The 56,660-nt window shown below is 59.6% G+C and carries 53 protein-coding genes and 3 tRNA genes (2 of these 56 cut by a window edge); 42 read left to right on the forward strand and 14 right to left on the reverse strand.

Features of this window, described 5'->3' with window-relative positions:
• Positions 1–660, forward strand: the 3' portion of a protein-coding gene (gene sppA / locus ACWNRM_RS02825) for a signal peptide peptidase SppA (RefSeq protein WP_485169406.1). It extends 279 nt beyond the left edge of the window; only the last 660 of its 939 coding nucleotides appear in the window; the start codon falls outside the window, past its left edge; the stop codon is at positions 658–660.
• A gap of 67 nt (positions 661–727) precedes the next feature.
• Positions 728–1,024: an integration host factor subunit beta gene (locus tag ACWNRM_RS02830; RefSeq protein ID WP_485169407.1), complete on the forward strand. Its 297-nt coding sequence runs from the start codon at positions 728–730 to the stop codon at positions 1,022–1,024.
• Positions 1,025–1,163: 139 nt separating this feature from the next.
• Here ACWNRM_RS02830 and ACWNRM_RS02835 read toward each other — a convergent pair whose 3' ends face one another.
• Both ACWNRM_RS02835 and trxB read right to left on the reverse strand, forming a co-directional pair.
• On the reverse strand, positions 1,164–2,054 hold the full coding sequence (locus ACWNRM_RS02835) for a LysR family transcriptional regulator (protein ID WP_485169408.1): 891 nt from the start codon (positions 2,052–2,054) through the stop codon (positions 1,164–1,166).
• Positions 2,055–2,229: 175 nt separating this feature from the next.
• Positions 2,230–3,186, reverse strand: coding sequence for a thioredoxin-disulfide reductase (gene trxB, locus ACWNRM_RS02840; RefSeq protein WP_485169409.1), 957 nt, complete (start codon positions 3,184–3,186; stop codon positions 2,230–2,232).
• A 183-nt stretch (positions 3,187–3,369) separates the two neighbouring features.
• On the opposite strand from trxB, the gene ACWNRM_RS02845 reads away from it, so the two are divergent.
• The 4 genes from ACWNRM_RS02845 (at position 3,370) to ACWNRM_RS02860 (ending at position 8,880) form a co-directional block, all read left to right on the forward strand.
• Positions 3,370–3,942, forward strand: a complete 573-nt coding sequence (locus ACWNRM_RS02845) for an Lrp/AsnC family transcriptional regulator (RefSeq protein ID WP_485169410.1) — start codon at positions 3,370–3,372, stop codon at positions 3,940–3,942.
• Positions 3,939–5,030, forward strand: coding sequence for a glycosyltransferase family 2 protein (locus tag ACWNRM_RS02850; protein ID WP_485169411.1), 1,092 nt, complete (start codon positions 3,939–3,941; stop codon positions 5,028–5,030). The genes ACWNRM_RS02845 and ACWNRM_RS02850 overlap by 4 nt, the downstream gene beginning before the upstream one ends.
• Entirely contained in the window at positions 4,999–6,474 is a 1,476-nt protein-coding gene (locus ACWNRM_RS02855) for a glycosyltransferase family 39 protein (RefSeq protein ID WP_485169412.1), read from the forward strand. The genes ACWNRM_RS02850 and ACWNRM_RS02855 overlap by 32 nt, the downstream gene beginning before the upstream one ends.
• A gap of 255 nt (positions 6,475–6,729) precedes the next feature.
• Positions 6,730–8,880 carry a prolyl oligopeptidase family serine peptidase gene (locus ACWNRM_RS02860; protein WP_485169413.1) on the forward strand — a complete coding sequence of 717 codons (2,151 nt, stop codon included), beginning with the start codon at positions 6,730–6,732 and terminating at the stop codon, positions 8,878–8,880.
• 234 nt (positions 8,881–9,114) lie between these two features.
• On the opposite strand, the gene rpsU is transcribed toward ACWNRM_RS02860, so the two are convergent.
• A complete protein-coding gene (gene rpsU, locus ACWNRM_RS02865) occupies positions 9,115–9,318 on the reverse strand; it encodes a 30S ribosomal protein S21 (protein ID WP_007283570.1) in 204 nt (67 codons plus the stop codon).
• 221 nt (positions 9,319–9,539) lie between these two features.
• Between rpsU and def the strand changes: the two genes are divergently transcribed.
• The 4 genes from def to ACWNRM_RS02885 all read left to right on the forward strand — a co-directional run bounded on the left by def (position 9,540) and on the right by ACWNRM_RS02885 (position 12,728).
• The gene (def, locus tag ACWNRM_RS02870; RefSeq protein ID WP_485169414.1) at positions 9,540–10,070 is read left to right on the forward strand and encodes a peptide deformylase; all 531 of its coding nucleotides are present in this window, start codon (positions 9,540–9,542) and stop codon (positions 10,068–10,070) included.
• Positions 10,071–10,073: 3 nt separating this feature from the next.
• Complete coding sequence (locus tag ACWNRM_RS02875; protein ID WP_485169415.1) at positions 10,074–10,556, forward strand: MarR family winged helix-turn-helix transcriptional regulator; 483 nt, start codon at positions 10,074–10,076, stop codon at positions 10,554–10,556.
• Positions 10,557–10,639: 83 nt separating this feature from the next.
• Complete coding sequence (locus tag ACWNRM_RS02880; protein ID WP_485169509.1) at positions 10,640–11,374, forward strand: response regulator; 735 nt, start codon at positions 10,640–10,642, stop codon at positions 11,372–11,374.
• Positions 11,375–11,381: 7 nt separating this feature from the next.
• Positions 11,382–12,728, forward strand: coding sequence for an ATP-binding protein (locus ACWNRM_RS02885; RefSeq protein WP_485169416.1), 1,347 nt, complete (start codon positions 11,382–11,384; stop codon positions 12,726–12,728).
• 241 nt (positions 12,729–12,969) lie between these two features.
• On the opposite strand, the gene ACWNRM_RS02890 is transcribed toward ACWNRM_RS02885, so the two are convergent.
• Entirely contained in the window at positions 12,970–13,542 is a 573-nt protein-coding gene (locus ACWNRM_RS02890; protein WP_485169417.1) for an outer membrane protein assembly factor BamE, read from the reverse strand.
• 188 nt (positions 13,543–13,730) lie between these two features.
• On the opposite strand from ACWNRM_RS02890, the gene ACWNRM_RS02895 reads away from it, so the two are divergent.
• From ACWNRM_RS02895 to ACWNRM_RS02925, 7 genes are all read left to right on the forward strand, one after another.
• Positions 13,731–14,348, forward strand: a complete 618-nt coding sequence (locus ACWNRM_RS02895; RefSeq protein ID WP_485169418.1) for a DUF177 domain-containing protein — start codon at positions 13,731–13,733, stop codon at positions 14,346–14,348.
• Between the two features lie 137 nt (positions 14,349–14,485).
• Positions 14,486–14,689 carry a 50S ribosomal protein L32 gene (rpmF, locus tag ACWNRM_RS02900; protein ID WP_023977526.1) on the forward strand — a complete coding sequence of 68 codons (204 nt, stop codon included), beginning with the start codon at positions 14,486–14,488 and terminating at the stop codon, positions 14,687–14,689.
• Positions 14,690–14,754: 65 nt separating this feature from the next.
• A complete protein-coding gene (plsX, locus tag ACWNRM_RS02905; protein WP_485169419.1) occupies positions 14,755–15,846 on the forward strand; it encodes a phosphate acyltransferase PlsX in 1,092 nt (363 codons plus the stop codon).
• A gap of 68 nt (positions 15,847–15,914) precedes the next feature.
• The gene (locus ACWNRM_RS02910; protein ID WP_485169420.1) at positions 15,915–16,868 is read left to right on the forward strand and encodes a beta-ketoacyl-ACP synthase III; all 954 of its coding nucleotides are present in this window, start codon (positions 15,915–15,917) and stop codon (positions 16,866–16,868) included.
• Positions 16,869–16,937: 69 nt separating this feature from the next.
• Entirely contained in the window at positions 16,938–17,261 is a 324-nt protein-coding gene (locus ACWNRM_RS02915; protein ID WP_023977523.1) for an integration host factor subunit alpha, read from the forward strand.
• On the forward strand, positions 17,258–18,202 hold the full coding sequence (locus ACWNRM_RS02920) for a MerR family transcriptional regulator (RefSeq protein WP_485169421.1): 945 nt from the start codon (positions 17,258–17,260) through the stop codon (positions 18,200–18,202). Before ACWNRM_RS02915 ends, ACWNRM_RS02920 begins: the two co-directional genes overlap by 4 nt.
• Positions 18,203–18,286: 84 nt before the next feature.
• Positions 18,287–18,360: transfer RNA gene (locus ACWNRM_RS02925), tRNA-Pro, on the forward strand.
• Positions 18,361–18,605: 245 nt separating this feature from the next.
• On the opposite strand, the gene ACWNRM_RS02930 is transcribed toward ACWNRM_RS02925, so the two are convergent.
• From ACWNRM_RS02930 to ACWNRM_RS02940, 3 genes are all read right to left on the reverse strand, one after another.
• A complete protein-coding gene (locus tag ACWNRM_RS02930) occupies positions 18,606–19,754 on the reverse strand; it encodes an AI-2E family transporter (protein ID WP_485169510.1) in 1,149 nt (382 codons plus the stop codon).
• Positions 19,755–19,948: 194 nt separating this feature from the next.
• Positions 19,949–20,374 (reverse strand): DUF3574 domain-containing protein, encoded by a 426-nt coding sequence (locus ACWNRM_RS02935; RefSeq protein ID WP_485172146.1) that lies wholly within the window; start codon positions 20,372–20,374, stop codon positions 19,949–19,951.
• A gap of 122 nt (positions 20,375–20,496) precedes the next feature.
• On the reverse strand, positions 20,497–21,333 hold the full coding sequence (locus ACWNRM_RS02940) for an NUDIX hydrolase (RefSeq protein ID WP_485169424.1): 837 nt from the start codon (positions 21,331–21,333) through the stop codon (positions 20,497–20,499).
• Positions 21,334–21,422: 89 nt separating this feature from the next.
• On the opposite strand from ACWNRM_RS02940, the gene ACWNRM_RS02945 reads away from it, so the two are divergent.
• The 4 genes from ACWNRM_RS02945 to fusA all read left to right on the forward strand — a co-directional run bounded on the left by ACWNRM_RS02945 (position 21,423) and on the right by fusA (position 26,401).
• The gene (locus ACWNRM_RS02945; RefSeq protein ID WP_485169425.1) at positions 21,423–23,228 is read left to right on the forward strand and encodes an ABCB family ABC transporter ATP-binding protein/permease; all 1,806 of its coding nucleotides are present in this window, start codon (positions 21,423–21,425) and stop codon (positions 23,226–23,228) included.
• 64 nt (positions 23,229–23,292) lie between these two features.
• Positions 23,293–23,637: a hypothetical protein gene (locus tag ACWNRM_RS02950; RefSeq protein ID WP_485169426.1), complete on the forward strand. Its 345-nt coding sequence runs from the start codon at positions 23,293–23,295 to the stop codon at positions 23,635–23,637.
• 120 nt (positions 23,638–23,757) lie between these two features.
• Positions 23,758–24,060: a 50S ribosomal protein L28 gene (gene rpmB, locus ACWNRM_RS02955; RefSeq protein WP_023977516.1), complete on the forward strand. Its 303-nt coding sequence runs from the start codon at positions 23,758–23,760 to the stop codon at positions 24,058–24,060.
• Positions 24,061–24,295: 235 nt separating this feature from the next.
• Positions 24,296–26,401: an elongation factor G gene (fusA, locus tag ACWNRM_RS02960; protein ID WP_023977515.1), complete on the forward strand. Its 2,106-nt coding sequence runs from the start codon at positions 24,296–24,298 to the stop codon at positions 26,399–26,401.
• A 205-nt stretch (positions 26,402–26,606) separates the two neighbouring features.
• Here fusA and ACWNRM_RS02965 read toward each other — a convergent pair whose 3' ends face one another.
• Positions 26,607–27,203: a hypothetical protein gene (locus tag ACWNRM_RS02965; RefSeq protein WP_485169427.1), complete on the reverse strand. Its 597-nt coding sequence runs from the start codon at positions 27,201–27,203 to the stop codon at positions 26,607–26,609.
• Between the two features lie 99 nt (positions 27,204–27,302).
• Here ACWNRM_RS02965 and ACWNRM_RS02970 point away from each other — a divergent pair, with 99 nt between their 5' ends.
• The 4 genes from ACWNRM_RS02970 to ACWNRM_RS02985 all read left to right on the forward strand — a co-directional run bounded on the left by ACWNRM_RS02970 (position 27,303) and on the right by ACWNRM_RS02985 (position 31,719).
• Entirely contained in the window at positions 27,303–27,899 is a 597-nt protein-coding gene (locus ACWNRM_RS02970) for a TetR/AcrR family transcriptional regulator (RefSeq protein ID WP_485169428.1), read from the forward strand.
• A 230-nt stretch (positions 27,900–28,129) separates the two neighbouring features.
• Entirely contained in the window at positions 28,130–29,686 is a 1,557-nt protein-coding gene (locus tag ACWNRM_RS02975) for a sugar ABC transporter ATP-binding protein (RefSeq protein WP_485169429.1), read from the forward strand.
• A gap of 12 nt (positions 29,687–29,698) precedes the next feature.
• Positions 29,699–30,718: an ABC transporter permease subunit gene (locus ACWNRM_RS02980; protein ID WP_264815038.1), complete on the forward strand. Its 1,020-nt coding sequence runs from the start codon at positions 29,699–29,701 to the stop codon at positions 30,716–30,718.
• 59 nt (positions 30,719–30,777) lie between these two features.
• Entirely contained in the window at positions 30,778–31,719 is a 942-nt protein-coding gene (locus ACWNRM_RS02985) for an ABC transporter substrate-binding protein (protein WP_485169430.1), read from the forward strand.
• Between the two features lie 48 nt (positions 31,720–31,767).
• On the opposite strand, the gene ACWNRM_RS02990 is transcribed toward ACWNRM_RS02985, so the two are convergent.
• The 3 genes from ACWNRM_RS02990 to ACWNRM_RS03000 all read right to left on the reverse strand — a co-directional run bounded on the left by ACWNRM_RS02990 (position 31,768) and on the right by ACWNRM_RS03000 (position 35,377).
• A complete protein-coding gene (locus tag ACWNRM_RS02990) occupies positions 31,768–32,025 on the reverse strand; it encodes a GlsB/YeaQ/YmgE family stress response membrane protein (protein WP_485169431.1) in 258 nt (85 codons plus the stop codon).
• 98 nt (positions 32,026–32,123) lie between these two features.
• Positions 32,124–32,453: a hypothetical protein gene (locus ACWNRM_RS02995; RefSeq protein ID WP_485169432.1), complete on the reverse strand. Its 330-nt coding sequence runs from the start codon at positions 32,451–32,453 to the stop codon at positions 32,124–32,126.
• A gap of 170 nt (positions 32,454–32,623) precedes the next feature.
• Positions 32,624–35,377 (reverse strand): phosphoenolpyruvate carboxylase, encoded by a 2,754-nt coding sequence (locus ACWNRM_RS03000; protein WP_485169511.1) that lies wholly within the window; start codon positions 35,375–35,377, stop codon positions 32,624–32,626.
• 251 nt (positions 35,378–35,628) lie between these two features.
• On the opposite strand from ACWNRM_RS03000, the gene ACWNRM_RS03005 reads away from it, so the two are divergent.
• The 8 genes from ACWNRM_RS03005 (at position 35,629) to ACWNRM_RS03040 (ending at position 43,139) form a co-directional block, all read left to right on the forward strand.
• Positions 35,629–36,960 carry a DUF445 domain-containing protein gene (locus ACWNRM_RS03005; protein WP_485169433.1) on the forward strand — a complete coding sequence of 444 codons (1,332 nt, stop codon included), beginning with the start codon at positions 35,629–35,631 and terminating at the stop codon, positions 36,958–36,960.
• 187 nt (positions 36,961–37,147) lie between these two features.
• A complete protein-coding gene (locus ACWNRM_RS03010) occupies positions 37,148–37,633 on the forward strand; it encodes an SUF system Fe-S cluster assembly regulator (RefSeq protein WP_023977505.1) in 486 nt (161 codons plus the stop codon).
• Position 37,634: 1 nt separating this feature from the next.
• Positions 37,635–39,125, forward strand: coding sequence for a Fe-S cluster assembly protein SufB (gene sufB, locus ACWNRM_RS03015; RefSeq protein ID WP_485169434.1), 1,491 nt, complete (start codon positions 37,635–37,637; stop codon positions 39,123–39,125).
• 11 nt (positions 39,126–39,136) lie between these two features.
• Positions 39,137–39,907 carry a Fe-S cluster assembly ATPase SufC gene (sufC, locus tag ACWNRM_RS03020; protein ID WP_062164355.1) on the forward strand — a complete coding sequence of 257 codons (771 nt, stop codon included), beginning with the start codon at positions 39,137–39,139 and terminating at the stop codon, positions 39,905–39,907.
• Positions 39,904–41,121 (forward strand): Fe-S cluster assembly protein SufD, encoded by a 1,218-nt coding sequence (sufD, locus tag ACWNRM_RS03025; protein WP_485169435.1) that lies wholly within the window; start codon positions 39,904–39,906, stop codon positions 41,119–41,121. The genes sufC and sufD overlap by 4 nt, the downstream gene beginning before the upstream one ends.
• A complete protein-coding gene (locus tag ACWNRM_RS03030; protein ID WP_485169436.1) occupies positions 41,118–42,356 on the forward strand; it encodes an aminotransferase class V-fold PLP-dependent enzyme in 1,239 nt (412 codons plus the stop codon). The genes sufD and ACWNRM_RS03030 overlap by 4 nt, the downstream gene beginning before the upstream one ends.
• Before the next feature lie 16 nt (positions 42,357–42,372).
• Entirely contained in the window at positions 42,373–42,753 is a 381-nt protein-coding gene (locus ACWNRM_RS03035) for an SUF system Fe-S cluster assembly protein (RefSeq protein ID WP_485169437.1), read from the forward strand.
• Between the two features lie 14 nt (positions 42,754–42,767).
• Positions 42,768–43,139 (forward strand): HesB/IscA family protein, encoded by a 372-nt coding sequence (locus ACWNRM_RS03040; RefSeq protein WP_485169438.1) that lies wholly within the window; start codon positions 42,768–42,770, stop codon positions 43,137–43,139.
• On the opposite strand, the gene ACWNRM_RS03045 is transcribed toward ACWNRM_RS03040, so the two are convergent.
• The 3 genes from ACWNRM_RS03045 to ACWNRM_RS03055 all read right to left on the reverse strand — a co-directional run bounded on the left by ACWNRM_RS03045 (position 43,130) and on the right by ACWNRM_RS03055 (position 47,673).
• Positions 43,130–44,416: a class I SAM-dependent RNA methyltransferase gene (locus ACWNRM_RS03045; protein WP_485169439.1), complete on the reverse strand. Its 1,287-nt coding sequence runs from the start codon at positions 44,414–44,416 to the stop codon at positions 43,130–43,132. The genes ACWNRM_RS03040 and ACWNRM_RS03045 overlap by 10 nt on opposite strands.
• Positions 44,417–44,422: 6 nt before the next feature.
• The gene (locus tag ACWNRM_RS03050) at positions 44,423–46,894 is read right to left on the reverse strand and encodes a DEAD/DEAH box helicase (RefSeq protein ID WP_485169512.1); all 2,472 of its coding nucleotides are present in this window, start codon (positions 46,892–46,894) and stop codon (positions 44,423–44,425) included.
• A 296-nt stretch (positions 46,895–47,190) separates the two neighbouring features.
• The gene (locus tag ACWNRM_RS03055) at positions 47,191–47,673 is read right to left on the reverse strand and encodes a hypothetical protein (RefSeq protein WP_231944661.1); all 483 of its coding nucleotides are present in this window, start codon (positions 47,671–47,673) and stop codon (positions 47,191–47,193) included.
• A 95-nt stretch (positions 47,674–47,768) separates the two neighbouring features.
• Here ACWNRM_RS03055 and ACWNRM_RS03060 point away from each other — a divergent pair, with 95 nt between their 5' ends.
• From ACWNRM_RS03060 to ACWNRM_RS03100, 9 genes are all read left to right on the forward strand, one after another.
• On the forward strand, positions 47,769–49,232 hold the full coding sequence (locus ACWNRM_RS03060) for an NAD(P)H-hydrate dehydratase (RefSeq protein WP_485169440.1): 1,464 nt from the start codon (positions 47,769–47,771) through the stop codon (positions 49,230–49,232).
• A 99-nt stretch (positions 49,233–49,331) separates the two neighbouring features.
• Positions 49,332–49,416: transfer RNA gene (locus tag ACWNRM_RS03065), tRNA-Leu, on the forward strand.
• 103 nt (positions 49,417–49,519) lie between these two features.
• A complete protein-coding gene (gene tig, locus ACWNRM_RS03070) occupies positions 49,520–50,851 on the forward strand; it encodes a trigger factor (RefSeq protein ID WP_485169441.1) in 1,332 nt (443 codons plus the stop codon).
• Between the two features lie 142 nt (positions 50,852–50,993).
• Positions 50,994–51,632: an ATP-dependent Clp protease proteolytic subunit gene (locus tag ACWNRM_RS03075; RefSeq protein WP_023977494.1), complete on the forward strand. Its 639-nt coding sequence runs from the start codon at positions 50,994–50,996 to the stop codon at positions 51,630–51,632.
• A 207-nt stretch (positions 51,633–51,839) separates the two neighbouring features.
• Positions 51,840–53,108 (forward strand): ATP-dependent Clp protease ATP-binding subunit ClpX, encoded by a 1,269-nt coding sequence (gene clpX / locus ACWNRM_RS03080; RefSeq protein WP_023977493.1) that lies wholly within the window; start codon positions 51,840–51,842, stop codon positions 53,106–53,108.
• Between the two features lie 156 nt (positions 53,109–53,264).
• Positions 53,265–55,730 carry an endopeptidase La gene (lon, locus tag ACWNRM_RS03085; protein ID WP_485169442.1) on the forward strand — a complete coding sequence of 822 codons (2,466 nt, stop codon included), beginning with the start codon at positions 53,265–53,267 and terminating at the stop codon, positions 55,728–55,730.
• Positions 55,731–55,975: 245 nt separating this feature from the next.
• Entirely contained in the window at positions 55,976–56,260 is a 285-nt protein-coding gene (locus ACWNRM_RS03090; protein WP_485169443.1) for an HU family DNA-binding protein, read from the forward strand.
• Between the two features lie 47 nt (positions 56,261–56,307).
• A tRNA-Val gene (locus tag ACWNRM_RS03095) sits at positions 56,308–56,382 on the forward strand.
• A gap of 22 nt (positions 56,383–56,404) precedes the next feature.
• Positions 56,405–56,660: the beginning of a biotin--[acetyl-CoA-carboxylase] ligase gene (locus ACWNRM_RS03100; RefSeq protein ID WP_485169444.1), read on the forward strand. It continues 485 nt past the right edge of the window; only the first 256 of its 741 coding nucleotides appear in the window; its start codon is at positions 56,405–56,407; its stop codon lies beyond the right edge, outside the window.

Below are 56,660 nucleotides of genomic sequence, written 5' to 3' on the forward strand. Positions count from 1 at the left end.
GTGACCGGAGGGGAGGCGCTGCATGATGCTGTAGCCCGATTTGCCAGCCACAAGCCGGTGGCTGTTTCCATGCAGGGGGTTGCGGCCTCAGCCGGCTACATGATTGCTGTGCCGGCGCAGCGCCTTTTTGCATACCCTTCCTCCATTACGGGGTCGATCGGGGTTATCATGATCCGTCCCGATGCCTCGGTTCTCCTTGATCATATCGGTATCACAGCTGATACGATTACTTCAGGCCCGATGAAGGATCAGTCCCAGCCTTTCACGGCACTCAAGCCGGAGGGTCGGCAAATGTTACAGGGCATCGTGGATGACTTGTTCGACCAGTTTGTCTCGATGGTGGCGAAGGGGCGTCATCGCCCGATCGAGGAGATACGCCAGCTGGCTGATGGCCGCCCTTATACGGGACGCCAGGCTGTAGCGCTTCATCTCATCGACCAGATCGGGGATGAGGATCAGGCAGCAGCGTGGCTTCATGGGCAGATCAGAAACGGCAAGGACCTGCCTGTCAGAAAACTATCTGCTGATAAACCGGCCCGTAACGCCGTCGAGCGCCTTTTCCATCGCTACGCCGGCTCATTTCCGGGTTTGCCCGATGCAATACAGCGCGCGGTTGATTATCAGAGTCTTGACGGTGCGGTCTCGATTTTGCCACGGTGATCTTCCGAGTGATGACGGGCGGATCGAAAGGTTCGCCCCCTGTTTCCGAGAGCTTGCATAGCTACTGATGACGAAATCCGAACTCATTGCCGAACTCTCTGCGGCGCATCCCCATCTTGGCGCACGTCATATCGAGATGATCGTGCATACCATTCTTTCGGAAATCTCTGGCGCGTTGGCGCGCGGCGACAGGGTCGAGATTCGCGGTTTTGGCGCTTTCGTGGTCAAGAAGCGTGATGCCCGGCAAGGCCGTAATCCGCGGACTGGCTCTGCGGTCTCGGTGGAAGAAAAAACCATTCCTTTCTTCAAGGCAGGCAAGGAATTGCGCGAGCGCGTCAATACCCATGCAGGGAAGCGCGGCTGACTGGTATCAGTACTGTGTCCCTCGTGGGGCATCTTGGGAGGATTTGTTGGCGCTCCGCTTCGGGACGGATATGCCTTGATCTGACGATGTGCGCGCGTTTTTGTCTTGAGAACAGCACGCCCATATCAGCCCTTCGCCGTCAGTGTCGTCCGGCCTGAATTTCACTCAGAAGAAAATCACGAAGCACTGTGATGCGTTTCGACATCTTGAGTTCTTCCGGGTAGACGAAGAACGCCTCGACCGTTGGTATGGGCTCATGCTCCAGAATACGGATGAGTTCAGGGTGGGCCTGCGCCAGATAGGTGGGCACCGACCCGATCCCTGCACCATTGGCAATTGCCGTCGCAATGGCCGGGAAGCTATTGATTTCCAGCTTGTTCCGGACTGAGCCGTGACACTGCCTGCGAACCAGTTCGAGCAGCCAGAATGCATCGGGCAGAGGGGGGGATATGCCGGCGAAGCCGACCAGGTGATGTTGGCCGAGCTCCGCAATGCTATTCGGAACGCCGTACCGATCCAGATAGGCTTGGCTGGAGTAGATGGGCATCGCAAAATTGGCCAGATGGCGCTGAATCAGATCAGCCTGACGCGGCGGATGCATCCGTATGGCAACATCGGCCTCACGCATGCCAAGGTCGAGATCCGTATCTTCCATGATCAGGCTCACCTCGATATCGGGGTGAAGCGCCAGAAAGCGCTGGAGTTTGGGGGCGAGCCAGCCGAGGCCAAATCCTGAGGTCGTGGTAATCTTGAGCTCACCCTTGGCCTTGACCTTGCTCTCACTCAGGTAGGCCTGAGTCAGGGAAAGCTTTGAAAACACTTCCCGAACGGTGTGGTTGAGTGTCTCGCCCTGTTCCGTCAGGATCAGGCCACGTGCATGGCGATGAAAGAGCGGAACATTCAGCGTCTCTTCAAGAGCCGATATCTGGCGTGAGACAGCTGACTGGCTCAGATTGAGTCTGTCGCCGGCATGGGTGAATGAGCCTGCCTCGGCAACCGCATGGAATATGCGTAATTTGTCCCAGTCCATGCGGCTTTCCTAGAGCTCGTCCCCGACCACGTCAGAAAGAGGGCGCAAACGGGTAAGATTTCCGACTGCGTGTCTGATGGTCATCAAATGTTGATTGGTATGACTTGGCAGCATTCTACGGCCCTGCCAAGTCATTTTGTGCAGCAACTCTTACGCAAGAATAACGATCGAAATGTCAGGAAAGTCCAGCCAGAAGATGCTCGGCTTCCAGCGCTGCCATGCATCCGGTACCGGCTGCCGTGATAGCCTGCCTGAATTTCTTGTCCTGTACGTCGCCAGCGGCAAACACGCCTTCGACTGAGGTTTTTGTGCTGCCAGGCACCGTGATGATGTAGCCTTCGGAATCGCACTCCAGCGTTTCGCGGAACGGTTCGGTGTTGGGGCTGTGGCCAATCGCCACGAACACACCATCGACATCAAGCGTCTGTTCCGAGCCATTACGGGTGTTGCGTAGTCGTATGCCACACACTGTCTCGGGCTTGCCGGCACCGAGAATCTCTTCGACCGCATTGTCCCACAGCACAGTGATCTTGGGATTGGCAAAGAGACGATCCTGCAGGATGCGTTCTGCACGCAAGCTGTCGCGTCGATGAACCAGCGTCACATGATCAGCATGGTGCGTGAGATAGAGCGCCTCCTCGACCGCCGTATTGCCGCCGCCGATCACTGCGACTCTCTTTCCACGATAGAAAAAACCATCGCAGGTGGCGCAGGCCGAGACGCCGCCGCTCTGCAGTCTGGCTTCAGAGGGCAGGCCAAGCCATTTTGCCTGGGCTCCTGTCGCGATCACGACAGTACGTGCCAGATAGTCGGCTCCGGAATCTGCCTTCAGGCAAAAATAGCCATCTTCTGTCTTGTCGTTGAACGCGCAGTCCGTGATCAGGTCATAATGTATCTCGGTGCCGACATGCTCTGCCTGGAGGCGCATCTGCTCTACCAGCCAGGGGCCCTGAACCGGTTCCGCAAAGCCGGGATAGTTTTCCACGTCCGTTGTTATGGTCAACTGGCCGCCCGGTTGCAGGCCAGCCACAAGAATCGGCTTGAGATTGGCGCGTGCGGCATAGATGGCAGCGGTATAGCCTGCCGGGCCGGCGCCGATGACAAGCAGGTCGGTCCTGAAACTTTGGCTCACTGGGAATGTCCTCGAACTGGTAGGCGTTAGACTGGATCGGTTGCGATGAAAGCCGGGTATCGACGCCCCGAACCGAAGTGACAACACAAATGCGAAGAGACATGGCTCTCGGGTCAGGATGCAGATATAGGTGATGCTGCGCGCCTGCCAACCGACTAGTTTTGCTCGACCCTCACGGTGACGATGACTGACAACGATCCTGACGACCATTTCTCCCATAAAGCCGCTCATCACGACGCCTCGGCGCGAGGCGAGTCATCGGCGGCCGGTCTCCCTCCGGGATCGTCCAGCACGACGATCGTTGATCTGGATTCGATCGATCGTCAGATCGTCGCCGAATTGCAGCGTGACGGCCGCATGACCAATGTCGAGCTTGCACGCCGCACCGGCATCTCTGCGCCACCCTGTCTGCGTCGGGTCAGGCGGCTTGAGGAGATCGGGGTCATTGAGGGCTACCACGCTGATGTGGATGCTTCACGGCTCGGCTGGTCCCTTACATTCTTTGCTCTGATTGGGCTTGAGAGCCAGAAGGGCAGCGTGCTCGAAGCTTTCGAGCGTGAGGTCGCCAGGTGGGCTGAAGTGCGTGAATGTCACATGATACGTGGCGGAGGCGATTTTCTGGTGCGCCTCGTAGCCCGTGATGCCGCACATCAGAATCACCTGACGAAACGCTTGACCGATCTTGACCATGTCGTGCGTGTGCAGACATTGCAGACCATACGGACCAGTCTGAACAGGGCCGGCGTTCCAGTATGACTTCCCCGCTTCCGGCGGATCTGACCCTCGTCATTCCCTGCTATAACGAAGCCGCGAATGTCGCGCCCCTGATTGAAGGGGTGCGTCGTGCGCTTGAGGGTCTGCGTTGGGAAATTGTCTTTGTTGATGACGATTCGCCCGATGGCACATCAAAAGCAGTCGAAAAAGCTGCCCGATATGATTCGCGTGTTCGCCTGATACGCCGTGTGGGGCGACGTGGGCTCTCTTCCGCCGTGATTGAAGGCGCCTTGTCCTCAACATCTCCCGTCATTGCCGTGATGGATGGTGATTTGCAGCATGATGAGGCGATCCTGCGCGATCTGGTGGCACCCCTGCTGGAGAACCGTGCGGATATCGCTGTCGCCAGTCGTCATGTGGAAGGCGGAGACAGCAGCGGTCTGGCGAATCGGTGGCGACATATGTTGTCCCAGGCCGGAATTAGGCTGTCGCAATCGCTCCTGCCTATGGCGCTCTCCGATCCGATGAGCGGTTTTTTCGCGGTCAGGCGGGCGGTGTTCGAGCAGGTCGTCCCGCGGCTTACCGGGACGGGCTTCAAAATTCTGCTCGAGATCGTGCTTTCTGTTCCGCGCAGGACCCGTCTGGTCGAGGTGCCATTTGTCTTTCGCCCGCGTGTGTCGGGTGAGAGCAAGCTCAGCCCGCTGGTAATGGTGCAGTTTCTGGGCATGCTGATCGAGCGTGCCTGCGGCGGTTGGCTGCCAACACGCTTCATCATTTTTGCGGCTGTGGGGCTGATCGGAATTGCGGTCAATCTGATTGTTTCGGAACTGGCGCGATTCTCGGGAGCTGATTTTCAGGTGAGTCAGGTGCTCGGGACGGCCTGCGCGATTCTTGTCAACTTTCAGCTCAATAATCGCATTACCTATCTCGACCGCCCTTTGCGCGGACGACGATGGCTGCCGGGTCTGTGTATCTTCGTCATTGGTGCCACGATCGGGGCGTTCGGCAATATCGGCGTTGCCCAGTTGATTTATGACACGCATGGGCATTGGAGTCGCGCCAGTGCGGCCGGTGCGGTGATTGGTGTGGTCTGGAATTATGCGATTGCCTCTACCCTCGTCTGGCGCTGAGCCGGTATCGCCCGCCAATGGGGAAACAAGGCAGCTTGTCGCCCTGTTCTGGAGTGTCCTGCTTGTCCTGACCCTCCTGCGCGTGGGGCTCGCTGCCACATTGGGAGTCTCACCGGACGAAGCCTATTACTGGACATGGTCGCGCCATCTGCAGGCGGGTTATCTCGATCATCCCCCCATGATTGCTCTATGGATCCGTCTTGGTACGGCCCTGTTCGGCGATGATGCTTTCGGGATCAGGGTACTTGGGCCAGTCTCGGCACTCATAGGTTCGATGGTTCTGGTCCGTGCCGGGCGCGATCTTCTGGGGAGTGCTCAGGCGGGGTATCGGGCGTCCATGCTGCTCAACGCCACGCTCATGCTCGGCCTTGGGGCTGCTACAGCCACGCCGGATACGCCGCTGGTTTTTTTCCTGACGCTCACCTTATGGGCTCTGGGGCGTCTGATTGTCACGGGGCAGCCTTGCTGGTGGCTGGCGACAGGATTGTTTTTCGGCCTTGCCTTTGACAGCAAATACACGGCGGTGCTGCCAGCCTTTGCCTGTGGACTCTGGGTATTGGCGACCCCCACGCAACGCCGTCATTGGCCGTGGCTTGCTGGCGGGGCGGTTGTCGGGCTGGCCGTGATTTCTCCTGTCCTGAGCTGGAATGCTACCCATCATTGGGCCAGCTTCCTCAAGCAGGGGGGGCGGGCAGGAGACTGGCACCCGCTCAAGGCACTCAGTTTTCTCGCGGAGCTGGCCGGTGGTCAGATCGGTCTGGCTACGCCATTGGTTTTCCTGCTGTTCTGTATGGGCATTGTCTGGTGTCTCAAACGCGCACGACGCGAACCAGTGGCGCGTCTTCTGGCCTGTCTGTGCATCGTACCAATTGCCGTTTTCGTGCAGCACGCTTTCGGGGGGCGGGTGCAGGCCAACTGGCCGGTGGTGATCTATCCTGCGGCTGCTCTTGCAGCTGCGGCAACGTATCGGCGCATTGGTTATGCCTGCGCCCTCGGTCTTGCGATCACCGCGCTTATCAGCCTTCAGGGTATGGTCGCACCGCTCCATCTCTCGGCCCATCATGATGTCATCGCCCGCCAGACAGCAGACTGGTCCGGACTGGCACGCAGGGTGCAGGAAGAAGTCTCACCCGGGCATAGTCTTGTTGCGGGCGATTATGCTTTGGCGTCCATCATGCGCTACGAGACGCCTGATCGGCCAATATACAGCTATGATACCCGCTGGGGTTTTCTTGGCGGTCATGATGCGCGCGAACGCGCCTATCCGGGGGCGAGGGCGCAATTGCTGCTACGCGAGAGCGAAAAGCCGGACCTACCCGCAGCGTGGCTCGGCGCGCCTGAAGCGAAGCGTTTCTGCCGCCTGCTGCGTGATCAGCCGATCATCTGTTACCGTCTGATTAATCTGAACCTGCCCGTTGGGACAAAGATGTACAAACTCCCTTGAGATGTCACTGGCCAAGTGATTATCCTCCGGATCAATGCTGCCAAGCGGCATTGCCGGTGCTCCCTTCCTGCACCACACCCCCTCGTTCGGCCGTTCAACAGGGCTGAGGCGCTTCGGCAGAGTGATTGAGAGAAGCAGCTGAAAAAGGCGAGAATGGATAACCATAAACTCGCGCGTTCCAAGCGCCGGCAGGTCCTTTCCATCATGTAACGGTATGCTCTAGGCTGTCCGTAATTTGCATGAAGGAAATGGCTCATGAAGCGCATCTTGATGGCGATGACCTCGCTCGTCTGCACGACCCTCCTGCCTCCCTCGGTCAGTCAGGCCCTCGCCCAGACGGGGACAACGGCCGAGCCCTCAGGCAAGGATGTGCCAACCCGCGCCGTGCTGGAGCAGGTTCAGGGGCAGCAGGCGCTCAGTTGGGTCAAGGCCCAGAACAGCCGTAGCGCAGGGCTCCTGCAGTCTGATAAGCGTTATCAGAAATTCTATGATGATGTGCTTGGGGTCGAGCAGGCGCCTGGGCGCCTGACTCTGCCGGACCAATCAGGAGGCAAGCTCTGGAATTACTGGCAGGATGCCAGCCACCCCAAGGGAATTTGGCGGGTGACCTCGCCAGCCTCTTTCGCCAAGGCGGAGCCTGATTGGACGACAATGCTCGATATTGATGCCCTCTCGCGTGAAGAAAAGCACGACTGGGTATTCCAGGGAGCGGATTGTCTCGAGCCCGATGCAACGCGCTGCCTCGTCATGCTGTCGCTCTCGGGTGAGGATGCTGCCTCTTACCGCGAGTTCGACACGCAGACGCGTCGTTTCGTACCCGACGGCTTCGATCTTCCCCACTCCAAACAGCGCGTGGCGTGGCTCGACCGCGACACGCTTCTGGTATCGCGTGACTGGGGGGCGGGCTCCATGACGCACTCAGGCTATCCGTTTAGCGTGCGTCTCGTGAAAAGGGGTGAGCCTCTCTCGGCAGCAAGGGAGATCTATCGGGGACAGGAAGGCGACATGATTGTCGAGCCCGAGGTGCTACGTGACGAGAACGGTAAGCGTATCGTCATCATTCAGCGTAATCTCGACTTCTTCCGTAGCGAATATCGTGTTTATGACCCTGTCACCCGGACGCTGCGACAGATCGCCCTGCCTGAGAAGATCGCTTATCTCGGCTTCTATGCCGGCAAGCTGATCATACGCCTCGATCAGGACTGGAATGTTGGTCGGCACTTCTCTCGTGGCAGTATTGTTGCTGTCGACCCTGCGGCATCCGGTGCAGCGCCAGTCCTGGTTTTCAAACCCGATGCCAACGAAACGACAACCGATATCGGCGTCACGTCCAAAGGGATCATCGCGGTGGTTTATCGCGATGTGCATCCTTCCGTGCGGCTTTACACGCCCTCTGCAAAAGAGAGCGGCTGGCAGGAGAAGTACTACGTCCTGCCACGCATGAGTTCAGCGACCCTGCAATCGTCGTCAGCCTCTGTCAGCTACGCGTATCTCAAGGTTGAGGGCTATATCATCCCGCCTGAACTCTGGAGTTTCGATACTGACACGGGCAAGTCCCAGAAGGTCAAGACGACCCCGGCACTGTTCGATGCCAAGGGGCTGAAAACCGAGCAGTTCTGGGCAAAATCGAGTGATGGTGTCGATATCCCCTATTTCGTGACCCACCGCCGGGACTGGAAGCTGGACGGTCATAACCCCGTGCTGTTCACCGCCTATGGTGGTTTCGATCTCTCCTACCTGCCGACCTATTATGCCGATATCGGCAAGACCTGGCTGGAGCGTGGCGGCGTCTATGTGGTCGGCAATATTCGCGGCGGCGGCGAGTTCGGGCCAGCCTGGCACGAGGCGGGGATGAAATCGGGCCGGCAGCATGCCTATGATGATTTTGCGGCAATTGGGCGCGATCTGGCCAAACGCGAGATTGCTGATCGCGAGCACCTCGCCATACGCGGGCGCTCAAATGGTGGCCTGTTGATGGGGGTGGAATTCACCCAGCATCCGGAACTGTGGAAGGCCGTCATCATCGGTGTGCCGCTGCTGGATATGGAGAATTTCGAGACGATGGCGGCTGGCGCGTCCTGGGCGGCAGAGTACGGTCATATGAGTGTGCCGCAGGAACGTAAATTCCTTGAAGGAATATCGCCGTTGCAGCATCTGAAGAAAGACGTGTCCTACCCGGTACCGTTCATCTTCACTTCAACCAAGGATGATCGCGTGGGCCCCGTTCATGCGCGTCTCTTCGCCGCCCGTCTGCAGGAGCTTGGCAAGCCGTTCTTCTATTATGAAGACACGGAAGGCGGTCATGCCGGAACAGTCAACGCCCGTGAAATTGCCCATGAGCGGGCATTGGAAGCTGTCTACCTGTCAAAGAGCCTGATGGACCAGGACCCCGCCTTCAAACACTGAGAGCCTGATGCCTGCCCGGTGCTCGCACGTGCGGCAGGTATTCCCACGGGATGGCAGGCGAGGGGGGGCGCTCTCTCGCCAAAGATCTTTTGCGGCGACGCTGGCCAACGCCTAACCGGACCGGGAAACGGCCTAGAGAAGGACGATGCAGGGCAATCCCTGACTACGGATAACAGGCACAAAAAAACCGCCGTAAAAACGGCGGTTGTTCTGTTTGCCGGTTCGGCAGGCTGATCAGAAGCCTTCACGCTCCAGGCGCTTGCGCTCCATCTTGCGTGCACGACGAACCGCCTCGGCCGCTTCACGAGCGCGACGCTCGGAGGGCTTTTCGAAGTGGCGACGCAGCTTCATCTCGCGGAAAACGCCTTCGCGCTGCATCTTTTTCTTGAGCGCCTTGAGCGCCTGATCAACATTGTTGTCACGAACCAGAACCTGCACGGGTCTGCCATCTCCTGTCCGACCATGAAGATCATGGTCTGTTTGTAAATGCGATGCCAGGAACGCGATACCGATGGCAGAGCGTTCCAGAGAGGCCAGCGCCTTAGCACAGGTTTTGAAGGGGACACAAACGGTTTGAGCAGTATCGCCCGAAAATTATTCATGTCACCATGCGTCAGGATGCGGGAACTATTCCCACGAATAGAAGGCTGTGTGCAGAAATGGCGTTGCTGAAAATTGCGCGTATGGGGCATCCGGTATTGCTCCAGCGAGCGCAACCGGTTGAAGACGTTCATTCTTTATCGGTCAGACAACTGGTTTCAGACATGATCGAAACGATGCTTGATTCGCGTGGCGCCGGGCTTGCTGCGCCGCAGGTTCACAAATCATTGCGTTTGTTCGTTTATCATGTGCCTGAGGGGCGATGCGGCCCCAACGAAGCGCCGATTCCACCGCGCGTGCTGATCAATCCCGAAATCATGCCTCTGGGCGACGAGATGATGCAGTGTGCGGAAGGGTGTCTTTCGCTCCCCCTGTTGCGGGGTGTCGTGCTGCGCCACGCTGCTGTCGCCTATCGCGGGCTCGATCTCGATGGCTCGGTCATTCAGGGTGAAGCACGCGGGTTCCACGCCAACGTCTTGCAGCACGAATATGATCATCTTGATGGTATTCTCTACACCATGCGCATGACTGATTTCGCGAGCTTCGGTTATGCTGAGGAATTTGCCATTCCGCGAGACAGCGAGGGCTGAGCAATGTCAGGCCTGCGTATTCAGCGAGATGCCCCCGGTCAGGCACATCTCTATCTTCGTGAAGAACAGATCCGGCTGACCTACGAGGCCATGCTTCTGGCCTGGCGCGAGCTGGGAGCCATCTGTGAGCCGATCCAGCGCGAAAACCAGCTTGGGTCGGCACATCATCGGGTCATGTTCCTGATATCTACCCATCAGGGATTGACCATGAGCGCGCTGCTGAGATCCCTCAACATCACCAAGCAGAGCCTCAATCGCGTGCTGCAGGAACTCATTGCCCGCGGTCTGATCGAGCAACGTGCAGATGATCGCGACAAACGGTTGAAGCACTTGTATCTCACGCCGCAGGGGGCGGTCATAGAGGAAGAGATTTTCATTGCTCTGCGTGATCGTATGACACTGGCCTATCGTGCCGCCGGAGGGCAGGCTGTCGAGGGATTCAGGCGTGTGCTGTCGACCCTGCAGGGCGAAGGCGCTGCGCCATGATTCAAATGCCGGATATGAGGTCAGGAAAGGCTTCAGACGCGATGCCGGGCAAGGCGAGTGACACAACGATATCCGGGGGTGGTATGGGCGAAACCAGATCAGCGGAGGGTAAATCGCAGGGGAGTGTCGGCCACGGTGCCCATGTTCTCGTGGTGGATGATGACGCACGCCTCCTTCGCCTGTTGCAGCGCTTTCTGACCGAGGCCGGGTTTCGTATCACCACGGCGGTTGATGCCGAGGCGGCGCGCAAGATTCTTGCTGTCACCCAGCCTGATGCGATGGTGGCTGATATCAACATGCCCGGCGAGGATGGTTTGAGCCTGACGCGTTGGCTGCGCGAAAATGGTCAGGTCTGGCCCATCATTCTTCTGACTGCCCGTGGTGAGCCTGCGGACCGTATCATTGGGCTTGAGTCCGGCGCGGACGATTATCTGGGCAAGCCCTTCGAGCCCCGTGAATTGCTGCTCAGGCTGCAGGCGCATCTGCGCCGTCATGTTCCGCGCCCCATCGGAACGCCGCGTCTGCTACGGCTTGGACGGCTCGAATTTGATACAGGTCGCGGGCTCCTCACCGGACCGGAAGGTATTGTGCATCTTACGAGCGGCGAGGCGGCCTTGTTGGGTGTGCTGACTCGCGTACCGGGAGAAATCCTGTCGCGCGAGGCCATTGCGGAGGCACTGGGCATGGATGAGATTGGCGAGCGCGCTGTGGATGTGCAGGTTACGCGCCTGCGCCGACGGATCGAACCCGACCAGAAGGAGCCGCGCTTTCTTCAGACAGTCAGAGGCAAAGGCTATGTGCTGAAACCCGGGAGCTGAGGGTGGCATGAAAGCTGCCCGCATGCTTGAGCGCGTTGTTCGCCGACTGTTGCCGCGTTCCTTTCAAGGCCGATCACTCCTGATCGTGCTCATGCCGCTCCTGATTACCCAGATTGTGGCTTTGCAGCTCTTTTACGGTAACTACCTGAACGTCGTGTCGCGCCGTCTGGCCGACAGCGTCGTGTCGGACCTCGCTTATATAAGGGACTCGGTCGAGCATATGCCGGGGCAGCAGGACTGGATCCTGAATCAGGCCCGTTGGCGCACGCAGCTTGTTATCACCTTCCATCCCGGTGCACGGCTGACCGATGCACCTGCGCCTTTCGTGCTGGGCCCGATGGATGAGGACCTGACGAATGCCGTGCGCCGGGTGTTCGATGCCCCGTGCTATATCGACTGGAACGCCACGAGACAGAGTGTCCGGCTCGATATTCCTCTGCATGATGGCGTGCTTGAGGTGATCGTTCCGCGCAAGCGGCTGGATGTTGGGCCCATATGGCTGTTTGTGGCGTGGGAGGTTGGAAGCGCCATCCTCCTCTTCATGGTAGCCGGTCTTTTCATTGGTCGGCAGGTTCGCGCTGTCAGGCGGCTGGCAAGGGCGGCAGAGAATTTCGGTCTGGGGCGCGATGACGGACCGATTCACCCGCAGGGCGCGCTGGAGATACGCAAGGCCGCGCTTGCCTTCAATCGCATGCAGGCGCGGGTCAACCGTTTTGTAACGCATCGTACGGCGGTTCTCGCTGGCGTTTCGCATGACCTGCGCACGCCTCTGACGCGGCTGCGCCTGACACTGGCCATGATGCCCGTCGAGGGCTCGGTCGAGGCACAGGAGCTGCGTCCTGATATAGAGGATATGGTTGCCGACATTGCAGAGATGGAACGTCTGATTGGCAGTTACCTCTCCTTTGCGCGCGGCGAGGGAGAAGAGGATCCCGTTCCGACCGATCTGCTTGCCCTGCTGCGCGATGTCGCGGCTGCAACGATACGGGCTGGAGGCGATGTGCTTGCCATTCATGCCGAACAGAGCCTGACGGTGCCGGTGCGCCCGGATGCGATGCGACGTGTATTGATCAACCTGGCGGAGAACGCGCGTCGTCATGGCGGGCGTATGATGTTCGCGCTGCGCCAGACCGGGCGCATGGTGGAAATTACTATTGATGATGACGGGCCGGGAATCGCCCAGTCGCGTCGCAAGGATGTATTTCGGGCGTTCAGCAGTACGGCGGGCCCGGAGGGCGGAAGCGGGCTTGGTCTGACGATCGCGCGTGACATCATGGCGGCGCATGGGGGGAGTGTGGTGCTGCGGAACAGCCCACTCGGTGGCCTGCGGGTCATGCTCAAACTGCCGCAGTAGCTCCCTGCCGATAGGGTGCTGTGCTGACGGGCAAGAGGCCAGCTCTGGGGGGAATGCGCATTGTTTCTGGATGTGGTTTGCGCAGTTCAGGTAAGCCGGCATAGTCGCCAGAAGAGATCTGTTCTGACAGGTTACAGTTCCTCATGAAAAAACCGGCGTCGCGTAGGCGCGACGCCGGTTTGTCAAAGAGGGGACGTGATCTCGTCAGCCCTGCAGGGTCGATCAGGCGGTTGTCAGACGATCAGGGGAGGGAGTTGCCTGTACCACCGTGCCCAGTGCCGACACCTGCGCCGAGGGGGCCCTGTGTGCCGCCAAATGTGCTGCCCATGTTGCTCATCGGATTGTAGCGGCCCACGTTACCCAACAGCTGCTGCAGTACGTTGACCTTGGTGCCTGGTGTCGGAGTGGTTTCACCCACCATGCCGACATTATAGCCGTTCTTGCGATGCAACGTGTCCATGCGACGCAGGACGCCGGTGGTGTCGAACGCCAGAACCAGAACATTTTGCTTGGTCACGCGGGGAAAACCCAGCGGCTGGGGCACGGTCACCATCGAAATATAGACCCAGGTGTTGTCGTCAAAGGTCGCATGCGCTGTAGGAGAGCCAAGAATGTCGGTCACATCATTGCGCGTGCTGGTGCCCGGTACGAGCTGGGCATAATCGTCCTTCTCGATCAGCGAGCCGCGGCTCTGCGGAATCGGGCTGAAAACCGAGCAGCCCGCCAGGGCGAGGGGCGCGATGCAGAGCAGGGCGCGCGCGAGGCCCGCATGCGATTTCTGCCGCTGGGAGGTCTTCTGGGAGGCGCTCTTCATGGCGGGTTATGTCGTCCTGCAGTGATCGTGAAATAATCCGGGCGATCTTTTCGGATTGGTGGGAACATCGTTTCACCAACGTCGATAGGACCATTAGGCTCTTCTATATTGCGGAGAGCGACGTTAAGGCAATTCGGAAAAGGAAGCCCGCTCCCGGGTTTTTGCCAGTAGCATGTCAGGAAGGCAGCATGACAGACAGCAACGACCCGAAATTCTTTCGTGCTGAATCCGAGGCTGCGGTTGGGGCGCCTCCGGAGTTTTCCCGCCGCCTGGTGATCAACCGCATCGGTCATGACGGCATGGCAGAGACGATCAAGGCCAATGAGTCCGAGTGCCGCAAACTGGCCAGAAGGCTCGATATTCCTGCAATCCACGCCTTGAACTGCCGGTTTCGCATTATTCCGGAACCGTGCGATCATTTCGTGCTTGAGGGCGTTCTGACGGCGCATGTGTTACTAGAATGCGTCATCACGGGCGAGACTTTCGAGGATGCGCTGAACGAATCCTTTGCTGTGCGCCTCGTTCCCGCTCGTCGTTTTTCGGAAGAAACAGCTTCTGATCTCGAAGCCATCGACGAGATTCCGTATGAGGGCAACGTTCTTGATCTCGGTGAGGTGGCTTCGGAGCAACTGGCGCTTATGCTGCCTGCCTATCCGCGCAAGCCAGGTGCTGCACTCGAAAATGCGGTTGACGAAGCCCCACGGGAGACGGCAGAGGAGGCGGCTGAAGAGGAAGGCGGCCGACCCAGCCCGTTCGGTGCCCTTGCCGGGCTGTCTTTGAGCAAAAAGAAGACAGATCTGAGCTAGAATTGAACAGGATGCTTGCGACCCGGCTTAGGGTCTGCTAGAGCCGCCCGCCTGATCATAGTGAACAGCATCGTTATCTGCTGAGGCCGAATGGCGGCCGAAAGCAGGGACGATCTAAGAAGAAAGAGGCTTCCGCCATGGCCGTTCCCAAAAGAAAGACCACGCCGTCACGCATGGGCATGCGTCGCAGCCACCACGCCCTGACCGTTCAGGCGCACGCCGAGTGCAGCAATTGCGGCGAACTGAAGCGCCCGCATCACGTCTGCGCCCATTGCGGTCATTATGACGGTCGTGAAGTCGTGGCTTCCGGCAAGACGCTGAAGACGACCGTTCGCGTTTGAGGCTCGATTGGGTCGACCCATTTCGGGTCGGCTCATCTTGTTTGAAATGAGACGCGGGGCGGAGCATGACTGACCTAGATGCGCCGGCCAGCCAGGCCGCGCCTTATAGTTTGGCCATTGATGCGATGGGGGGGGATCATGCCCCTGAAATCGTTCTGGCTGGTTTGGATCGCGCTGCCGATCGACATCCCACAGCAAAAATCCTGCTTGTTGGTGACGAGGCCATTTTGCGCCCTCAGCTGGCGCGCTACGCCAAGGCGCAGCGCATCTGCGAAATCCGTCACGCACCGTCTTCCATTTCCATGGAAATGAAACCCACGGCGGCTTTGCGTCTGCGTGATTCGTCACTACGCATAGCGATCGACGCTGTGGCGTCGGGTGAGGCCGGGGGGGTCGTGTCGGCTGGCAACAGCGGTGCCATGCTTGCTCTTGCCAAGATCGTTCTCAAAACACTTCCCGGCATTACGCGGCCGGCCATGGCAGCGGTCAACCCGTCTGCCCGTGGCGACGTGGTCATGCTGGACCTTGGCGCCAATATTGCCTGCGATACGCGTAATCTGGTCGAGTTCGCCGTGATGGGGGAGGCCTTCGCCAAGGCGGTTCTGGGGCTGCCTGCGCCAAGTATCGGCCTGCTTAATGTGGGGGCTGAGGAACTCAAGGGTGACGAGCGTCTGCGTGCCGCCGCTGATATTCTGCGCGAGTCGCCTCTCGCTGCCCAGTTCCACGGCTTTGTTGAAGGGCATGACATCACCGCGGGAACGACTGATGTGGTCGTGACTGACGGATTCTCCGGCAACATTGCGCTCAAGACAGGTGAAGGCGCGCTCAAGCTTGTCTCGATGCTTCTGCAGCGTGTTTTCAAGACCAGCCTGCTGACCCGTATCGGTTACCTTCTTGTGCGTCCCGGGCTGGAGCGCATGAAGGAATGGATTGATCCGCGCCGGTATAACGGTGCGGTATTTGTCGGCCTCAACGGTATCGTGGTGAAGTCGCATGGCGGTGCCGATGCCGAGGGATTTGCTGCGGCCATTGATGTTGCGATGGATGCCGTAACCCACTCCATCAACGAGAAGATCCGCGAGCGTCTGCGTCAGGTCGAAGCCCTCATGGCGATGAATGTCGAGCCCGAGCTCGCCATCTCTCCCGGCGCCGCCTGACGGGTGCGTTGAGGAAGCAACTGGCGCTGGCCTGAGTGCCTGAGCGGTATCATTCAAGAGGAAGACACATGTCCTTGCGCGCGCGACTGACCGGATTTGGCAGCTATCTGCCAAGGCAGGTTGTCACCAATGCCGATCTCGCCGAGCGTATCGAGACTTCTGATGAGTGGATTCGCACGCGTACCGGTATTGCCCAGCGCCATATTGCCAGCGGGGATGAAAATGCCGTCAGCATGGCGGTTGCAGCAGCGCGGGCAGCCATTGATTATGCCGGGGCTGATGCGGCCGATATTGGCGCGGTGATCGTGGCTACAGCGACGCCGGATCAGACCTTTCCCGCGACAGCAGTGCGTGTGCAGACCGAGCTGGGGCTGACCGGCGGTTTTGCATTCGATCTGACGGCCGCCTGCTCGGGTTTTGTCTATGCTCTGGCGACGGCAGAGGCGTTCATCCGCAGCGGTCAGATCCGCAAGGCGCTTGTCATTGGCTCGGAAGTCTATTCGCGGATTCTCGACTGGGAGGACCGCACGACCTGTGTGCTGTTCGGCGACGGCGCAGGCGCAGTCCTTCTGGAAGCGACCGAAGAAGATGGTGTCGGCATTCTCTCGACCCATCTGCACAGCGACGGCGCCTATGGCGATATTCTTTTTGTCGATGGTCCCTCCACGCCCGCGCCTTTTCTACATATGCAGGGCCGGGAAGTTTTCCGCCACGCTGTGGCCAAGCTTTCTTCTGTGGTGGATGAGGCTCTGGCTCTTCATGGGCTGAGCGGGCAGGATATTGCGTGGCTGGTCCCTCATCAGGCCAATCTGCGTATCATCGAAGGTATGGCCAAGAAGCTTGCCCTGCCGCTTGATCAAGTAGTCGTGACGGTTGATCGCCATGCCAACACATCGGCGGCTTCCATCCCGCTGGCGCTGGATGAAGCGGTGCGTGATGGACGTATCCGCAAGGGTGATCTCGTGCTTCTCGAGGCACTTGGTGGTGGTCTGACCTGGGGATCAGCACTTTTGCGCATGTAGAGCGCATTGCGCGCGCGTACACTTCACTGATTTGATTGACCTTCATTACTGTCATGATACGGTGGCGTCATGACAACGGTGACACGCGCGCAAATCGCAGAGCATATCTACAGTGAGGTTGGACTGTCCCGGCACGAGTCCGCCGATCTGCTCGAGAGCGTTCTCGAACTGATCGCTGCGCGCCTCGAGAAGGGGGAGACGGTCAAGCTGAGTGGATTCGGAACCTTCTCCGTTCGCCAGAAAGGCCGACGTGTCGGCCGTAATCCAAAGACCGGCATCGAAGTGCCTATTCTGCCGCGCTCGGTGCTGGTGTTTCGGCCCAGCCAGATCCTGCGTGCTGTCGTGAATGGCGAATCGACCGAAGGGCTGGTCAGCGAAAGCGATGATTCATGACGACGAGTTTTCCTGTGGCGTCCGTATTGGGTGGCCCGGAAGAGCGGACAGATTTCGACCGTCTGGTAAAAGGGCCGAATGCCTATCGCACAATCAGCGAAGTGGCGGACGAGCTTCATGTGCCGCAGCACGTGCTGCGTTTCTGGGAGACGCGTTTCCCTGAGGTCAAGCCGCTCAAGCGTGGCGGCGGGCGACGCTATTACAGCCCGTCCGATATCGAGATCCTGCGCCATATCACCGATCTGCTCTATGTTCAGGGTTATACGATCAAGGGCGTGCAGCGTGTGCTCAAGGAGCAGCTTGCAGATGCCGATTTTGTCGCGGCGCCCCCAGTGATACCTGAGCCTACGGCACCCTCCGGTGCCCCTGATGAGGGAGGGCGTAGTTCGTTCGAGATACCAGTGTTTCAGTCTTCAGAGCCGAACCGGGATCACGTTACCCAGCCCACCGGGAGCGATCCTGAAGAGGATACGAGGCTAGTGTCGCGCGATGAGGCGGGCGGGCTCGAAGAGCCTGAAACTGATACGACTCGCCTTTCAGCGAACGTCAATCATGAGATATCCAGTGAGGATGCCGAGGCCGGCGCTGATATGCAGGCAGTCGGTCCCGACAGCGGATCCTGCGTTGGAAGCACTCATGAGCCTGATTTCGACCCTATTGCGAACGATGAGCCGACGATCCTCGATCCAGGAGAGGAAACCAGTGGCCTCCCCGTGGTGATGACACCGGAGGACGCGGCTGGTGCGCAGGCTTCTGTATCAACGCAGCCTTCCGGATCGTCAGAAACAGATAGCGCGCTCGTTGCGATCCTCCAGAATGAACTCGAGGGCCTGCGTATTGAGCGGGGTCGCTGGAAGCAGGAGCGACGGGCCCTGCGTCTGGCGCTGGAAGACGTGCTTGGCGAGCTCGACAACCTGCGCGACATGCTGCCCAGCACATGAAAAACCGTTTCCCTGCAAAAACCTGCATTCAGGTGCTTGCAGGGAAAGTCCCCCGCTGCTAAACGGCCTGTACCGCAGGACTGACGGGCAGTAGCGCAGCCTGGTAGCGCATCAGTCTGGGGGACTGGGGGTCGTGGGTTCGAATCCCGCCTGCCCGATATCGTCTTGTCCTGCGGTATTTTCTCCAAAATCAAGACAGATCAAACAGGCTTGCTTTTGCATCAGCGCGTCGATTCCATCGCGCGAGACTGAATTGAAAGCCTGTTCTGGCAATTGCACCCAAAATGGGTTGCCATGAAGTCCCTACGTTTGATGTGCTGGTCACTCCGTTTGCCGGTCTGCCCCTGATATGTCAGCGAATAGCCGGCAATTTGCGCCGCGTAAGTGGCGGCGCGACCAGATGTTAATAGGCTTCATCTTTGAGAACGACCTCAGAGTCGGAACTCCAGATTCGCCAGAGCAGGTGAACGGCCGCCATGATCGCAGGCCCGAGGAACAGGCCAAGCAGGCCCCAGGTTTCCACGCCGCCGAGAATACCCAAAAGCACCCAGAGGAACGGCATTTGGGTGCTGCCCCCAATCAGGGCAGGGCGGATAAAGTGGTCGGCGACAAAGATGACAATGGCGCCCAGCGCGACAATCACGATCCCCGCGATCATCTTGCCCTGAACGATGACCAGGAGTGCCGCCAGCACGACTGTAGGCAGGCCGAGAAACGGGATCATGGCGGCAACCCCGGTCAGGAGTGCGAAGAGCAAGGGTTGCGGCGTATCGGTCAACACATAGGCCACGCCCATCACCAGCCCCTCACCAAGGCCAACCAGAACCAGCCCTGCCACTGTACCATGCACAGACGAGATCATCTGACGGGCGAGTTTCTCGCCGCGTTGGCCGAATGTGCGGTTGGAAACCACCAGAACGCGATGGATGATATCGGCGCCGTCACGGAGCAGGAAGAATAGGGTCAGGATGGAGAACAGGAACAGTGTGGCTCTCTTGGCCACCTGCGTCGTAACCTGACGCGTCATGGCCATACCGTGATTGGCATCGACCGAATGGAACAATCTGTTCAGATGCTCGGGATTGACCAGATTATTCTGCCACCATCGCGCAACCTGCGCCCGCTCGAAGGGCAGATCGTTCAGCCATTCCGGCATGGGAATGCCTGTATGGCGGACCTCGTCGATCCAGTGGAGGGCGCTCTGCGCTTCTTCGGCTGCCTTGTAACCCACCAGACTGAGCGGGATCAGGAAGATGAGCGCGATTGCCGCTGTAAAAAGCATCGGGAGCCATTCGGTACGGCCGAACCGTGCCTCGGTACGCTTGTAGAGCGGCCATGAGGCAATAGCGAACACACACCCCCAGAGCAGCGCTGGCAGAAAGTTCTTGAGCGTGAAAAGCGCGAGCGCAATGAAGAAAAACCCAAGGAGGCCGCGTGAGCGTCGTTGTCCCCGGCCAACCGGTGAGCCTGTTACAGCCTCTTCCGGGAGATCGTCCTCTGCCGCACAGTCCTGACCCTTGTTGCTGGCTCCGGTCGGGCTGCTTGATGGCATGGCGTTCTGGTCGGTCATTATTGTCCTCAACCTCGGCATACTGCCTCGGATTTCATATATTGGCACAACAGCACAGCGTGACGCTTCATTGAGGGGCGTTCGGTGTGGTGGTCCTGGGTGTCATTACCGGCAAGTCCTGCCTGCGCGTCAATAACGCAATTTGGACTCGGGTGTTCTAGGGCTTGAGCAAGTTCTCAGAAAGAGGCGCAGCCCGAGTGGATGAACGCGCCGACCGATTGCTGGTTGAACCGTCTCTTGTAAGCATCACGAATGGCGGCGAGGGCAGGGGCAAGCGTTGCTGCCTTTGGCGTGAGGATCCACACCAGCCTTGCTGGTTCATGTGTCACAGTTCCGCCAGGCCCGTCTTGCCACTGGCCCTGTGCCTCAATGACAGACAGCCCCGCAGGAAAGCGTAACGTGACTTCCCGTGCCACGAAATCGGACCATTCAGATGAAGTAACAGCCCGACCGCCTGGCTCGGTAAGACCGAAAGCCAGGGTGATGGAGAGCATTTCGCGGCTGTTGGTCAGGATGTTCTGGGCCATGCAGGCGGAGATCGGCATGGCTGGTGTGCCGGGTGAGGGCGAACTGCACCCGGCAAGCCCGGTGAAAATACTCACCAGCACCATGCGACTGACACGACCAGCCCGTCTCGACGCAGTGAAACCATGACCTGACCCGTTTCTACGGGGCGACAATCTGAGGTGTTGGAGCATCGAAGCGGGGCGCATAGTGTTCGAAGTCAGCGCTGTTCGAGGGCATTGCGCAAAAATGCGCTGTCAGCCGGAGAAAACAGGCCGCGACGGATAAACAGGTCGACCAACACCAGATTGACGTTGAACTTGATGTCGTTGGTGTCACGCACCAGACGAAACACGGTGTCGATGGGCATGAGTTCGAAAAAGGCGACTTCGCCATCCACGGGCTGCGGGATGAAATCCTCAGGCAGGATGAGGTCATAGCAGAAAAGCGTATCCTGACGCAGTCCTTCCGGGCGTGCCATGGCATAGCGCAATGTTGCTACTGGGTGTGCCTTGGCAGCGAGTTCGGGTGGAATCGCGGCTTCCTCCCCCGCTTCTTTGACGAGCGCCTCAAGCGGGGTCAGCCCAGTGCAGATGCCGCCCGCAGCCAGATGATCAAGCTTGCCAGGATCAAGGCGCTTGTTCTGCGCTCTATGGCCCATCCAGAGATAAAGACCGTCTGCTTTCTCGACCAGACCGTTCAGATGAACGCCAGCAGCCGTGCAGCCGAGGAGGGGTAAGGCGCCGCGGTCGATCTGGCCAATGACCTCGCCGCCCTCTTCGAACACGTCAAAGAGCTCGTGATGGGGTCTGTAAAGCCCCTTGTCGGCCAATTCGATCCCCAGCGGCAGGAGGGCGGCGCCACTGGGCAAACGAAAGATCTCATGCCCTCTATCGCCGGAGGCATAGCCAAGGGCGGTGAGGGCCTCGAAAACCTTGGGATCGGCGAGGCCAAAACGCCTGTCTCCAGCCAGAACGGGACGCCGCCCGCCGGGAAGAATGGCGGTCTGGCAGCTTTTGATGTGGTCGAGAAACGGGGCGAGGCTGTCTGAAGTCATGAAAGGCGCAACTCTCTTGTCTGAAGGATGACGATATCGCGTATCACCGTCCGATTGCAAAACGCCGGTCACATGCTCAGGTTGGGCGCATGACCCTTCCTCCTCCCCGTCCTATGGCCCGCTCTATGGCCCTGCCTCTGGCCTTGTCGAGCCTTGTGCGTGCCTGGCGTCTCGTCCTGTCGCACGACATACGATTCTTCCGTTTCGGGATGGGGCTCACTCTGGCCCTGCTTGTTGCCGAGCGCCTTTGCATTTTGGGCACGCCCTATATGTTCAGCCGCCTCGTCGCGCATTATGCGACGGCGGATCTGCGCGTGGTCGTGCCGGCTGGGCTCATACTTGGCTATGGCGGGCTGATTTTCTTCCGAAGTGTGTTTTCTGCCCTGCAGGAGCTTGTGTATCAGCCCGTGGGACAGCGTTTGCAGGCGCTGACCGCGCAGGCGGCGTTTCGTCACCTGCTGGACCTGCCATATCGCTTCCATCGTGACCGTCAGACCGGTGCCCTGACCCGGGCGATCGAGCGGGGATCGGAGGCGTCCGATACGCTTTTGCGGCTTGCGCTGTTTAACATCTTGCCGGCCATTCTCGACACCGGGCTGACAGTGGCGGTCGTCTTTCATTTTCTTGGCGGGCGCTATGCCTGCGTCATTCTCGTCGCGTTGCTCAGCTATATCATTCTGGCCCAGTGGTTCGTTCGCCAGCGGGTCCGAGCCCGGCGTCAGCGTAACGAGGCCAATGGCAAGGCGCAGCATTTCCTTCTCGATTCCCTGCTGAACTTTGAGGCCGTGCGTCATTTCGCCAATGAGCCGCATGAATATGCCCGATACGAGCAGGCACGGCGCGAGCAGGAGAAGGCAAGCCTGCGCATGACATTTGTTGCAGGCTTATCCTCCGTCAGTCAGAACGCCATGATTGCTCTGGCCACATTGGCGATCTTTTTCATGGCCGGGCGCGATCTGGCGACGGGCAGGCTCGATGTGGCGGCGTTCGTGTTGATCGGCACCTATTTGCGTACGCTCTATCAAGCCATCATCTCGCTCAATCTCGTTTACGCGGGCTGGCGCAATGCCTGTGTTGATCTGGAGCATCTGACCGACCTCATGGACGAAGTCCCGCGCCCTGCACTGCCTTCGCCGGAACCCGAAGCTGAAGCGACGATGGAACCTGCCTCACTCGTGTTCCAGAATGTCAGTTTCGACTATGATGGCCGCGAGATCCTGCATGCCCTTTCGTTCCGGGCGGGGCCGGGGGAGACCATTGCCCTGGTCGGTCCGACCGGGGCCGGAAAATCGACAATTGCGCGCCTCATCCTTGGTGCTTATGCGCCAGCCAGCGGTCAGATCCTGCTCGATGGTCAGAACCTCGGCTCCATACCGCCGGTCGTCCTGCACAGGATGATCGGTGTGGTGCCTCAGGACACGCAACTCTTCAACGATACGATCGGCTACAACATTGCTTATGGCCAGCTTGATGCCACGCAGGCGGAAATCGAGGAGGCAGCGCGTCTGGCCCAGATCCATGATTTCATCGAGGGGCTTGAGAACGGGTATGAGACGCTTGTCGGTGAGCGAGGGCTGAAACTCTCGGGGGGCGAGCGACAACGCATTGCTCTGGCACGCATCATCCTGCGTAAGCCCAGGCTTTTGTTGCTGGACGAGGCGACGAGTGCGCTGGATACGGGCACCGAACTACGGCTTATGGACGCCCTGCGCCGCGTGACGTCGCGCCAGACGACCATTGCCATCGCCCATCGTCTCTCCACCATACGCCATGCGACGCGCATACTGGTTATCGAGGCAGGCAGGATCGTCGAGGAAGGCACACACGAGAGCTTGATGGCCCGTCAGGGGGTTTATTTTGGCATGGGGTCCAACCAATCCGGGCCAGAGGCCTAGTTTTCCCGGGCGGCCTTCCCTACGTGAGGGGCAAGGATACGAAGCAACCACAAGGAGAACGCCCATGACCAAGCCGGCTGATGACCTCGCCCAGGGTTTCCGCCCCGATCAGGCCGTGGAAGAGGACATTCGCGAGCAGGCGGCTCATGAAGTGTCGGGTGACCCGGAAGGCGTCGAGATTCCTGAGGAGCTTCGTCAGTGCGGCGTCGTGATCGACAAGGCGATCGGCTATCTGGTCGAACAGAACTTGCCGACCGAACTCATTGCTTCGGCGCTGCTTGGCGGGTCGATGGGCGTGCTGGCACGGACAACCGATGCCGAAACGATGGTTCGCATGCTTCAGACGGCCATAGACAGCGTCCGATCGGGCGAACTGCTCTGTGCGGACGCCTTTTCCGACGGCGAATGACCGGTTTGGGTCGCTTTCGGCTTGACGGGAGCGGGGTGCTCCGTCATAAGCCGCGCCTTAACGCATCGTCGTATGCCGGGACTGGTCTCGGCGAACATATTACTACCGAGGATCAAGTCCATGTCACGCCGCTGCCAAATCACGGGCAAGGGTGTGCTGACGGGCAACAACGTCAGCCACGCCAACAACAAGACCCGTCGTCGCTTCCTGCCGAACCTGCAGGAAATCACCCTGCTGTCCGACATCCTGGGCACGGGCGTTCGCCTGCGTCTGTCCACGCAGGGCATTCGTACGGTTGAGCATAATGGCGGTCTGGACTCGTTCCTGATCAGCACGCCCAACCGCAAGCTGCCGGTTGAGGCTCAGGTCATCAAGCGCCGCATCCTGCGCGCTCAGGAAAGCAAGGCCGCTCAGACCGCTTGAGTCTGACGGCGCCGGCCTGACGCTTCGGCGGAAAAGGCTGGCTGCAACAAAATTGGCCTTGAAAACGTGGTCGGGTTGTTTCATTCAGCCTCTCGATCACAAGGCCCACTTGGTCGGTCCGGCTTCGACGTATTTCTTACCGGGTTTCTTCGGAAAAGCGTCGATCTGTGACGGCCACGGCAAAGGTGTTTCGGGGCGGCCTGAAGCACCTTTCATCGCATTCTGGAGGTATCCCGTGTCCGAAAGCAGCGTCGCAGAAGCCAAATCGGCTCTCTCGAAGATCCGCAATATCGGTATCACCGCGCATATTGATGCCGGCAAGACCACGACGACCGAGCGTATTCTGTACTACACCGGCGTGTCGCATCGCATTGGTGAAGTGCACGACGGCAACACGACCACCGACTACATGGCGCAGGAACGTGAGCGTGGCATCACGATCACCTCGGCAGCCGTGACCTGCGAGTGGGAAAACCACCGCATCAACATCATCGACACCCCGGGCCACATCGACTTCAACATCGAAGTGAACCGCTCGCTGCGCGTGCTCGACGGCGCCATCTTCATCATCGAAGGCGTTGCCGGTGTTCAGCCGCAGTCGGAAACCAACTGGCGTCTGGCTGACCGCTATAACGTTCCACGCGTCATTTTCATCAACAAGCTCGATCGTACCGGCGCCGATTTCTATCGCGCATTCGACACGCTGAAGGAAAAGCTCGACATCGTCGCTATTCCGCTTCAGCTGCCGATCGGCATTGAAGAAAACTTTGTTGGCGTGGTCGACCTGGTCGAAATGCGCGCCATCATCTGGGAAGGCGGCGAGCTGGGCGCGAAGTTCCACTATGCCGAGATCCCCGATGACCTGAAGGAAAAGGCAGCTGAAGCCCGCCAGAACCTTCTGGACACCGCGCTGAGCGTTGATGAAGCCGCTATCGAAGAATACTTCGAGAAGGGCGATGTCGATGTCGCAACGCTGAAGAAGTGCATCAAGAAGGGCGCCATCTCCGGCGTGTTCCGTCCCGTCCTGTGCGGCACGGCCTTCAAGAACAAGGGCGTTCAGCCGCTCCTCGATGCCGTTATCGATTACCTGCCGGCTCCTGACGAAGTCGAAGGCATCCGTATCGCGCCGCCGGAAGGCGAAGAGGTTGACGAGAACTTCCTGCCGATCGTGCCGGTCGATCCCGATGGCAAGTTCGCGGGTCTCGCGTTCAAGATCATCTCGGACAAGTACGGCACCCTGACCTTCGTGCGCGTCTATCGCGGCGTCCTGAAGTCGGGCGATACCGTGCTGAACACGACCAAGGGCCACAAGGAACGCGTGGGCCGCATGTTCCAGATGCACGCTGACAAGCGTGAGGAAGTCAAGCAGGTCGGCGCTGGCGATATCGCTGCTTTCGTGGGTCTGAAGGACACCCAGACGGGTGACACCCTGGCCGACGCTGCCGATCCGGTTGTTCTGGAGCGCATGCAGTTCCCGGTTCCGGTGATTGACATCTCGGTCGAGCCGAAGACCAAGGACGGCGTTGAGAAGATGACGCTGGCCCTTCAGAAGCTGGCCGCTGAAGATCCCTCGCTGCAGCTCAAGACCGATCAGGAAACGGGTCAGACCATCCTGTCCGGCATGGGCGAGTTGCATCTGGACATCATCGTGGACCGTCTGCGTCGTGAATACGGCGTTGAAGCCAATGTCGGTGCGCCTCAGGTGGCCTATCGTGAGACGATCTCGCGTGCCCACACCGAGACCTACACCCACAAGAAGCAGTCCGGTGGTTCGGGTCAGTACGCTGAAGTCAAGATCGAGTTCGTGCCTGTCGAGCGTAACGAAGGCATCAGCTTCGAGAACAAGGTCGTTGGCGGTACGGTTCCGAAGGAATACATCCCGGCTGTCGAAAAGGGCATCCGCATGCAGTCCTCGACGGGCGTGCTGGCTGGCTTCCCGACGGTTGACTTCAAGTTCACGTTGCTTGACGGCAAGTACCATGACGTCGACTCGTCGGCTCTCGCCTTCGAAATCGCCGCCAAGGCCTGCTTCCGTGAAGGCATGAAGAATGCCGGCCCCGTGATCCTTGAGCCGATCATGGACGTCGAAATCACGACCCCGAACGATCACGTTGGTGACGTGGTAGGCGACCTTAACCGTCGTCGTGGCATCATCCAGAGCCAGGAGACGGCCGGTTCGACCGTCATGATCCGTGCTCAGGTGCCGCTGAAGGAAATGTTCGGCTACATCTCGCATCTGCGTTCGGCCACCAAGGGCCGCGCGTCGTTCACGATGCAGTTCCATCACTATGATCCGGTGCCGCGCAACGTGGCCGACGAGATCATGGCGAAGAGCGCCTGATCCCTCGGGTTCAGTCTCGGAACACGGAAAAGCCGCCCTTCGGGGCGGCTTTTTTCGTTTTGGGCAATTGTGCGCAACGGGGGCGTATCTGGGATGGTGATGGTGCAGGAGGTGCGAAACCCCTGCAAGGCCGTGCGTGAGGAGGGGCGCTTCTACCCGCCGCCGCAGCTCACAAGCACCGGCGATGTATCCGGCCTCAATCCGATCAGAGGGCAGGGTGGGCACGCTGGTAGAGGCGATAAAGTGCCGGACCACGAAAGCTGAGCAGGATCAAGATGAGCAGGCTGAGTTTCAGCCCGATCTGCTCTGCAAGCATGTCCTGAGGCTGCAAGGACATCAGAAGCAGTGTCAGGGCACGCAGGCTGAAATACCCAGCCCAGATGAGGGTGTAGAGACGGAAGAACCGCAGAAGAGTGGGATTGCCACGATCGAGCATCTGGCCCGTGCGCTGCCCTGCCAGCAGCTGGATCATGGGCACACGCCAGGAACTCCCCAACAAGAAGAGGGCTGCGAGCAGTGTGGCGCAGAGGGCCGCGAAGATATCCGGGGAAAGCTGCGCACGCAGCGTCATATCCATGATGCCGAATCCCAGAGCCGTACCACTCAAGGCCAGCCACAGACGATCGAATGGAACAGAAGCGCGCCAACGGCGAAAGGCGCTCGCGCCAATCACAGCACAACAGGCGGGAAAGGCGTATGCTTCAACATGAAACCATTTGCCACCCCAGATCAGGGCGAGGGCACCCAATTCGGCGAGGAGCGCTCGGAGGGGTAAACGATGCGCATCTCTCAGATAAGCCATTAATCTGTTTCCCTTGTAATCTTTTCAATAAAAAGATTGCATTTCTGCGAGCCATGATGTCAAATTTTTCCTTGTAAAGATGTGGCAGTAGGGGATGTCATGACCCAATATGTGGTAAATTATCATCACGGCGATCTTGCCAAAGCGCTGATGCGGGCGGCGCGGGTCGTCATTCAGCGCGATGGAATCGAGGCCCTGACCCTGCGCGCTGTCACACGGGAGGTCGGCGTTTCCGCCACCGCTGCTGTGCCGCATTTTGGCAACCTGACGGGATTGCGATCAGCCCTCGCAGCCGAAGGGTATGAGGCTCTTGCCCATGCCTTGACTCAGGCCATGTCGGGATCGCCCCGGGTGAACGCTCATGCTGTCGGTATGGCCTATATCGGTTTTGCCTTGGAAAATCCGGACCTGTTTCGGTTGATGTTTCGCCGTGCATTGCTGGATTACACGCTGCCAGATCTAGCGCGCGCGTCATCGCATGCTTTTGCCGCTCTACGTGGAATCGCGGGCGGGGAAGAGCCTCGCGCGGAAGCGACGGATGCAATGCCCCGCATGGCAGGACTATGGGCACGTGTTCACGGCCTCTCGCTCCTGGCGATAGACGGGATGTTCGACCCGTTCCTCCATGGTGCTGACGCCGAAGTGCTTTCTGACTTTTTGAGCAAGGCGCTCGGTGAGGGTCAGCCTGAGCCGTAAGATTCCATGATCGGATGCCGTCGCTTCAGGATGAAGAAAGGCCGGCCACGGCGCAGCCCATCTTGTGATTTATAACATGGACAGGATTTAACTATCACATATCCGTTATAAAACCAAAGATTGCAAAAACATTATATAAATTTAACAAAATATCTGCTTCTCTCTCGTCAGGCAGAGGGACGCGCAAGGACCCGTCCGGCTGCCAGCGTTTAATCCGGGAGACTGGTCCCATGACACTGGCCCAACACATTTCGTGTGACACGCATGGCGGTGCGCCGCTTCTGCAGGTCGAGGGTATTTCCAAAACATTCTCGGGAGTGAAGGTTCTCAAGGATGTTTCGCTGGTCGCTTATGGCGGCGAGATTCTGGCGCTCATGGGAGAGAACGGGGCCGGTAAATCCACCCTGATGAAAATCCTGTCCGGTGCCTATACGGCAGACCCGGGCGGCGAGATCCGCATTGCAGGCGAGACAGCCAGAATTACGAATCCAGGCTCGGCGCGGGCACTTGGGATCGGCATCATCTATCAGGAACTGGCGCTCGCGCCGAACCTGACCGTTGCCGAGAACATCCATCTGGGTTCTGAACTGCGCAAGAACGGCATGATCGACCGCGCCGCCATGAACGAGGCCTGTCGGGGTCTGCTCAAGGAACTCGGGGCACCTTTCGGGCCGGAAGACCTGCTGTCGACAATGTCGGTGGCGGAGCAGCAGCTTGTCGAGATCGCCCGCGCGCTGCATCGCGATGCTCGCATTCTCGTTCTCGACGAGCCCACCACGGCCCTTTCAGCCCGCGAGACGGATCGTCTGTTTGCGCTCATCCGTCAGCTTCGGGCCAAGGGGCTGGCACTGATTTATATCAGCCACCGCATGGACGAAATTGACGAACTGGCAGATCGGGTTTCGGTGCTCCGTGACGGTGCCCATGTCGGCACGCTCGAAAAGCATGAGCTTTCTTCCGGGCGCATCGTCAGCCTGATGGTCGGGCGTGATCTGTCGAGCTTTTACGAAAAAGACGGCAATCACATTCGCCACGAAGCCGCGCCCATTCTGAAGGTCGAGGGACTGACGGATGGCAAGCGCGTTCAGACGACCAGTTTCGACCTGCGGCCCGGCGAGGTGCTCGGCATCGCCGGGCTGGTCGGGGCAGGGCGTACCGAGCTCGCGCGCCTGATTTTCGGTGCGGATCAGAAAACCGGCGGCACAGTATGGCTCGACTCCCGCAAGATCGACATCCGCTCGCCGCGCGACGCGCTGGCGGCGGGCATTGCGTATCTCACGGAAGATCGCAAGGCGCTCGGGCTTTTTCTGGATATGTCGTGCAGCGGCAACATCAATCTTGGCGTGGTCGAGCGTGATTCCCGCATGGGCGTGCTCGATCAGAGCAAGGGCCGCACGCGCGCAACCGGGTCGTTCTCTGCCCTGCGTATCAAGGCACAGAACATGCTTACCAATGTGGGGGGGCTGTCGGGTGGCAACCAGCAGAAGGTCCTGCTTGGCCGCCTGCTCGAAACCGGACCCAAGGTTCTGATTCTCGACGAGCCGACACGCGGCGTCGATATCGGGGCCAAGACTGAAATATACCGCATCATCAACGATCTGGCTGCCCAGGGTCTCGGGATCATCGTCATCTCCAGCGAGATGGCCGAGATCATCGGCGTCAGTGATCGGGTTCTTGTCATGCGCGAGGGTCACATGACCGGTGAACTTGAAGGCAAGGCCATTACGCAGGAGGCCATCATGTCTCTCGCTGTCGGGCTCGTCTCCCCCTCGCCAATCGCCGCCTAGGATATCATCTCCATGAGCAATACTCTCAACCCGGCGGTGGCGGCCTCACCAGCTGCCCAGCTGAACGCACGCGCCACCACGCGCAGCATCCTTCAGGCAGCGGGCATGCTGCCTGTGCTGATCCTTCTCGCGCTGGGCTTCCATTTCCTGGGTGGTCATCGCTTCCTGTCCGGCCAGAACCTCTCCATCATTGCCCAGCAAGCCTCAATCAACACAGTGCTGGCCTCGGGCATGACCTTTGTCATCCTGACAGGTGGTATCGACCTCTCTGTCGGATCGATCCTCGCCTTTGCCGCCATGTGCGGGCTGATCGTCTCGCTCCTGCCGCATCTGGCCTGGCTTGCCGTGCCTGCCTGCCTTGGCGCAGGGCTTCTGATTGGCGTGTTCAATGGTGCGCTGATTGCAGGAGTGAAGATACCGCCTTTCATCGTCACCCTTGGTACGCTGACCGCCGTGCGCGGCCTTGCCCGCCTGATGGGCAATGACCGCACGATCTTCAACCCCGATCTCTCTTTTGCATGGATCGGTAATGACGGCATCGCCATCACCTCGACCTTCACCATTCCCTGGCTGGCAGTCATTGCCTTTGCCGTCGTGGTGGCAAGCTGGTTCATCCTGCGTCGCACGGTGCTGGGTGTGCATATCTACGCGATTGGCGGCAACCCGTCCGCTGCGCGTCTGGCCGGTATTCGTGTCGGTCTGGTTCTCATGTTCGTCTATGCGGCTTCGGGCCTTCTGGCCGGGCTGGGTGCAGTCATGTCGTCGGCGCGTCTCTACGCAGCGAACGGCCTGCAACTTGGTCAATCCTATGAGCTCGATGCAATTGCCGCAGTCATTCTGGGTGGAACCTCTTTCGTGGGCGGTATCGGTTCGATCTGGGGCACGCTTGTCGGTGCTCTTCTGATTGCCGTGCTCACCAACGGGCTCATCCTGATTGGCGTCTCAGATATCTGGCAGTTCATCGTCAAGGGTCTGGTCATCATCGTGGCCGTGGCACTCGACAGGTTCCGTGCACCGACAGCCCGCACCTGAGCCGCCATATATTCCACCGGTTCCAGAGTTTGTTTCTCTTCCGTTTCGGATTTTTCAAGATGATCACTCGTACGAAGTTCTTCCTCGGTGCTCTCGCTCTCTCCTCCGTTCTGGCGGCGCCCGCGGCACGGGCTGATGGCATCAGCAATGTCGGTGTCTCTGTCGGCTCGCTCGGCAATCCCTACTTCGTGGCACTGGTAAAGGGCGCCACCACACAGCTCAAGAGCATCGCCCCGAGCGCCAGCATCAATGCGTTGTCGGCTGATTACGATCTCAACAAGCAGTTCTCGCAGATGGACAGCTTCGTCACCTCTGGCGTGAATCTGATCCTGCTCAATGGTGTGGACCCGCAGGCCGTCATGCCTGCCGTCAAACGTGTGCAGAAGGCCGGTGCAACCGTCATTGCGGTTGACGTGGCCTCGGCGGGTGTCGATGGCACGGTCCAGACAGATAACGTCGCCGCTGGGCGCATCTCCTGCGAGTATCTGGCCAAGAAAATCGACGGCAAGGGCGAGGTCGCCATCGAAAATGGCCCGCAGGTTTCGTCGATTATCGACCGTGTGAAGGGGTGCAAGGAGGTTCTTGCCAAGTACCCTGATATTAAGATCGTTAGCGACGACCAGAATGGTGGTGCCGAGCGCGATCTCGGGTTCAAGGTGATGCAGGGCTTCCTGGTGCGCTTCCCGAACCTGAAGGGCGTGTTCGCCATCAATGACCCCGAGGCAATCGGTGGCGATCTGGCCATTCGCCAGGCCCATCGTCAGGGAATTGTCGTTACCTCTGTCGACGGTGCGCCGGATATCGTTTCGTCGCTTAAGGACTCGCGCTCGTCGGTGGTGGCCTCGGCCAGCCAGGACCCTTACCAGATGGGCAAGGACGGCGTGGCGATGGGGCAGGCCATCAAGGATGGCAAGGTTGCCAAGGGTACGGTGCGCCTGATGCCGCCAACCCTGATCACGCGTGACAATGTCGGCAGCTACAAGGGCTGGACCGGCGAGTAAATCGCCTTTCAGCTATCCCCCCGGTGCTAAGGCATCGGGGGGATTTTTTCAGTTCCGCTGGTTGTTGGCCACGAACAGGCGATAGATCAGCAGAAGGATCATGGCGCCGAATACGGACGCAACAAAACCGGCAGGCTGGCCGGGATGATAGAAATGCAGCTTCTGGCCGATCCAGCTCGCCAGCAGCGCACCAGCCACACCGAGAAAGATCGTGATGATGAAACCGCCCGGGTCACGGCCGGGCATCAGAAATTTCGCGATCAGTCCCACAAAGAAACCGACAATCAGTGTCCAGATCAGATGCATGTCATCTCCTTGATTGGATAGGATAGTCTATCACGTTGCCGTGAGTACCACGAAGCGTTCGTCATGACACCTGCCACTTGCGTCGCAAAGGTGACAGGTCAATGCGCTGCGTTGAGCGCCCAGCATCGCGATGTCGGAATATTCTGGTCATTGCGCAGGTCCGGGGGTGTAAGCGCACATAACACCACGTGGCCGCGCTGGCTCAGCGTCATGACGAGTTCCGGCCCGGTTTGTGTCGTTGTGGTGATGGCGTACCCCTGATCGAGCAGGGAGGCGAGAGAGCCGGCAAGCGGCTTCATCGTTGTCGGCACGGCAGGGGAGGAATAGGGCGATTTCACCCCGGACTCAGGGAGAATGCCCGTTGTCTCTGCGGCCTGCGCGATGCCGGGTGCGGCGAGTGACAAAATCAGGGCAGTGTATCGTATCATGATCTTTACTTTCCAAGATGCGGGCCGACTGGGCGCCGCTTCAGACAAGGGGCGCAAGATGCGCCGCACAGATCATGAACGATGGCAGGACGGGTTTTGTTCAGCCATCGCGCCCGGCCATGCAGTCCAGCCCCCCGTAGAGGCGGGACGGACTGCATGGGGAGACTGAATTAGCCGAACGAGCCATTGGCATGCATGACCGCCACGCTGATTTCACGCAGCAGGGCAAACAGGCGTGCCATCGGGGCAAAGATTTCCCCATGCTCGCGCGTGAAGCCGTGATCGTCACGTGGGCCGCTCGGTTCGTGGAAGTCCAGATCGGTCACGATACCCGCAGATTGCGGGAAGATTTCCGAAAGACGCTTGAGTACGGCGGGAATTTCGAGCTGAAGCACGAGGCGCAGCAGGGTCTCACGATTGATATCGTTACGCGGGCTGAAATACGGGATGCGTGTAGCCAGCAGCCAGATCTGCCCAATCACGGCATGGCGAATGGCGTGCAGCGTACGCTCCTGCGCGCTCATCTTGAGCGTGTGGCTCCAGACGGATTCGAGCGCGATATGGTCAGCCTGGATGCGGCGGAACATGGCTGGCAGGCTGCGCCAGAATTCGAGCCCTTCCAGACCATCGGCGAGAACGAGGTGCTGGCTTCGCTGTTCCTCATTGCGTGCCGAAGCCGCCCGGTCGAGCCAGGTGCCGGGGTCGAGCAGGCGCACGATGCCACGCAGGGCGCCGATATCCGAATGGGCCGCAGCCTGGCGGGCAAAGTCGAGCGCAAGGCCGAAGCGACGGCTGCTGCGGGCCAGTTTCTCGAATGTTTCCGGGTGGCGTGATGCAGCCGTACCGAAGCCCTGCAGCACATTGGTCCACCAGCCGAGCTGCTCGAGAATGGCGTTGTTCGGGATGGCGCGAAGCTGGCTGGGATGGGTAATGCGCGTGACACTGATGCCATCGCCCTGACGGGCCGAGGGGCGTGACCCCGATTTGTCGATCAGTGCCGGACCGAACGCGCCGAGAAGCCCTGCATAACCCGGATCTTCCACCAGGCTGCTCATGTCGAGCGCGATGGTCGAGAAAAAGTCAGCGGAGAAATCAGGCTCGTCATAAATTGGATCGCGCGATGTGGAGAGCGGGCGCACAAGATGTTCTGCAAGCGTGGCGATCGTCGAGGCTGCCAGCGGGGCCGTGCCGAACAGGGTATAGCCATCGCCACCCTGAAAAGCGGCTTCCTCGCGCAGGCTGATGCCGGCTTTCGCGAACAGGCCACGTGTATGATCGGGCGAGAAATAGCTGAGGCGGTCTGACAGGCTGAAGGGGTGTGCCCCACGGCCGATGCTCTCGCCATGGGTGTCGAACAGGACGAGTTCGATATCCTGCATGCCGTGCTTTTGCATGAGCGACAGGGTGCGCAGGCGGAGGCGCTCGACGAGGTTCGTCGCAGCAAGCTGGCCGATATAGCGGCCCGAATCCGAATAGCCGAATTGCAGGCAGAGACGACCGTTATTACGGATATATTGACGCCAGTGCGGCGAGCGGAAAGCCTCTTCCAGAATGATCTCACCATGTTCGAGGGCGCTTTGCGTCTCGAAAAGGGGTGAGATCTGGATCTGCTCGTCGCGAATACCCAGAAGGCGGGCCAGCCAGAGGGTGGCAAGAAGCGTATAGCCGCTCTCTGTTTCAGCAATCAGGAAGCGTATGGGTGTGGCGCTGTCGATGTGTTTCAGAATCTGCGCCATCGTCATCATGAGACGGCCAGCAGAGGACTGCTCCATCATCACCGCACCGAAATCGACCGGAATCGGCTCCTTGATCCCTTCCAGCGCCTCGTTGATCTGTGACAGCACCAGACGGCGGCGTGAGGGAATGGTCGGGTCGTCCTCGATGCCGAGGCGATGGCGCACGACGTTGTAGATCTGCGTTGCATTGAGGCGTGTGTGGATATGTGCCGCACCGAGACCATGCGCCAGGAAACCTGAACGTGCGGTCAGCAAGACGCTGCGCTTTTCACCGTCGACCAGCGACAAAGCCTCATCGAAAAGGGGGCGCAGCGTCTCGGCGGATACAAGAGCGGACTCGCGTCGGCTTACCAGCGCTTGCGCAAAGGCGGCGATGGCATTTGCATCGTGATGTTGCTGGTCAGGGCAGGCAGCCTCCTGCTCCTTGACCGCGCCAAGGGCGACGTCGATGCGGGCGACCAGCTGCGAGCACTGCGGCAGGAGGGATTCGAGCTGTGTGCGCAGGCGTTCCAGCTGCGTGCGCTTGAGCGCCAGCCGAATACGCAACGTGTCCCACCAATGGATATCGCTGCGGCCATCCGTGTCGAACCCGACCCAGGTTGCCAGAATCAGGGTGCGGATATCGAGCGTGCCCAGCGTTTCGCTCTGGTCCGGCCAACGCCTGCTGGCATGATCGAGAATGGCAGCATTGAAAATGTCCAGTGCATCGCGACCGCGCAATATGGCGGTCAAGGCCAGACTCTGTTCGTGCGCGAGCGTCGGAGCTGCTTCGCGCCGATGGGATTTCAGCTCGGGCAGACGATGGCTCGGTTCGGTCGCCATTTCGACCAGGTGACGATAGACGTTATCGGCTAATGCGAAGGTGGGATGAGCGGTGAATACAGCGGCGAAACCGGGACGCGACAGGCGCGCCACCAGTGCCTCTACGTTGTCGCAACTCTCGACGGTCAGGCGGGCAGCCTCGTCGAGACGTACCGCAGGAGTTGTTTCATCCTTGAGTCCGACATAGCTGCGCAGACGCGCCGCACGCTGCTTTAGATTCGTATCGCGCAGAACACGCACGGTGTTTTCGAGCGTGGGCACTGACAGGGCGCCGTCAATCAGTTCATCACCAATCTGGCTGGAAAGCGTTTCGATCGGGTCAGGCGCGTGACGCTCGTGGGCGGCACGGTCCTGAAGCGCCTGCATCTCGCCGGTCAGGCGCTCGGCAAAAGCCGCGCCATCTCGCAGGTCCAGCACAGTCTTTGTATCGCCCTTGCCTTCGTGGGGCAGGGCTGGCGTTCCGGAAGAGGCGTGATGCGGCGCGGTATTGGACAAGGCACTCTCGCTTGTATTCGGTTCACGGACTGTGCCCGGTTTTCCATGCCCCAAGAGCGATGGCAATGGTAGATCACTAGAGGTGCAGGACTTTTTATCCCGCCGGTGGTAATCGATCCATCATGCAACAAGCGTTTTCCGAGAATCCATCGTCTGCGCGGCGATCTGCAGAAACGTCCCCCACTGAAGCCGAGGCTCTTGCGGCGCTCAGGGCCTCGCGTCGTCTGGCTGGCGGGCTGTTGCTGGGTATGGGCGGACTCATGGTGGTTTCCGCTGGCCTCCCGGCGCTTGGGCTTGTGCGCGACAGTCTTGTCCTGGAGGTCCTGCGTTCCGGAGCGCGGGCGGGCGTGGTGGGGGGCATTGCCGACTGGTTTGCGGTCACGGCGCTGTTTCGCCATCCGCTCGGCCTTCCCATACCGCATACGGCCGTATTGCCACGGCAGCAGCCCCGCCTGGCGCGGGCTCTGGGACGGTTTGTCTCGACTCAGTTCTTCACTGAAGAGGATGCCGGTCGGGCGCTGGCTTCGGCGGATGTGGCACGTATTCTGGCCAACCTGCTGCGACAGCCACGCACGGCAGATGCTGCAGGCTCTGCCTTGCGCCGCAGTATACCAGCCATGCTGGACCGACTGGAGGACGGGCGTGCCAGTGCCGCTATTGCCAAAGCGTTGCCAGTGCTGGCCCGTGGGGAGGCCTCCATCAATGTGGTAACCCGGGCCTTGCGTGCTCTGGTTGAGGATGAATTGCATCAGGAGGTGCTGTCTGCGCTACTGGAGCGCTTCAAGGGCGCCGTGCAAAAGCGCGAGGCGACATTGCGTGGCTTTATCGAGGAGCGTGTGCGTGAGCAGGGCGGTCGCATGATTGGCTGGGCCATTGGTCCTTCTGTCGCCAATCGTGTGATCACAGCGCTTTATCTTGAGCTTGAGCGGATCGACCCGCAGGATTCGGAGCTGCGTGAGGGTTTTACCAGCTGGATACGTGCAGAAATCGACCGGTTGGAGCAGGACCCCGAGCGGCGGGCGCGTTTTGGTGATGCTGTGAGCGGTTATCTGGGGCATGACAGCCTCAAGCTGTGGTGGTCCGAAATATGGCAGCGTTTCCGGACCCTCGCCGAGGATGATCTGTCCAGCGAGAGTGGGTGGAGCCGCAGCGTGATCGAAACGGCCCTCCAGAGTCTGGCTGACCAACTCGACCATGACCCCACCATGCGCGCGCGTCTTGAGCAGACGCTGCGGACGACGCTTGTACGTATCCTGCCTTCACTGCGCGACAAACTGGCCGTCTATATTGCATCGGTCATGGAGCGATGGGACCCAGCGGAACTGTCCGCGCGGCTGGAGCAGCGCGTAGGGCGCGATCTTCAATACATCCGTATCAACGGTACATTGGTCGGTTTCGTGGTCGGCGCAATGCTGGACATGTTCATGCGGCTCTGTTTCGGCCATCTGGGCTGACCCATCGTCCTGCGGTGCAAGCCCTGTGCGGTCATACCTCGCGCGCAGGATGCACAAACACCTGTTTTATCCGCATGACAAAAGGCGAAAAGGGTTGACGCGGGAGCCTCGGACGCGCATCTGCTAGAAAAATAGCACCATTTAGGTCTTTAATTTCTGTCCATGCGGAACTGATCGAGGGAGCAGAATGCTCAGGTTATCGAAACTCGCTGATTACGCTACGGTTCTGCTCGTGCAGCTTGGCCAACAGGACACGCTCATGACAGCCACTGCGCTCGCGGGTGCGACCGGTGTGCCCGAGCCGACGGTTGCCAAGCTTCTCAAGGGGCTGGCAGCAGACGGGCTTGTGGCCTCGCATCGCGGGGCACGAGGTGGCTACCGTCTGGCCCGGTCGCTCTCCGATATCTCGATCGCCGCCGTTATCACTTCGGTCGATGGTCCGATTGCACTCACAGCCTGTGTCGAGGGACGTGTATGCGAGGCCAAGTCGCTCTGCTCTCTTTCTTCGGGGCAGTGGGACATGGTGAACACGGCCATTCGCTCGACCCTTGAAGCCATCAATCTGGCGGATATGAGCCGCGCCCATCTCTCGGGGGGCTTCATGCCGGCGTCGCGCTGTGTGACGCATGATCATGCCGAGAATCACGACCAGCATCCTGCCAGGGAGGGATGACATGCCAGCCGTAACCGAAACACGCGAAGCCGTCGAAACCCTCGGCCAATCGACCTATAAATGGGGTTTCGAGACCGAGATCGAAATGGAGTTCGCGCCCAAGGGCCTGAGCGAGGATACGATCCGGTTCATTTCCGCGCGCAAGCAGGAACCTGAATGGATGCTCGAATGGCGTCTTCAGGCCTTCCGTGCCTGGAAGTCCATGGAAGAGCCAAGCTGGCAGAAGCCCCATTATCCTGCCATCGACTATCAGGATGCTTTCTACTTCGCCGAGCCGAAGACGAAACCCGGCCCGAAATCGCTGGAGGAGGTCGATCCCGAGCTGCTGCGGACCTATGAAAAGCTGGGTATCCCACTGTACGAGCAGGCCATTCTGGCCGGGGTCGAAGGCGCTGGCGAGCCTGAGGCACGCCTGCCCGTGGCGGTCGATGCCGTGTTTGATTCCGTTTCGGTCGTGACGACATTCCGCAAGACTCTGGAAGAGGCTGGCGTGATTTTCTGTCCGATATCGGACGCCATTCGCGAGCATCCCGAACTGGTGAAGCGTTATCTCGGCTCGGTTGTGCCGGTCAGCGATAATTTCTTCGCTGCGCTCAACTCCGCCGTGTTCACTGATGGCTCGTTTGTCTATGTGCCAGAGGGTGTGCGTTGCCCAATGGAGCTGTCGACCTATTTCCGCATCAATGCCCGCAATACCGGGCAGTTCGAGCGTACGCTGATCATCTGTGAGGACCGCGCAACCGTCTCGTACCTTGAGGGCTGCACCGCGCCGATGCGCGACGAGAACCAGCTTCATGCCGCCGTGGTTGAACTGGTGGCCATGAATGATGCCACCATCAAGTATTCGACGGTACAGAACTGGTATCCCGGCGACGAGAACGGCAAGGGCGGCATCTATAATTTCGTGACCAAACGCGGCGCCTGCCGCGGTCGCAATGCCAAGATCTCCTGGACACAGGTCGAGACCGGCTCCGCCATTACATGGAAATATCCGTCCTGCATTTTGGCGGGTGAGGGCTCAGTTGGCGAGTTCTACTCGGTGGCCGTGACCAATAACCGCCAGCAGGCTGATACGGGCACGAAGATGATCCATCTGGCGCCAAACACGCGCTCGACCATCATCGCCAAGACCATCTCGGCCGGACATTCGGACAGCACCTATCGCGGACTGGTGCGCATGATGCCCAAGGCACGTGGTGCTCGCAATTTCACGCAGTGTGACAGCCTGCTGATCGGTGATCAGTGTGGCGCGCATACCGTGCCCTATATCGAGAACCGCAACATGACGGCCCGTGTCGAACATGAGGCGACTACTTCGAAAATTTCCGAGGACCAGCTGTTCTATTGCCGGTCCCGTGGCCTGTCGGAAGAAGATGCGGTGGGTCTGATCGTCAACGGGTTCTGCAAGGATGTCCTGAAGGAACTCCCCATGGAGTTTGCAGTGGAAGCACAGAAGCTCCTGCAACTCAGTCTTGAAGGTAGCGTCGGGTAAAGAGCCGCAACATGAATGATTTTCTGAAAATTTCCGGTCTCTGTGCGCAGATCGACGATAACGGAACCCCCAAGGAGATTCTGCGCGGTCTGGATCTCGAAGTACCCAAGGGCGAAATTCACGCCATCATGGGGCCCAACGGATCGGGCAAGTCGACCCTGTCTTACGTGCTGGCCGGGCGTGACGATTATGAAGTCACGGGTGGCAGCGCCTCCTTCCAGGGCGAGGATCTGCTGGCCCTCGAGCCGGAAGAGCGTGCGGCACTTGGTCTGTTCCTTGCCTTTCAGGCCCCTGTGGAACTGCCAGGCGTCAATAACGCGAATTTCCTTCGCACGGCCGTCAACGCCGTTCGTCGCGCCCGCAAGGAAGACGAGCTGGATGCTGTCGGCTTCCTGAAGGCGGTTCGTGCAGAAACCAAGCACCTGCACATGTCAGACGACATGCTCAAGCGCAACGTGAATGTCGGCTTTTCGGGTGGCGAGAAGAAGCGCAACGAGGTGCTTCAGATGCGCATGCTTCGCCCGAAATTCGCGATCCTCGACGAGACCGATAGTGGCCTCGATATCGACGCCCTGCGTATCGTGGCCGAGGGCGTCAACAGCCTGCGCGGGCCTGATTTCTCGGCGCTGATCATCACCCATCATCAGCGTCTGCTGGATTATATCCAGCCGGACCGCGTGCATGTGATGGCCAAGGGACGCATCATCCACAGTGGTGGCGCAGAAGTGGCGCTCGCACTGGAAGCCCAGGGTTATCAGCAATATCTCGAGGCGGTGGCATGAGCGACGTCGCAGCCTTGTCGCCTGCGGTCGGGTCGTTTCTGACACGTGCCCATGAGGGTGAAGCCCGCGCGCTGCTCGCGCAGCAGGGCCTGCCCCAGCGTCGTGCCGAAGCGTGGCGCTATACGCCGCTTCGCGAGATCGAGAAAACGAGCTTCGACGCGCCTAGTCCCGTGTCGCTTGGTGATGCGGAAGCGCTCCTCGCCCGTCTGGCCCCTGAAGCGCGCACCGGAAATCGCGTTGTCTTCATCAACGGGTCGCTGGTTTCTGGGCTGACACGCCTGCCGGAGGGTGTTGTCATCACGAGCGACGTGGCCTCGCTGGTGGCCGATCGGCCTTTGAGCGTGCTCAACAACGCCCTGCGTCAGCCGGGTCTGTCTCTGGTTGTGCCGGAGAACGTTCAGGCCGGTCAGGTCTGCCTCGTTTCGCTGGTGACGACTGATACGCCGGTCTCGACCCATCTTGCGCATCAGGTCACGCTTGAGGCCGGGGCTTCGATGACCCTGCTCGATATCCAGTCGGGTGAGGGGGGCTATCTTGCCAATCCGAGCCTTACGGTGTCAGTCGCGGAAAAAGCGCATCTGACCCATCTGCGCGTCCAGCAGGATAGCCTTGAGTCCACCAACCTGGCCTTCGTCAATGCCTGCGTGGCTGAGCATGGAACGTATGACAGCTTCACCCTGACGCTGGGGGGCAGGCTCTCGCGACATGAGGTGCTGGCGCATCTGGCTGGAAAGCATGCCGTGGTGCATGTGAATGCGGCCCAGCTTCTGGCCGGTACGCAGCATGCTGATCTTACATCGGTCATCACCCACGCTGCTCCCGATTGCAATTCGCGCCAGACCGTCAAGAACGTGCTTATGGATGCGGCTCATGGCGTGTTCCAGGGCAAAATCCACGTTTATCGCGTTGCTCAGAAAACCGATGGCTATCAGATGAACCAGGCACTTCTTCTTTCGGAGAAGGCCCAGATTGACAGCAAGCCCGAGCTGGAAATCTATGCGGATGACGTGAAGTGCAGCCATGGCGCGACCGTTGGTGCGCTTGATGACGAGCAGCTTTTCTATCTGCGCGCGCGCGGCATCCCCTATGCGGAAGCACGGGCCATTCTCGTGCGTGCCTTCCTGCTGGATGCGCTGTCTCTCGTGACTGACGAGGCCGCTCATGCGCTGCTCGACCAGCGCGTGGATGCGTGGTGGCAAAAAAGAGAGGGATGATGTCCTCAATCGACATGCTCGACCGTTTTGCTGCCTTGCGCAGCCGGTTTCCGATCCTGTCCGAGACGGTTCATGGCCGCCCGCTTGTCTTTCTGGACAGCGCGGCGTCGTCCCAGAAACCGGATTGCGTGATCGAGGCCATGACGCACGCGATGCAGCATCAATACGCGAATATCCATCGCGGGCTGCACTGGATGAGCGAGCGTACGACCGAAGCCTATGAATCGGTGCGTACGCAGGTTGCGCGTTTTCTGAACGCCCCCGATCGTCATGAGGTTATCTTCACGCGCAACAGCACCGAGGCCATCAATCTCGTTGCTCACTCCTACGGTGCCTTGCTCAAGCCGGGTCAGGCGGTGCTGATTTCGGAACTTGAGCATCACTCCAATCTCGTGCCCTGGCAGATGCTGCGTGACCGCACCGGGATCGAACTGCGCGTCGCCCCCATCACTGAGACTGGCGATCTCGATCTCGATGCCTATGAAGCCCTGCTGGCCGATGGCCGCGTCGGGCTTGTGGCCATCACGCATATGTCCAACGTTCTGGGCACGCTGACACCCGCAAAAACTTTGGCAAGTCTGGCCCATCAATACGGGGCGAAAATCCTGCTCGACGGGTCACAATCGGCCGTGCATCGCGCGATTGACGTGCAGGATCTGGACGCTGACTTCTTTGTCTGCACAGGGCACAAGCTCTACGGCCCGACCGGGATCGGTGTGCTCTGGGCACGCAGCGCGTTGCTCAATGCCATGCCGCCATTCCTTGGTGGCGGCGAAATGATCGAGACTGTGAGTTTCGAGAAATCGAGTTGGGCCGCTATTCCGCACAAGTTCGAGGCGGGAACGCCCCCCATCATTGAAGTGATCGGGCTTGGCGCTGCGCTTTCTTTCATGGAAGAGCTGGGCGCTGCATCCATCGCCGCCCATGAAAATGCGCTTGTGGCCTATACGCGTGACGTGCTGGGTGGCAGCGCAGGCGTGAAACTGATTGGTTTACCGGCAGAACAGGGCGGTGTGGTCTCTTTCATTGTCGAGGGCGCGCACCCACATGATCTGGCGGTGCTGCTGGACCGGCAGGGTATTGCGATACGTGCCGGTCAACATTGCGCCGAGCCACTGATCAGACGCCTTGGCCTGACGGCTACGGCACGAGCGAGCTTCGGCGTTTACACCACACGAAATGATATCGACGCATTGGTGAAGGGCGTAGCACGCGCCCGTCAGATGCTGGTCTGACCAAGGGAGGTCTTTCATGTCTGAAGAAGGTCACATCCTGACCAGACCGCTTGGCGCTCCGGCGGAAACGCCAGCGCCAGAGGCTCAAACCGGAGTTCCGGACGAGGACAGCGTCATATCGGCCATTGCGACTGTTTATGACCCGGAAATACCGGTCAATATCTACGAGCTGGGGCTGATCTACGCCATCGACCTGCATGATGATGGCCGCGTGGATATCGAAATGACGTTGACCGCCCCGAATTGCCCGAGCGCGCAGGAATTGCCCGAGCAGGTGCGTGAGGCTGTGGCGGCGCTTCCCGGTGTCAGCAATGCGAGTGTTTCGATTGTCTGGGATCCACCATGGGATATGAGCCGTATGAGCGACGACGCCCGCCTTGCGCTGAACATGTTCTGAACCGGGAGAGAATCATGAGCGATACGACAACCGCCCCAGCACCGGTGAAGCGTGCCCTGCCGCCCCTGATGCAGATGACCGAGCGCGCCGCCACACGGCTGAAGAAGCTTTATGAGGGCGCAAACAAGGGCCAGCTTTTGCGTATTGGCGTGAACACGCGTGGCTGTTCAGGCATGTCCTATGACATGAGCTTTGTGGAGAGCGTGTCGCCCGGTGATGAGCGCGTGACCGATCACGGGGTGGACGTGCTGGTCGATCGCAAGGCGACCCTGTTTCTGATCGGCACGGTGATGGATTACGAGGTCAAGGATCTCGAATCCGGCTTCACCTTCACCAATCCGAACGAGAAAGGCCGTTGTGGCTGTGGCGAGAGCTTTCACGTCTGACGACGTGAGAGCCGCTTCTTGCTTCTGGTAAAGGCGATGACGGCTTCAACCTCGGTCGACCAGAGGAACTGGTCGATAACCGCGATCGACAGCACATCGTATCCCGCCTTTTTCAGGAGTGCCGAATCCTTGCTAAGCGCCTGCGGGTTGCAGCTGACATAGATGATGTCTTCGACCTTGGACCGTGCGATATGATCCATCTGGATCAGCGCACCTGCGTGAGGCGGGTCCAGAATGACAACGCGCGCCTTTTCAAGTTCTTTTGCGATAAGCGGCTGACGCGTCAGATCGCGATGCGTTGTCTCGATACGCTGGCCAATCGCGCCCGACTTCAGCGCAGCAATGGCCTCGAAGTGGCCCTCATAGGCGAGAACACGGCCCTTCTGCGCGAGAGGCACGGTCAATGTGCCGAAACCAGCGAACAACTCGACGATAGGGTCGCGACGGTTCAGCGCAGGCAGAGCGGCGAGAACGGCCTCGGCAATGGCAGTCTCGCTCTGGGTGCTGGCCTGCAGAAATCCGCCGGGGGGCGGTGTGAGCTTTACGCTGCCGAAGGCGTGAAAGACCGGGCCCTGCTGGGCAACGATTTCATAGCCGTCATTCGGGCGGCGCTTCGAGCGCCATGAGATACGCGGGATCTTGTGTGTCTGGCCGAAATTGGCGAGCTTTACCCGATCGGTCGGTACAAGAGCTGCGTCCGTCGACAGCAGAATATCGGGGCCGGAGCTGTAGAGATTGATCTGCAGATCACCCCCACCTGTGACGGCGCCGAGTGAGGCAAGAACCTCGCGCAGGGGAGCGAGCAGCGCAAAAAGGGCAGGATCGATGACATGACACTCGGTCATATCCACGACATCGCCATGACGGCGATGCAGCCCAAGGATAATCCGGCCGGGTAGGCGCTGGAACGCCAGATCGATGCGGCGGCGGCTCTCAATCGGCACCTGCATGGCTTCGATACGGGGTAGATTGTCGAAGCCCGCACGCTGCAACGCGTGCGCTACGAGGCCTGTCTTCCATTCGAGGAGTGCCGGGAGGGTGGTTGTCTGCATGGAACAGCCGCCGCAACTGTCAAACAGCGCGCAGACAGGGGTAACGCGATTGGCGGAAGCGCTGTCGATATCGAGAACTTCGATATGCCGATCGCTGCCAACACGAAGCTTCAGGCGGTCTCCGGGGACGGCTTGCGGAATATAGGCGGGCTTGTCATCGATAAGGACAAGCCCGTCGCCGTTCGCCCCGTAGGAGAGAACGGTTGTATCAATCAGGGACGCCATGATCGCTCAGACAGTACCGCGATGCTGGATCGGACCGATCTGATCTTCATTCTCGATCCGGCGATTGCGACGCGGCAGGAGCATGAAGGCCGGGGTCTCATGGCCGAAGCCCGTGCGCGGTGCGTCGTGATCGAAGGCGTTCGTCGGCGCTATGGAACCGCGGTCGGCGCTCGCATGCTCGCGAGAGTGACGCTCGATCGTTGCATCCTGCTTCGGGCGCGATGCTTGACGCGCCGGTTCGGAAGCAGCTGCACGGTCACGGTCACGGTCACGGTCACGGTCACGGTCACGGTCACGGTCACGGTCACGGTCACGGTCACGGTTTTCGCCGTGGCGGTTCTGGCGACCGCCGCGGTCTTTCCCGCGTCGCTCACGACGCTCGTTCTGGCTGCCTTCCTGCTCCGGATCGGCCCAGGGGAGAGTGTCGATGCCCTCGACTTCGACCATCGGAATCGGCGCGTGTTTCAGCTTTTCGATACCCTCAGCCAGAAGCTTCTGGCGAGGTGAGGCCAGGCTGAAGGCATGACCTGTCTTGCCCGCACGTCCCGTACGACCAATGCGGTGGATATAATCCTCGGCATTGAAGGGCAGGTCAAAATTGAAGACATGTGACAATCCGCCAATATCGATGCCGCGAGCCGCAACGTCGGAACAGACGAGAATCTGCAATTCGCCAGCCTTGAAGCGTTCCAGCGTCTTGAAGCGCAGAGACTGGGCCAGATCGCCGTGCAGGTGCCCAACCGCGAAGCCGTGCTTGTGCAGCGATTTGTAAAGCACATCTACGTCGCGCTTGCGGTTGCAGAATATGATGGCGTTTTGCACGTTTTCGCGACGCAGCAGCTTGCGCAGGACGCGACGTTTGTCGTGTTCATCAACGATCAGCAACGCCTCTTCAATGGTTGTGGCAACCGATGAAGGACGGGAAACCGTGATTTCCTCAGGCAGATGCAGAAATTGATCGGCCAGAGTGCGGATCTCCGGGGCCATCGTAGCCGAGAACAGCAGGGTCTGGCGGTGCACTGGCAGCATGGAGACAATGCGCGTGATATCGGGAATGAACCCCATATCCAGCATACGATCCGCCTCGTCGATGACCAGAATGCCGGTCTGAGTCAGAAGCAGCCCGCCGCGATCGAAAAGATCCATGAGGCGGCCCGGCGTGGCGATCAGGATATCAACACCCTGATTAAGTACCGCACGCTGGTCAGCCATGCTCTCGCCACCAATCAGCAGGGCATGGTTGAGCCGCAGATGCTTGCCATAGAGCGCGAGGTTTTCTGCAACCTGCAGTGCAAGCTCGCGCGTCGGTTCCAGAATGAGAGAACGTGGCATGCGGGCGCGAGCGCGCGAGCCTGCGAGTTTCTCCAGCATGGGCAGGGTGAAGGACGCTGTCTTGCCGGTGCCCGTCTGGGCGACACCCAGCACATCCTGTCCGCTCAAAACGACCGGAATGGCTCGCGCCTGAATCGGGGTTGGGTGCTCGTACCCCATTTCCTCGATGGCACGCATGATTGGTGCAGAGAGGCCGAGTTCGGAAAAGAGCGGCTTGGGCGCATCAACGAGGGCCTGCAGTGCCGTATCAGACTCGACTGACTCGGTTGTGCTCGCAGGAGGGGTGTCTTGCGTTTTGGTCGCAGCATCAGCGGGCGATGCGTCCGCTGTAGCCGCACGGGCTGAGTTCCTGCCATCACGCCGACGACGCGAGCGCGTTGCACGGTTGTCGCTCTGTGCCTCAGGCTCGGAAACCGCGGGGGTAGGGGCTTCGGGTCCAGCAACCGTGGGGCTGCTCACGGCTGGCGCGTTATCCTGCGCGGCAACCTTCCCGGCGGCTTTCTTTACAGCGCGGCTACGTGTTTCTGCCGGGGACGTGCTGGGGGCGCTGTTGCGACGTGAGGGACGACCGGCGCGAGGCTTGGGCTCGTCTGTGACAGGTGTTGCGGCCTCAGCAATTGCTTTTTCCTGCTTGGGCGCAGCGGGTTTTCTGCCGCGGCGTGGCTTCTCAGCTGGCGTTGCTGTGTAGTCGCTTTTGACCTCGCTCTCTGCAATTTTTGCAGCGGCAGCCGTCTTGCGCGGGCGGCCCGGTTTGCGCTTGGCAGGCTGTTCGGGCGAGACTGGCCCTTCTGGGCTCGCGTCAGCAGGAGCGATCACGACGGCCTCGATCTCGGTCGCGCTGGCGTCCTTGCTGCGCGAGGAGCGGCGGCCTGCGGATTTCGGCCCGTCAGCCTTGCTGCCTGCCGTTGCGGGTTTGGTGGCCTTGCGCGTGGTGGATTTTGCTTTGGCCGTGGTCTTGGCGGTAGTGGAGTCTGTCGCGTTGATCTCGGGCTCGGAAGCAGCTTTCGTCGCTGCCGTCTTGATGGCGCCTGCCTTGGCTGGGCGCGCTGCCGAAGTCTTTGTCTTGCGTGCAGCTTTTGCGACGGGCGCCGCAACCGAGGCCTTGGGTTTGCTGTTGCGCGGCTGTGTGTCAGCCACGGCCTCCATCACGGATTGTTCCGTCTTTGAGGTGGAACGTTTCTTGCGTGTGGTGGAGGTCTTTGCAGAACCTGCGGTCGATTTTGCGGTCAAACTGCTCTCTGATAACTTTGGAGGTCCAGAAATGATGCGGTGCCTTGGCGCTGCATATTCTCAAACAGGTCAGCTCGTCATGCTGGCCAATTGCCTGTGCGTTATCGCGAAATCAGGCAAAAGGCAAGATTTTACGGGGAATTTTGCGCGTCTCTCATTCTGCCCGTCGCGCCAGCCCGTATAGGCAGGCCCGGGACGGGGTCATTTTCTGCCTACATATTGCCGCCCATAGCCGCGCAAAGCACGGTCAGGACACCAACACCGACCATAATGATCACGCGCTGGCGGACCTTGTTGAACAGGGCAGGCTGCGGGCGGATGGCGCGGCGAAGGCTCTGGAACGGACCGAGATAAGCGCTCACGAAAATCAGTGCCATGACAAGCGCAAGACCCTGCATGAGGTTGATCGGCAGGCTCATATTCGCAAAGCCACCCGTATGAATGACGAGCAGCCATCCCGTCACCAGCGCGGTCGGGATGATGTGCAGCAGGGTACGAAAATAACGCGCGATGAGCTGCATCTGGACGTTCTGGCGCTGTGCGGGCTCCAAAAGGGCCACGGTGCTGCGGCTCACAATGGCTGCATAGAGACCGCCGCCAATCCAGTACGCCATGCATAACAGATGGATGGCGAGAACGAGGCTCCAGAGAAACGGGTTCGACATGGGGGCTCCATAACGGGTCGGTTCGCGCATGAACCAGCCCTCAAAAGGGCGGCATCATGAATACACGGGGTTGCTGCGACGTTCCCTAGCAGTATGCGCGAAATCATCAACAGTGGAGTGAATTCATGACAGCCTTGCCGCTACGTTTCTGTCTGCCCGACCCTGCGCAGTGTGCCGCAATGGATGACATGGCGAGCCATGGTATCGGCATCGAGGCGTTAATGGAGCGCGCTGGTTGGGCAGTGGCGCAGGCCGTCAGAACGCGGTTCGCCCCGTGCCGCGTGCTGGTCCTGTGTGGGCCTGGCAATAATGGAGGCGATGGCTATGTGGCGGCGCGCTATCTCGAGCGCGCGGGGTGGCCGGTTCAGGTGGCGGCGCTGGCCGCACCTCGGGCAGGCACCGTAGCTGCTCAGGCAGCGGCGCGCTTTCATGGCAGGCATGTCGTTTTTGATCAGGAAAGTGCGGCACGTGCCGATCTGGTGATCGATGCTGTTTTTGGGGCCGGGCTCGATCGGGCTCCATCGGACGAGGTGATGACCATGCTGGCCAGCGCGAAAAAGCTGGTGGCGATCGATCTGCCAAGTTTTGTCAATGGCCGCACTGGCGAGTTGCTGGTCAAGGATCGTGCCTCCCGAGAGGTGCCGGATTACCTCATGAGTGTTACGTTCGTGCGGCCCAAACCGGGGCATGTGCTGTACCCTGCGCGTTCGGTCTGCGGGGAGGTGATCTGCGCGGATATCGGCATGCCGAAAGACTGCGTGGCGCACGCCGCCCCTGACATATGGCTCAACCACCCCGCGCTCTGGGCCATTCCGTCCATGTCGCCCAATGACCACAAATACACTCGCGGCGTGGTCAGTCTTTGTGGCGGGGCGGTCATGCCGGGTGCCACACGTCTGGCGGCAGCGGGTGCACGGGCGAGCGGGGCCGGGCTTGTGCGGATCAGCGCTGGCAAGGCTGCACAGGCTTATCGCCTGGGTGCGCCCGGACTGGTGATCGACGATGCGCCCCTACCGGCGTTGCTTGAGGATGAACGGCGCAAGGTCTGGCTCTGCGGACCGGGACTGACGCCTGAGGAAGTGGAAGCGGCATTGCCGAGCCTGCTCCGCGCGGGTCGTATCGTTCTTGCGGATGCCGGAGCGCTTGGTTGGGCCGATGGCGTTCCGGAAAAGCTGCGCGGCGTGTCGGTCATCACGCCCCATATCGGAGAATTTACCAAGTTATTCGGTGCGCCCGGCAAGGATCTGGTCCAGGCCGCGCGTGCTGCGGCGGAGAAGCTTGATTGCGTGGTGCTTCTCAAAGGGGCTGTGAGCATTATCGCAGCGCCGGATGGACGGGTGATGCTCAACGATCATGCGAGTCCGGCACTGGCCACGGCAGGCTCCGGAGACACGCTGGCCGGTGTGATTGCCACGATGCTGGCGGCAGGTATGCCGGCCTGGGAAGCCAGTTGTGCCGGGGCCTGGCTGCACGGCGAAGCAGGGATAAAGGCTGGCAACTGGCCTGTTGTCGAGGCACTGGATACTTATCTTGGTGATGCGCGGGCGCTGGCAATCGCCCTTCACGCTGCTGCGCATGCGCAGGTGTGAAAGCTTATGGGCATGCCGTGGAGCACCCCGTCTTGTGAAAAGATTGATCTTGCTGTAAAGCGGCGCGCTTGACGGCTCAGTTTACTCTGATCCGAGTGTGCGGGCGTGGTGGAATTGGCAGACACGCCAGATTTAGGTTCTGGTGGCGCAAGTCGTGGGGGTTCAAGTCCCTCCGCCCGTACCAAAAAATTTTCTCCTTAGTCGGGGCTTCCTGCCTTGCCTGTGCTGCGATGAAGCCGGGCGCGGGGCCCCGATGGCAACCCGGTCAATAGAGGATCGCCTGACAGATGCAGGTTACCCAAACGCAATCCGAAGGTCTGAAGCGCGGCTTTACCGTCACTGTGCCGGCTGGCGATCTGGAGGCGCGACGCGCCGCTCGTCTCGCCGAGCTCGGCCGCACGATCAATCTGCCCGGCTTCCGCCCCGGCAAGGTGCCCGCATCGCTCGTCAAGCAGCGCTATGGCGCCGCCCTGAACGGCGAGATCATGGAGCAGGCTGTCAACGACTCCACCAACAAGGTGCTGGAAGACAACAAGCTGCGCCCCGCCGTGCAGCCCAAGGTCGAACTGGTTTCCGGTGGCGAAGGTGAAGGTGATCTCGTTTTCAAGATCGAGCTGGAAGTCCTGCCCGAAATCGCCGTGCCGGATCTGTCGGGTCTCGAACTGACCCGCCTGACGGCCAAGCCGAGCGACGAGACCATCGACAAGGCTCTGGCCGAGCTGGCAAAGCGTCAGCGCAGCTTCGAGATGATCGAGGAAGATCGCGCTGCCCGTACCGGTGACGTTGTGAACTGCGACTTCGTGGGCAAGCTCGATGGCACGCCCTTCGATGGTGGCACGGCGCAGGACGTCAATGTCGAGATCGGTGGCGACGGCTTCATCCCTGGCTTTGCCGAGCAGCTCGAAGGCATGAAGGCTGGCGAAGAGAAGGTGATTACGGTCACGTTCCCCGCCGAGTATCAGGCCAAGGAACTGGCTGGCAAGGAAGCAACCTTCGACATCAAGGCGAATGCGCTCAAGACTCCGGTTGATCCGGCGCTTGATGACGAGCTGGCCAAGAAGATCGGATTCGAGAACATCGCCCAGGTGCGTGACATCATCGTCAAGCAGGCTGAAGGCGAATACGGCCAGCTGTCGCGTCTGCGCATCAAGCGCGAGCTGCTGGATGCCCTGTCGGACAAGACCGATTTCGAAGCGCCCGAGAGCATGGTCGAGAGCGAGTTCGGCCAGATCTGGCAGCGCGTCGAGCAGGATCGCGCTTCGGGTGAGATGGATGAGGAAGACGCAGGTAAGGACGAAGAGACCCTGCGCGCCGATTACCGCAAGATTGCCGAGCGTCGCGTAAAGCTGGGTCTGCTGCTGGCAGAAATCGGCCGCACCAAGGAAATCACGGTGACCCGTGAGGAACTGATGCAGGCTGTCCGTCAGGAAGCCATGCGCTACCCCGGTCAGGAGCAGGCCGTTTTCGAGTTCTTCAGCAAGAACCCGCAGGCAGCCGATGGTCTCCGTGGCCCGATTCTCGAAAACAAGGTTGTCGATTATCTGATCGAGCTGGCCAAGGTCACCGAGAAGGAAGTCACGCCGGAAGAGCTGGCAGAGATTCCGCCTGCCGATCTCTGATCGTCTGATTCGCGCCGAAATGTCTGGAGTCCGTTCGTTTTTTGACGGACGGGCTCTAGGCGTTCATGGTGGCCATACCAAGATGAGAGAAGTCACACACCGGCCCTGATGGGGCCGGTGCCAGTTAGGAACGGAAATGGCCATGAGGGATCGCGATCCTGTCGAGATCTTCAACAACGCGCTCGTACCGATGGTCGTCGAGCAGACGTCACGCGGCGAACGCGCTTTCGATATCTATTCCCGCCTGCTTCAGGAGCGGATCATTTTCCTGACAGGCCCGGTCTACGACCAGGTGGCCGCTGTCATCTCGGCTCAGCTTCTCTATCTGGAGAGCGTCAATCCGAGCAAGGAAATCTCGTTCTACATCAACAGCCCCGGTGGTGTGGTTTCAGCTGGCCTCGCGATGTACGACACGATGCAGTACATCCGCTGCCCTGTAAGCACGGTGTGCATTGGTCAGGCGGCATCGATGGGTTCGCTGCTGCTTGCAGCCGGTGAGAAGGGACGTCGGTTCTGCCTCCCCAATGCCCGCGTCATGGTGCATCAGCCTTCAGGCGGCGCTCAGGGCCAGGCATCGGATATCGAGATCCAGGCACGCGAGATTCTCGAAATCCGCAAGCGCCTCAACGAGATCTACCGTCATCACACCGGGCGTACGCTTGAGGAAATCGAGCAGAAGCTTGAGCGTGATTCCTACCTCTCGGCAGATGAAGCAAAGGCCTTCGGTCTGGTCGATGAGGTTGTTCAGGCACGCCCCAAGAGTGTTGCCGAGCCGGGCTGAGGCCCTTGCTCTCCGGTTGCGAGGTCCGGCCCTCCTGCCGGGCCCTACGCGGCGAACGGGCAATCCCGCCCTGTGATTGCCCCCAGGTTTCCAATTATTGCCTCTTGCCGGAGGGGCTTGCCGGGCTTCTGTCGCCTGGCCTAAGTTTGAAGTTCCCCCTGTCGGGGCGTCATCACTGATGCGCCGGATCGGGGAGGAGGAGCAGCGATGAATAACAAGACCGGCGATTCGAAAAACACCCTGTATTGCTCGTTCTGCGGTAAATCGCAGCACGAGGTGCGCAAGCTGATTGCCGGTCCAACCGTTTTCATCTGTGATGAATGCGTTGAGCTGTGCATGGATATCATCCGTGAAGAGCACAAGACGCATCTCGTGAAGTCACGTGACGGGGTGCCAACCCCGAAAGAGATCTGCAAGGTTCTCGATGATTACGTGATCGGTCAGTTCATTGCCAAGCGTGCGCTGTCTGTGGCTGTGCACAACCATTACAAGCGTCTGGCTCATGCCCAGAAGAGCAATGATATCGAGATTGCAAAGTCCAATATCATGCTCATCGGCCCGACCGGTTCGGGCAAGACGCTTCTGGCCCAGACGCTTGCACGTATCCTCGACGTGCCGTTCACCATGGCCGACGCCACAACCCTGACTGAAGCCGGTTATGTGGGCGAGGATGTCGAGAACATCATCCTCAAGCTCCTGCAGGCCGCCGATTACAATGTCGAGCGGGCGCAGCGTGGCATTGTCTATATCGACGAAATCGACAAGATTTCGCGCAAATCGGACAATCCCTCGATTACCCGCGATGTGAGCGGTGAAGGTGTGCAGCAGGCTCTGCTGAAGCTGATGGAAGGGACCGTGGCCTCTGTCCCCCCTCAAGGTGGGCGCAAGCATCCGCAGCAGGAGTTCCTGCAGGTGGATACCACGAACATGCTGTTTATCTGCGGCGGTGCGTTCGCCGGGTTGGACAAGATCATTTCCGCTCGTGGCAAGGGCTCGGGCATCGGCTTTGGTGCTGATGTGCAGAACCCCGATGACCGCCGTCTCGGCGCGGTGCTCCATGACGTCGAGCCTGAGGATCTGCTGAAATTCGGGCTGATCCCCGAATTTATCGGTCGTCTGCCGGTTGTCGCGACGCTTGAGGATCTCGACGAGGAGACGCTGGTTGCCATTCTGTCGAAACCCAAGAACGCTCTGGTCAAGCAGTATCAGCGTCTGTTCCAGATGGAAGGTGTGGCGCTGACCTTCACTGATGATGCCCTGGTGCAGATTGCCCAGCGTGCCATTGCCCGCAAAACCGGGGCGCGTGGTCTGCGCTCGATCATGGAAGCCATCCTGCTTGGCACCATGTTCGATCTTCCGGGGCTCGATGGTGTGGAAGAGGTCGTGATCAACAAGGACGTTGCCGAAAACCGTGCGGCACCTGTCTATGTGTATGGCAAGGGCAAGGCTGCGGAGCCTGCCGAACAATCCGCCTGAGCCAATCAGGCAAAAACTTCGGGGCTGGCTTGCCGCACCAGCCCTTCATCCTCACATAAGGGGATACTGTCTTTTCGGACAGCAAAGATGCGACGCAGGTCACGCCAGAGTTCCGGGTGACCGCGTCACGATCGTCCTCAAGGAGATCAGAATTTCATGACTGAGAAAAAGCGGAAAACTGCGGCGAGCAAGCTGAACACTGCTGCAAAGGCGGAAGAGGCCAAAGCCAAGACAAAGCCGGTCGAGACGATCGCTGTCCTGCCTCTTCGCGATATCGTCGTTTTTCCCCACATGATCGTGCCGCTTTTCGTTGGCCGCGAGAAATCTGTTCGGGCGCTTGAAGCTGTCACGCGTGACAGCAAGCAGATCCTGCTCGTCGCTCAGAAGAATGCCTCCCAGGATGATCCGCCAGCCGAGGATATCTATCGCTTCGGCACCGTCTCCACGATCCTGCAACTGCTGAAATTGCCCGACGGCACCGTAAAGGTTCTTGTCGAGGGCATCCGCCGCGCCCGCATCAAGGAATTCCATGATGTGGACGGCCATTTCGAGGCCGAGATCGAGGACGTGCAGGACGAGGTCGAGACGGGCAGCGAGGCTGAGGCGCTCGGTCGCACCGCGATCTCGCAATTTGAGCAGTATATCAAGCTCAACAAGAAGATCGCGCCTGAGGTCATGGTGTCGCTCAACCAGATCGAGGACCTCTCGAAGCTGGCCGATACGATTGCGAGCCATTTGAACCTGAAAATTGCCGAGAAGCAGGAAATCCTGCAGGGTAATTCGGTCAGCAAGCGGCTGGAGCAGGTTTTCGCTCACATGGAGCAGGAAATCGGCGTCCTGCAGGTCGAAAAGAAAATCCGCAACCGCGTCAAGCGGCAGATGGAAAAGACCCAGCGCGAATACTATCTGAACGAGCAACTCAAGGCGATCCAGAAGGAACTGGGTGAGGGTGAGGACGGCCGCGATGAAACCGCCGAAATCGAAGAACGCATTGCCAAGACCCGCCTGAGCAAGGAAGCCCGAGAGAAGGCTATCGGCGAATTGCGCAAGCTGCGCGGCATGAGCCCGATGTCGGCTGAATCCACAGTGGTGCGCAACTACCTCGACTGGATCCTGTCTATCCCCTGGAAAAAGCGCTCAAAGGTCTCGCGCGACTTTGGGGCAGCGGAGGAAGTGCTCGAATCCGAGCATTATGGTCTTGAGAAGGTCAAGGAACGCATCCTTGAATATCTCGCGGTCCAGACGCGCTCGCAGAAGCTCAAGGGGCCGATCCTGTGCCTCGTTGGACCGCCGGGCGTGGGCAAGACCTCGCTGGCTCGCTCGATTGCGAAAGCAACGGGCCGTCAGTATGTGCGCATGTCACTGGGTGGCGTGCATGATGAGTCCGAAATTCGTGGCCATCGTCGTACGTATATCGGCTCGATGCCGGGCAAGATCGTCCAGGGCATGAAGAAAGCCAAGACGTCAAACCCGCTGTTCCTCCTGGACGAGATCGACAAGATGGGCTCCGACTGGCGCGGCGATCCGTCCTCCGCGCTTCTTGAGGTGCTGGACCCGGAGCAGAACAGCACGTTCAACGATCATTATCTCGAGGTCGATTATGATCTGTCGGACGTGATGTTCGTGACCACGGCCAACAGCCTCAACATGCCCCAGCCTTTGCTGGATCGCATGGAGATCATCCGTCTGTCGGGCTACACCGAGGATGAGAAGGTCGAGATTGCCCGTCGTCATCTGGTGGGCAAGCAGGCGGAAGCGCACAATCTGAAGCCGCATGAGTGGTCGATCAGCGACGATGCCTTGCGCAGCCTGATCCAGCATTACACGCGTGAAGCCGGCGTGCGTAATCTGGAGCGCGAAATCGCCAAGATCGCGCGTCGTGTGGTCAAGCGCCTTGTGACGAGTTCCGTCGAGACCATTGCGGTCACGGCGGAAAATCTCGGCGAGTTCTCTGGCATCCGTCGTTTCAAGCATGGCGAGACAGAGAGCGAAGATCTGGTCGGCATGGTGTCCGGCCTTGCCTGGACGGAAGTCGGCGGCGAGATCCTGACGATCGAGAGCGTGATGCTGCCCGGCAAGGGACACGTAAAGGCAACCGGCAAGCTGGGAGAGGTCATGCAGGAGAGTGTTTCTGCGGCCGTTTCCTATGTGCGCTCACGAGCCCAGTCCTTTGGCATCAAGCCGACGATCTTCGAAAAGCGTGATATTCACGTACATGTCCCGGAAGGGGCAACACCAAAGGATGGTCCGTCTGCCGGTGTCGCGATGGCGACGTCGATTGTCAGCGTCATGACGGGGATTCCGATCCGTCGCGATGTGGCGATGACGGGGGAAATTACCCTGCGTGGACGCGTGCTCGAGATCGGTGGTCTGAAGGAAAAGCTGCTCGCTGCGACACGCGCCGGTATCACGACGGTCTTTATCCCCAAGGATAATGAGAAGGATCTTGCCGAGATCCCGGCCAACGTGAAGGACGCGCTCAAGATCATCCCGGTATCGCATGTCGATCAGGTTCTGGCTTCCGCACTGGTGCGGCCGCCGGAGGCAATTGAGTGGGATGAAGAGGATGATGTGCCGGCGACGCTGGGGAAGGACAATCTCTCCAGCCAGCTGCCTCATTGAGGGTGGGGGAGGCGTGATCCTCCCCATTTCATCAGATTGACCAGACTAACGCGGTGGCCGCCCTTAAGGGGCGGCCATTGTCGTATTCATGGCAGGAAAGTCGCAGCGCGGGCCAAAGCGTGAAACCGCCCGGCTTGCGGGCCTCAGCGCTGTTGACGTTAGGGAAAACGCCTTCATAGTGCCTTGCTTGTAGCACCGCCTGTGGGCGGATGATCGGTTATTCAGGAACTCTGCGAGGAAACGAGATGGAAAAGCCGCTGAACAAGCAGGAGCTCATTGCTGCGGTTGCAGAAAAGACCGATCTGCCCAAGGCGAAGGCCGGGGATGTCGTCGAGGCGCTGTTTGCAAGCATCGAGGAGGCGCTTGCACGCAAGCAGGAAGTGCGTCTGGTCGGATTTGGGTCGTTCGCAACAACAACACGCAAGGCTGCTAAAGGGCGTAACCCGCGCACTGGGGAAGAAATCGACATTCCCGCGTCGGTTTCTGTACGTTTCCGTCCCGGCAAGGGCTTGAAGGATGCCGTAAGTTAACGTATCCCCTCTCCCACGGCAGGCGGCGATTCGACCGTCTGCCCTGAGGGCGATTAGCTCAGCGGTAGAGCGTCTCGTTTACACCGAGAGGGTCGGCGGTTCAATCCCGTCATCGCCCACCATTCCTCAGCTTTTGGAAGATCAATGAGCTTCCAGCCAGGCTTCAGCTGGATCCTTGAGTGTCATGAGACACTCGGTTCCACTTCTGATTTTTGCAAAATTGCAGCGGAAAACGGTGCCGCCCACGGCAGGGCTGTTCTTGCTTATCGTCAGACGGCCGGTCGCGGGACGCGTGGGCGCCAGTGGGATGCCCCCGAGGGAAACCTTTCTTTCTCCTTCATATGTCGTGACCCTCGCATAAGCGAGCTTGTGCAGGCCATGCCGTTCATGGTTGCTGTGG

It is taken from the genome of Asaia sp. A2, from assembly GCF_057319415.1.

Coding starts and splice junctions, on each gene's coding strand:
- ACWNRM_RS02945 (WP_485169425.1), top strand. CDS start 21,423: ATGACCCTTCCTCCTCCCCGTCCTATGGCCCGCTCTATGGCCCTGCCT.
- ACWNRM_RS02850 (WP_485169411.1), top strand. CDS start 3,939: ATGACTTCCCCGCTTCCGGCGGATCTGACCCTCGTCATTCCCTGCTAT.
- ACWNRM_RS02875 (WP_485169415.1), top strand. CDS start 10,074: ATGTCAGGCCTGCGTATTCAGCGAGATGCCCCCGGTCAGGCACATCTC.
- ACWNRM_RS02950 (WP_485169426.1), top strand. CDS start 23,293: ATGACCAAGCCGGCTGATGACCTCGCCCAGGGTTTCCGCCCCGATCAG.
- ACWNRM_RS02990 (WP_485169431.1), bottom strand. CDS start 32,025: ATGCATCTGATCTGGACACTGATTGTCGGTTTCTTTGTGGGACTGATC.
- tig (WP_485169441.1), top strand. CDS start 49,520: ATGCAGGTTACCCAAACGCAATCCGAAGGTCTGAAGCGCGGCTTTACC.
- def (WP_485169414.1), top strand. CDS start 9,540: ATGGCGTTGCTGAAAATTGCGCGTATGGGGCATCCGGTATTGCTCCAG.
- ACWNRM_RS03060 (WP_485169440.1), top strand. CDS start 47,769: ATGACAGCCTTGCCGCTACGTTTCTGTCTGCCCGACCCTGCGCAGTGT.
- ACWNRM_RS03050 (WP_485169512.1), bottom strand. CDS start 46,894: ATGGAGGCCGTGGCTGACACACAGCCGCGCAACAGCAAACCCAAGGCC.
- ACWNRM_RS03035 (WP_485169437.1), top strand. CDS start 42,373: ATGTCTGAAGAAGGTCACATCCTGACCAGACCGCTTGGCGCTCCGGCG.
- ACWNRM_RS02930 (WP_485169510.1), bottom strand. CDS start 19,754: ATGCCATCAAGCAGCCCGACCGGAGCCAGCAACAAGGGTCAGGACTGT.
- ACWNRM_RS02895 (WP_485169418.1), top strand. CDS start 13,731: ATGACAGACAGCAACGACCCGAAATTCTTTCGTGCTGAATCCGAGGCT.
- ACWNRM_RS02845 (WP_485169410.1), top strand. CDS start 3,370: ATGACTGACAACGATCCTGACGACCATTTCTCCCATAAAGCCGCTCAT.
- plsX (WP_485169419.1), top strand. CDS start 14,755: ATGACTGACCTAGATGCGCCGGCCAGCCAGGCCGCGCCTTATAGTTTG.
- ACWNRM_RS02880 (WP_485169509.1), top strand. CDS start 10,640: ATGGGCGAAACCAGATCAGCGGAGGGTAAATCGCAGGGGAGTGTCGGC.
- rpmF (WP_023977526.1), top strand. CDS start 14,486: ATGGCCGTTCCCAAAAGAAAGACCACGCCGTCACGCATGGGCATGCGT.
- rpmB (WP_023977516.1), top strand. CDS start 23,758: ATGTCACGCCGCTGCCAAATCACGGGCAAGGGTGTGCTGACGGGCAAC.
- sufD (WP_485169435.1), top strand. CDS start 39,904: ATGAGCGACGTCGCAGCCTTGTCGCCTGCGGTCGGGTCGTTTCTGACA.
- ACWNRM_RS02860 (WP_485169413.1), top strand. CDS start 6,730: ATGAAGCGCATCTTGATGGCGATGACCTCGCTCGTCTGCACGACCCTC.
- ACWNRM_RS02940 (WP_485169424.1), bottom strand. CDS start 21,333: ATGACTTCAGACAGCCTCGCCCCGTTTCTCGACCACATCAAAAGCTGC.
- ACWNRM_RS02965 (WP_485169427.1), bottom strand. CDS start 27,203: ATGGCTTATCTGAGAGATGCGCATCGTTTACCCCTCCGAGCGCTCCTC.
- ACWNRM_RS02910 (WP_485169420.1), top strand. CDS start 15,915: ATGTCCTTGCGCGCGCGACTGACCGGATTTGGCAGCTATCTGCCAAGG.
- sufC (WP_062164355.1), top strand. CDS start 39,137: ATGAATGATTTTCTGAAAATTTCCGGTCTCTGTGCGCAGATCGACGAT.
- ACWNRM_RS03000 (WP_485169511.1), bottom strand. CDS start 35,377: ATGCAGGCGCTTCAGGACCGTGCCGCCCACGAGCGTCACGCGCCTGAC.
- ACWNRM_RS03010 (WP_023977505.1), top strand. CDS start 37,148: ATGCTCAGGTTATCGAAACTCGCTGATTACGCTACGGTTCTGCTCGTG.
- ACWNRM_RS02890 (WP_485169417.1), bottom strand. CDS start 13,542: ATGAAGAGCGCCTCCCAGAAGACCTCCCAGCGGCAGAAATCGCATGCG.
- ACWNRM_RS03005 (WP_485169433.1), top strand. CDS start 35,629: ATGCAACAAGCGTTTTCCGAGAATCCATCGTCTGCGCGGCGATCTGCA.
- sufB (WP_485169434.1), top strand. CDS start 37,635: ATGCCAGCCGTAACCGAAACACGCGAAGCCGTCGAAACCCTCGGCCAA.
- ACWNRM_RS03030 (WP_485169436.1), top strand. CDS start 41,118: ATGATGTCCTCAATCGACATGCTCGACCGTTTTGCTGCCTTGCGCAGC.
- ACWNRM_RS02835 (WP_485169408.1), bottom strand. CDS start 2,054: ATGGACTGGGACAAATTACGCATATTCCATGCGGTTGCCGAGGCAGGC.
- ACWNRM_RS02985 (WP_485169430.1), top strand. CDS start 30,778: ATGATCACTCGTACGAAGTTCTTCCTCGGTGCTCTCGCTCTCTCCTCC.
- ACWNRM_RS03090 (WP_485169443.1), top strand. CDS start 55,976: ATGGAAAAGCCGCTGAACAAGCAGGAGCTCATTGCTGCGGTTGCAGAA.
- ACWNRM_RS02970 (WP_485169428.1), top strand. CDS start 27,303: ATGACCCAATATGTGGTAAATTATCATCACGGCGATCTTGCCAAAGCG.
- ACWNRM_RS03040 (WP_485169438.1), top strand. CDS start 42,768: ATGAGCGATACGACAACCGCCCCAGCACCGGTGAAGCGTGCCCTGCCG.
- ACWNRM_RS02915 (WP_023977523.1), top strand. CDS start 16,938: ATGACAACGGTGACACGCGCGCAAATCGCAGAGCATATCTACAGTGAG.
- ACWNRM_RS02885 (WP_485169416.1), top strand. CDS start 11,382: ATGAAAGCTGCCCGCATGCTTGAGCGCGTTGTTCGCCGACTGTTGCCG.
- ACWNRM_RS03045 (WP_485169439.1), bottom strand. CDS start 44,416: ATGGCGTCCCTGATTGATACAACCGTTCTCTCCTACGGGGCGAACGGC.
- ACWNRM_RS02995 (WP_485169432.1), bottom strand. CDS start 32,453: ATGATACGATACACTGCCCTGATTTTGTCACTCGCCGCACCCGGCATC.
- ACWNRM_RS03075 (WP_023977494.1), top strand. CDS start 50,994: ATGAGGGATCGCGATCCTGTCGAGATCTTCAACAACGCGCTCGTACCG.
- lon (WP_485169442.1), top strand. CDS start 53,265: ATGACTGAGAAAAAGCGGAAAACTGCGGCGAGCAAGCTGAACACTGCT.
- ACWNRM_RS02920 (WP_485169421.1), top strand. CDS start 17,258: ATGACGACGAGTTTTCCTGTGGCGTCCGTATTGGGTGGCCCGGAAGAG.
- clpX (WP_023977493.1), top strand. CDS start 51,840: ATGAATAACAAGACCGGCGATTCGAAAAACACCCTGTATTGCTCGTTC.
- ACWNRM_RS03055 (WP_231944661.1), bottom strand. CDS start 47,673: ATGCGCGAACCGACCCGTTATGGAGCCCCCATGTCGAACCCGTTTCTC.
- ACWNRM_RS02855 (WP_485169412.1), top strand. CDS start 4,999: ATGCGATTGCCTCTACCCTCGTCTGGCGCTGAGCCGGTATCGCCCGCC.
- ACWNRM_RS02980 (WP_264815038.1), top strand. CDS start 29,699: ATGAGCAATACTCTCAACCCGGCGGTGGCGGCCTCACCAGCTGCCCAG.
- ACWNRM_RS02830 (WP_485169407.1), top strand. CDS start 728: ATGACGAAATCCGAACTCATTGCCGAACTCTCTGCGGCGCATCCCCAT.
- ACWNRM_RS02975 (WP_485169429.1), top strand. CDS start 28,130: ATGACACTGGCCCAACACATTTCGTGTGACACGCATGGCGGTGCGCCG.